This is a genomic window from Pseudomonas sp. HLMP (assembly GCF_046365545.1).
GTDB classification, from domain to species: Bacteria; Pseudomonadota; Gammaproteobacteria; order Pseudomonadales; family Pseudomonadaceae; genus Aquipseudomonas; species Aquipseudomonas guariconensis_B.
Window position 1 is genome coordinate 1,336,339 of record NZ_JBDLLR010000001.1, and the last position, 57,525, is coordinate 1,393,863.

47 protein-coding genes (2 of these 47 cut by a window edge) are annotated in these 57,525 nt (G+C 66.0%); 21 read left to right on the forward strand and 26 right to left on the reverse strand.

Annotation, left to right across the window (positions count from 1 at the left end; translation table 11 throughout):
• The 4 genes from msrA to aceE all read right to left on the reverse strand — a co-directional run.
• A protein-coding gene (msrA, locus tag ABFA30_RS06355; RefSeq protein ID WP_225786510.1) for a peptide-methionine (S)-S-oxide reductase MsrA crosses the window boundary here: on the reverse strand, positions 1–435 show its 5' portion. It extends 231 nt beyond the left edge of the window; only the first 435 of its 666 coding nucleotides appear in the window; it begins with the start codon at positions 433–435; its stop codon lies off the left edge, out of view.
• A gap of 104 nt (positions 436–539) precedes the next feature.
• Complete coding sequence (locus ABFA30_RS06360; RefSeq protein ID WP_253080217.1) at positions 540–3,233, reverse strand: putative bifunctional diguanylate cyclase/phosphodiesterase; 2,694 nt, start codon at positions 3,231–3,233, stop codon at positions 540–542.
• Positions 3,234–3,559: 326 nt separating this feature from the next.
• Positions 3,560–5,197 carry a dihydrolipoyllysine-residue acetyltransferase gene (aceF, locus tag ABFA30_RS06365; RefSeq protein WP_410045246.1) on the reverse strand — a complete coding sequence of 546 codons (1,638 nt, stop codon included), beginning with the start codon at positions 5,195–5,197 and terminating at the stop codon, positions 3,560–3,562.
• 13 nt (positions 5,198–5,210) lie between these two features.
• Positions 5,211–7,856: a pyruvate dehydrogenase (acetyl-transferring), homodimeric type gene (gene aceE / locus ABFA30_RS06370; RefSeq protein WP_253080216.1), complete on the reverse strand. Its 2,646-nt coding sequence runs from the start codon at positions 7,854–7,856 to the stop codon at positions 5,211–5,213.
• Positions 7,857–8,240: 384 nt separating this feature from the next.
• Between aceE and glnE the strand changes: the two genes are divergently transcribed.
• The 8 genes from glnE to ABFA30_RS06410 all read left to right on the forward strand — a co-directional run bounded on the left by glnE (position 8,241) and on the right by ABFA30_RS06410 (position 18,275).
• The gene (gene glnE, locus ABFA30_RS06375) at positions 8,241–11,174 is read left to right on the forward strand and encodes a bifunctional [glutamate--ammonia ligase]-adenylyl-L-tyrosine phosphorylase/[glutamate--ammonia-ligase] adenylyltransferase (protein WP_225786506.1); all 2,934 of its coding nucleotides are present in this window, start codon (positions 8,241–8,243) and stop codon (positions 11,172–11,174) included.
• 140 nt (positions 11,175–11,314) lie between these two features.
• On the forward strand, positions 11,315–12,364 hold the full coding sequence (gene waaF, locus ABFA30_RS06380) for a lipopolysaccharide heptosyltransferase II (RefSeq protein ID WP_253080215.1): 1,050 nt from the start codon (positions 11,315–11,317) through the stop codon (positions 12,362–12,364).
• On the forward strand, positions 12,365–13,423 hold the full coding sequence (gene waaC, locus ABFA30_RS06385) for a lipopolysaccharide heptosyltransferase I (RefSeq protein WP_253090711.1): 1,059 nt from the start codon (positions 12,365–12,367) through the stop codon (positions 13,421–13,423).
• Positions 13,423–14,547, forward strand: coding sequence for a glycosyltransferase family 4 protein (locus ABFA30_RS06390; protein ID WP_253102083.1), 1,125 nt, complete (start codon positions 13,423–13,425; stop codon positions 14,545–14,547). Before waaC ends, ABFA30_RS06390 begins: the two co-directional genes overlap by 1 nt.
• Positions 14,544–15,350, forward strand: coding sequence for a lipopolysaccharide core heptose(I) kinase RfaP (gene rfaP / locus ABFA30_RS06395; protein ID WP_253102086.1), 807 nt, complete (start codon positions 14,544–14,546; stop codon positions 15,348–15,350). The genes ABFA30_RS06390 and rfaP overlap by 4 nt, the downstream gene beginning before the upstream one ends.
• Positions 15,350–16,084 carry a lipopolysaccharide kinase InaA family protein gene (locus tag ABFA30_RS06400; RefSeq protein ID WP_225786501.1) on the forward strand — a complete coding sequence of 245 codons (735 nt, stop codon included), beginning with the start codon at positions 15,350–15,352 and terminating at the stop codon, positions 16,082–16,084. The genes rfaP and ABFA30_RS06400 overlap by 1 nt, the downstream gene beginning before the upstream one ends.
• Positions 16,081–16,833, forward strand: coding sequence for a lipopolysaccharide kinase InaA family protein (locus ABFA30_RS06405; RefSeq protein ID WP_225786500.1), 753 nt, complete (start codon positions 16,081–16,083; stop codon positions 16,831–16,833). Before ABFA30_RS06400 ends, ABFA30_RS06405 begins: the two co-directional genes overlap by 4 nt.
• Entirely contained in the window at positions 16,833–18,275 is a 1,443-nt protein-coding gene (locus ABFA30_RS06410; protein ID WP_410045247.1) for a lipopolysaccharide kinase InaA family protein, read from the forward strand. The genes ABFA30_RS06405 and ABFA30_RS06410 overlap by 1 nt, the downstream gene beginning before the upstream one ends.
• A gap of 69 nt (positions 18,276–18,344) precedes the next feature.
• Here the strand turns inward: ABFA30_RS06410 and ABFA30_RS06415 are convergent, their stop codons facing one another.
• The 7 genes from ABFA30_RS06415 to ABFA30_RS06445 form a co-directional block, all read right to left on the reverse strand.
• On the reverse strand, positions 18,345–18,524 hold the full coding sequence (locus tag ABFA30_RS06415) for a DUF4175 domain-containing protein (protein ID WP_225786498.1): 180 nt from the start codon (positions 18,522–18,524) through the stop codon (positions 18,345–18,347).
• On the reverse strand, positions 18,521–19,633 hold the full coding sequence (locus ABFA30_RS06420) for a PepSY-associated TM helix domain-containing protein (protein ID WP_253102097.1): 1,113 nt from the start codon (positions 19,631–19,633) through the stop codon (positions 18,521–18,523). Before ABFA30_RS06420 ends, ABFA30_RS06415 begins: the two co-directional genes overlap by 4 nt.
• A gap of 46 nt (positions 19,634–19,679) precedes the next feature.
• A complete protein-coding gene (locus ABFA30_RS06425; protein WP_410045248.1) occupies positions 19,680–22,091 on the reverse strand; it encodes a TonB-dependent siderophore receptor in 2,412 nt (803 codons plus the stop codon).
• A gap of 174 nt (positions 22,092–22,265) precedes the next feature.
• Positions 22,266–23,222: a FecR domain-containing protein gene (locus ABFA30_RS06430; RefSeq protein ID WP_253080212.1), complete on the reverse strand. Its 957-nt coding sequence runs from the start codon at positions 23,220–23,222 to the stop codon at positions 22,266–22,268.
• The gene (locus ABFA30_RS06435; protein WP_225786494.1) at positions 23,219–23,737 is read right to left on the reverse strand and encodes an RNA polymerase sigma factor; all 519 of its coding nucleotides are present in this window, start codon (positions 23,735–23,737) and stop codon (positions 23,219–23,221) included. Before ABFA30_RS06435 ends, ABFA30_RS06430 begins: the two co-directional genes overlap by 4 nt.
• A 99-nt stretch (positions 23,738–23,836) precedes the next feature.
• On the reverse strand, positions 23,837–24,547 hold the full coding sequence (locus ABFA30_RS06440) for a PolC-type DNA polymerase III (RefSeq protein ID WP_225786493.1): 711 nt from the start codon (positions 24,545–24,547) through the stop codon (positions 23,837–23,839).
• Entirely contained in the window at positions 24,544–26,481 is a 1,938-nt protein-coding gene (locus tag ABFA30_RS06445; RefSeq protein WP_253090713.1) for a DUF294 nucleotidyltransferase-like domain-containing protein, read from the reverse strand. Before ABFA30_RS06445 ends, ABFA30_RS06440 begins: the two co-directional genes overlap by 4 nt.
• Positions 26,482–26,704: 223 nt before the next feature.
• Between ABFA30_RS06445 and ABFA30_RS06450 the strand changes: the two genes are divergently transcribed.
• Positions 26,705–27,148 (forward strand): response regulator, encoded by a 444-nt coding sequence (locus ABFA30_RS06450; protein WP_410045249.1) that lies wholly within the window; start codon positions 26,705–26,707, stop codon positions 27,146–27,148.
• A gap of 48 nt (positions 27,149–27,196) precedes the next feature.
• Here ABFA30_RS06450 and ABFA30_RS06455 read toward each other — a convergent pair whose 3' ends face one another.
• Positions 27,197–29,374, reverse strand: a complete 2,178-nt coding sequence (locus ABFA30_RS06455) for a malate synthase G (protein WP_225786490.1) — start codon at positions 29,372–29,374, stop codon at positions 27,197–27,199.
• 465 nt (positions 29,375–29,839) lie between these two features.
• On the opposite strand from ABFA30_RS06455, the gene ABFA30_RS06460 reads away from it, so the two are divergent.
• On the forward strand, positions 29,840–30,358 hold the full coding sequence (locus tag ABFA30_RS06460; protein WP_225786489.1) for a glycine cleavage system protein R: 519 nt from the start codon (positions 29,840–29,842) through the stop codon (positions 30,356–30,358).
• Positions 30,359–30,623: 265 nt separating this feature from the next.
• Here the strand turns inward: ABFA30_RS06460 and rarD are convergent, their stop codons facing one another.
• The 4 genes from rarD to ABFA30_RS06480 form a co-directional block, all read right to left on the reverse strand.
• Positions 30,624–31,511 (reverse strand): EamA family transporter RarD, encoded by an 888-nt coding sequence (rarD, locus tag ABFA30_RS06465; protein ID WP_225786488.1) that lies wholly within the window; start codon positions 31,509–31,511, stop codon positions 30,624–30,626.
• A gap of 63 nt (positions 31,512–31,574) precedes the next feature.
• Positions 31,575–32,549, reverse strand: coding sequence for a serine/threonine protein kinase (locus tag ABFA30_RS06470; RefSeq protein ID WP_225786487.1), 975 nt, complete (start codon positions 32,547–32,549; stop codon positions 31,575–31,577).
• 146 nt (positions 32,550–32,695) lie between these two features.
• Positions 32,696–33,460 carry a TOBE domain-containing protein gene (locus ABFA30_RS06475; protein WP_225786486.1) on the reverse strand — a complete coding sequence of 255 codons (765 nt, stop codon included), beginning with the start codon at positions 33,458–33,460 and terminating at the stop codon, positions 32,696–32,698.
• 85 nt (positions 33,461–33,545) lie between these two features.
• Entirely contained in the window at positions 33,546–34,283 is a 738-nt protein-coding gene (locus tag ABFA30_RS06480) for a ComF family protein (protein ID WP_225786485.1), read from the reverse strand.
• A gap of 77 nt (positions 34,284–34,360) precedes the next feature.
• On the opposite strand from ABFA30_RS06480, the gene bioB reads away from it, so the two are divergent.
• The 9 genes from bioB (at position 34,361) to ABFA30_RS06525 (ending at position 44,820) form a co-directional block, all read left to right on the forward strand.
• A complete protein-coding gene (gene bioB / locus ABFA30_RS06485) occupies positions 34,361–35,419 on the forward strand; it encodes a biotin synthase BioB (RefSeq protein WP_225786484.1) in 1,059 nt (352 codons plus the stop codon).
• A 2-nt stretch (positions 35,420–35,421) separates the two neighbouring features.
• A complete protein-coding gene (gene bioF / locus ABFA30_RS06490) occupies positions 35,422–36,594 on the forward strand; it encodes an 8-amino-7-oxononanoate synthase (protein WP_253090715.1) in 1,173 nt (390 codons plus the stop codon).
• A complete protein-coding gene (locus ABFA30_RS06495; protein ID WP_253090716.1) occupies positions 36,587–37,318 on the forward strand; it encodes an alpha/beta fold hydrolase in 732 nt (243 codons plus the stop codon). Before bioF ends, ABFA30_RS06495 begins: the two co-directional genes overlap by 8 nt.
• Positions 37,311–38,135 (forward strand): malonyl-ACP O-methyltransferase BioC, encoded by an 825-nt coding sequence (bioC, locus tag ABFA30_RS06500; protein WP_253090717.1) that lies wholly within the window; start codon positions 37,311–37,313, stop codon positions 38,133–38,135. Before ABFA30_RS06495 ends, bioC begins: the two co-directional genes overlap by 8 nt.
• A 1-nt stretch (position 38,136) precedes the next feature.
• Complete coding sequence (bioD, locus tag ABFA30_RS06505; RefSeq protein WP_225786480.1) at positions 38,137–38,817, forward strand: dethiobiotin synthase; 681 nt, start codon at positions 38,137–38,139, stop codon at positions 38,815–38,817.
• A gap of 171 nt (positions 38,818–38,988) precedes the next feature.
• Positions 38,989–39,285 carry a pyrroloquinoline quinone biosynthesis protein PqqE gene (locus tag ABFA30_RS06510; RefSeq protein ID WP_225786479.1) on the forward strand — a complete coding sequence of 99 codons (297 nt, stop codon included), beginning with the start codon at positions 38,989–38,991 and terminating at the stop codon, positions 39,283–39,285.
• Between the two features lie 341 nt (positions 39,286–39,626).
• Entirely contained in the window at positions 39,627–41,432 is a 1,806-nt protein-coding gene (locus tag ABFA30_RS06515; RefSeq protein ID WP_225786478.1) for a phenylacyl-CoA dehydrogenase, read from the forward strand.
• A gap of 202 nt (positions 41,433–41,634) precedes the next feature.
• On the forward strand, positions 41,635–42,918 hold the full coding sequence (locus tag ABFA30_RS06520; protein ID WP_253080205.1) for a sensor domain-containing diguanylate cyclase: 1,284 nt from the start codon (positions 41,635–41,637) through the stop codon (positions 42,916–42,918).
• A 123-nt stretch (positions 42,919–43,041) separates the two neighbouring features.
• The gene (locus ABFA30_RS06525; protein WP_410045250.1) at positions 43,042–44,820 is read left to right on the forward strand and encodes an acyl-CoA dehydrogenase C-terminal domain-containing protein; all 1,779 of its coding nucleotides are present in this window, start codon (positions 43,042–43,044) and stop codon (positions 44,818–44,820) included.
• A gap of 259 nt (positions 44,821–45,079) precedes the next feature.
• On the opposite strand, the gene ABFA30_RS06530 is transcribed toward ABFA30_RS06525, so the two are convergent.
• A complete protein-coding gene (locus tag ABFA30_RS06530; RefSeq protein ID WP_253090719.1) occupies positions 45,080–46,003 on the reverse strand; it encodes a LysR family transcriptional regulator in 924 nt (307 codons plus the stop codon).
• Positions 46,004–46,213: 210 nt separating this feature from the next.
• Between ABFA30_RS06530 and ABFA30_RS06535 the strand changes: the two genes are divergently transcribed.
• Together ABFA30_RS06535 and ABFA30_RS06540 are read left to right on the forward strand one after the other, a co-directional pair.
• Positions 46,214–47,491: an aspartate aminotransferase family protein gene (locus ABFA30_RS06535; protein WP_253090720.1), complete on the forward strand. Its 1,278-nt coding sequence runs from the start codon at positions 46,214–46,216 to the stop codon at positions 47,489–47,491.
• A gap of 166 nt (positions 47,492–47,657) precedes the next feature.
• On the forward strand, positions 47,658–47,816 hold the full coding sequence (locus tag ABFA30_RS06540; protein WP_009681539.1) for a YqaE/Pmp3 family membrane protein: 159 nt from the start codon (positions 47,658–47,660) through the stop codon (positions 47,814–47,816).
• 97 nt (positions 47,817–47,913) lie between these two features.
• On the opposite strand, the gene ABFA30_RS06545 is transcribed toward ABFA30_RS06540, so the two are convergent.
• The 9 genes from ABFA30_RS06545 to ABFA30_RS06585 form a co-directional block, all read right to left on the reverse strand.
• Complete coding sequence (locus ABFA30_RS06545) at positions 47,914–49,749, reverse strand: prolyl oligopeptidase family serine peptidase (RefSeq protein ID WP_410045251.1); 1,836 nt, start codon at positions 49,747–49,749, stop codon at positions 47,914–47,916.
• The gene (pqqE, locus tag ABFA30_RS06550) at positions 49,715–50,875 is read right to left on the reverse strand and encodes a pyrroloquinoline quinone biosynthesis protein PqqE (RefSeq protein WP_410045252.1); all 1,161 of its coding nucleotides are present in this window, start codon (positions 50,873–50,875) and stop codon (positions 49,715–49,717) included. The genes ABFA30_RS06545 and pqqE overlap by 35 nt, the downstream gene beginning before the upstream one ends.
• Positions 50,847–51,122: a pyrroloquinoline quinone biosynthesis peptide chaperone PqqD gene (pqqD, locus tag ABFA30_RS06555; RefSeq protein WP_225786472.1), complete on the reverse strand. Its 276-nt coding sequence runs from the start codon at positions 51,120–51,122 to the stop codon at positions 50,847–50,849. Before pqqD ends, pqqE begins: the two co-directional genes overlap by 29 nt.
• Complete coding sequence (gene pqqC / locus ABFA30_RS06560) at positions 51,119–51,874, reverse strand: pyrroloquinoline-quinone synthase PqqC (protein ID WP_410045253.1); 756 nt, start codon at positions 51,872–51,874, stop codon at positions 51,119–51,121. Before pqqC ends, pqqD begins: the two co-directional genes overlap by 4 nt.
• Before the next feature lie 8 nt (positions 51,875–51,882).
• The gene (pqqB, locus tag ABFA30_RS06565) at positions 51,883–52,794 is read right to left on the reverse strand and encodes a pyrroloquinoline quinone biosynthesis protein PqqB (protein ID WP_225786470.1); all 912 of its coding nucleotides are present in this window, start codon (positions 52,792–52,794) and stop codon (positions 51,883–51,885) included.
• Positions 52,795–52,872: 78 nt separating this feature from the next.
• Positions 52,873–52,944: a pyrroloquinoline quinone precursor peptide PqqA gene (pqqA, locus tag ABFA30_RS06570; RefSeq protein ID WP_003243383.1), complete on the reverse strand. Its 72-nt coding sequence runs from the start codon at positions 52,942–52,944 to the stop codon at positions 52,873–52,875.
• A 170-nt stretch (positions 52,945–53,114) separates the two neighbouring features.
• A complete protein-coding gene (pqqF, locus tag ABFA30_RS06575) occupies positions 53,115–55,436 on the reverse strand; it encodes a pyrroloquinoline quinone biosynthesis protein PqqF (RefSeq protein ID WP_253102117.1) in 2,322 nt (773 codons plus the stop codon).
• A gap of 88 nt (positions 55,437–55,524) precedes the next feature.
• Positions 55,525–56,322, reverse strand: a complete 798-nt coding sequence (locus ABFA30_RS06580) for a carbon-nitrogen hydrolase family protein (protein ID WP_225786468.1) — start codon at positions 56,320–56,322, stop codon at positions 55,525–55,527.
• A gap of 14 nt (positions 56,323–56,336) precedes the next feature.
• On the reverse strand, positions 56,337–57,525 hold the 3' portion of the coding sequence (locus ABFA30_RS06585; RefSeq protein WP_225786467.1) for a flavin monoamine oxidase family protein. It continues 494 nt past the right edge of the window; the window shows 1,189 of its 1,683 coding nt (coding positions 495–1,683); its start codon lies beyond the right edge, outside the window; its stop codon occupies positions 56,337–56,339.

Here is a 57,525-nt window from a genome sequence, read left to right on the forward strand (position 1 = left end):
CGCCGAACGGTACTGGGTGCCGATGTCGTTGCCTTGGCGCATGCCTTGGGTGGGGTTGTGCAGCTCCCAGAACATCGCCAGCAGCTCACGGTAGCTGACCTTGTCCTTGTCGAACACCACCAGCACCACTTCGGTATGGCCGGTCAGGCCCGAGCAGACTTCTTCGTAGGTTGGGTTGGGGGTGAAGCCGCCGGCGTAGCCGACCACGGTGCTGACCACGCCCTCGCGCTGCCAGAAGCGGCGCTCGGCGCCCCAGAAGCAGCCCAGGCCGAAGATGGCGAAATCGACGTTCTGGAAGAACGGACCCAGCAGTGGGGTGTCCTTGAACACGTAGTGCTTCTCGGGCAGGGCCATCGGGGTCTCGCGGCCAGGCAGGGCCTGCTCCGCAGTGGGCATGACGTTTTTGTTCACCAGGATTTCCGAACGCAGGACCATGGCCGCTCCTTGTGTTTATCAGTTGGATAGGTGGCGGAGCCATCGTCGGCAAGCCGGCGATAGGGCTCGAATGGGTTCTATAGTGCCCGAGGTTGGCGCCGCTGTCAGGCCAGAGGGCCACGTGGATAGCGCTTGAGCTTGTCGACCAGTTCGCGTCCGGGAATCGGCCGGTCGAACAGGTAGCCCTGGCCGACGTCGCAGCGGTGGCGGCGCAGGAACGCCAACTGCTCGGCGGTCTCGATGCCTTCGGCGACCACCTTGAGCTTCAGGTTATGGGCCATGGCCACCACCGCCGAGGTGATCTCCATGTCGTCCTGGTTGTCGGGGATTTCGTTGATGAAGCTGCGGTCGATCTTGATGATGTCGATCGGGAACTTCTTCAGGTAGCTCAGCGACGAGTAGCCGGTGCCGAAATCGTCCATGGCCAGGGTCAGGCCCAGGGCCTTGAGCTCGTCGAGCTGGCGGTGGGTGTCTTCGGTGGCTTCCAGCAGCAGGCCTTCGGTCAGCTCCAGCTCCAGCAGGTGTGGCGGCAGGGCTTCTTCCTCGAGGATGTTGCCGATCGACGACACCAGCTCCGGGTCGGAGAACTGCTTGGGCGAGAGGTTGATGGCCACGTGCAGGTTGCCCATGCCGGCTTCGCGCAACTGCTGGCTCATGCGGCACGACTGGCGCACCACCCATTTGCCGATGGGGATGATCAGGCCGGTTTCCTCGGCCACGCTGATGAACTGGTCGGGGCGGATCATGCCGCGCTCGGGGTGGTTCCAGCGCAGCAGCGCCTCCAGGCCGAGCAGGCGGCCGCTGCGCAGGCACAGCTTGGGCTGGTAGAACACCTCCAGCTCGTTCTGGGTCAGGGCGCGGCGCAGGTTGTTCTCGACGAACAGCTTGTAGCTGGCCTCGGCGTTGAGCACTTCGGTGAAGACCTGGACCTGGTGCTTGCCGTTGGCCTTGGCCTTGTGCAGGGCGAGCCCGGCGTTCTTCATCAGGGTCTGCGGGTCGCTGCCGTGCAAAGGTGCGCAGGCCAGGCCCACCGAGGCGGTGACGTTGATCAGTTGGTTGTCGACGAACATTGGCTTGTCGAGGGTGCGCAGCAATTGCTGGGCCACGCCCTGGCCATCTTCCAGGCTGGTGCCGTCGAGCAGCACGGCGAACTCGTTGCTGGCGAAGCGTGCCAGCTGGCCGCCGTTGTTCAGGCTGTTGCGCAGGCGCCGGGCCAGGCTGACCAGCAGCTTGTCGCCGGTCTGGTGGCCGAGGCTGTCGTTGATCCGCTTGAAGTTGTCGATGTCCACCAGCAGCAGGCAGGTTGGATGCTCGTCGTCGCGGGCGAAGCGCTCGTCGAGGTTGCGGATGAACGCTGGGCGGTTGCCCAGGTTGGTCAGGTTGTCGGTGTAGGCCAGGCGTTCGATGCGCTGCTGGGCCAGCTTGCTCTGGGTGATGTCTTCGTAGATGCCGATGTAGTGGGTCAGTTCGCGGTTGTCGCCATAGACCTTGGAGATCGACAGTTGGCCCCAGTAGGGCTCGAGGCTCTTGCGCCGGCTCTTGAACTCGCCTTGCCAGCTGTTGCCCATGGCCAGGCTGGATGGCGAGTCGAACAGCAGTTCGCTGAGGTTCTCCAGGGCTGGCAGTTCGGCCAGGTGGCGGCCTTGGACTTCCTCGGTGCTGTACTGGGTGATGGCGGCGAAGCTTGGGTTGACGTATTCCACCACCCCGTCGCGGTTGACCAGCAGGAAGGCGCTGGCGCTTTGCTCCACCGCGCGCTGGAACAGGTGCAGGGCGCTGGTGGCCGTGCGCCGGTTGTGGTTGGTGATGACCTGGGCGACCTGGTCGGCCAACTCGCCGGCGAAGGCGATCTCGTCGGACTGCCAGGCCCGGGGTGTGCCGGTCTGCTCCAGGCAGAGCACGCCCACCACCTGGCCGTCGACGCGGATGCTGGCATCGAGCATGGCGTTGTTGCCGCTGGGGTAGAGGCGCTGGACCATGTCGCGGGTGCGCGGGTCGTCGCTGGCATTGTGGGCGTCGATGGCGCGGCTGGCGTGCAGGGCGTCCAGGTAGTCGGGAAACTGGCTGGCGTCGATCGGCTCCGGCCTGTGGTGTCGCTGGTCGCGGTGATGCCAGGCGCTGATCGGTTCCAGGCGCTGGTCCTCGAGGTGCCAGATGCTGGCGCAATCGACCTTGTAGATCTCGCAGGCGCTGCGGGTGATCAGCTCGGCGGCTTCCTGCAGCGAGTTGCCGGCGCTGTAGCGCTGGCGTGCCAGGCGCAGGATCAGGTCCTGCTGGGCGCGTACCCGTTCCAGGTGTTCGAGTTGCTCCTGCTGGGCGCGCTGGTTCAGTTGCAGGGCCAGTTGCAGGCGACTGTTGCGCGACTCGAGGTCGTTGGCCGCCAGGTCCGGCCCGTCGTCCGGTTGCTCGTCGAGCACCGTGAGGTAGCCGCGCAGCAGTTGTCGGTTGTGCTGCTTGTAGGCTTCGCCGATCTCCAGCAAGCGCAGGGGCGCGGTGCTGGCGTGCAAGGTGTAGCGCACCCGGTAGTGGCTGCGTTGGGCCAGCTGCCGCTGGATCTCGTCGTGCAGTTGGTAGCGGGCCTCCGGCTCCATGAGGCTGGCATAGGGCGAGCCGACCAGGGCGCAGAGCTCGGCGGCGGGCAGGCCGAACTGGCGGTCGCAGGCCGGGTCGAGGTAGAGCATCGTCCAGCTGGCTTCGTTGAGCCTTTCGAAACGCAGCATGCCGAGCCGTGAAGGCACGGGAAGCTGCGTGACGACCTCGGCCGCCGTACGGCTGGCGACATCGGGTTGGCTTTTCATCGAAGACTCGCTTGAAGAGGGCGGTTGGCGCGGCGGGCCACGGTCTATGCGGCGGTGCCTGGGGCAAGGTTGCATCATGTCCCAGGGGCTGGCAAGCCGCCATTGCGATGAGCAGGTTGTCGGCTGATCGGCGGGAATCTAAAGCTGCGAGCTTCGAGCTGATCGGCGCTGCTTATCATGGCCATGCCCGGCTCGTCAGGGCGCCGCCTGCTTTTTCTTGTCGCTTGCAGCTAAAAAAAAAGCCCCGCCAGAACGTGACGGGGTTGAGGTACGAGCGTGGCAGCTCGAAAGGGGCCTGCCTCCCGTCGGGGAGGCAGGTAGCTGCGTTACAGCAGCAGGGTGCGGATGTCCGCCAGCAGGTCGCTCAGGCGCTTGGTGAAGCGCGCGGCGGCGGCGCCGTTGATCACGCGGTGATCGTAGGACAGCGACAGCGGCAGCATCAGGCGCGGCTGGAAGGCCTTGCCGTCCCAGACCGGCTGCATGGTGGCCTTGGACACACCCAGGATCGCCACCTCGGGCGCGTTGACGATCGGCGTGAAGCCGGTGCCGCCAATGTGGCCGAGGCTGGAGATGGTGAAGCAAGCGCCTTGCATGTCGTCGGCCGCCAGTTTCTTGGTGCGCGCCTTCTCGGCCAGGGCCGCGGCTTCGCCAGCCAGCTGCAGCAGGCTCTTCTGGTCGACGTTCTTGATCACCGGGACCAGCAGGCCGTCCGGGGTGTCCACGGCGAAGCCGATGTGCACGTACTTCTTGCGGATCACCGCCTTGCCGCTCGGCGCCAGGGAACTGTTGAAGTCCGGCAGTTCCTTGAGCAGGTGGGCACAGGCCTTGAGCAGCAGCGGCAGCACGGTCAGCTTGACGCCGGCCTTCTCGGCCACGGCCTTCTGCGCCACGCGGAAGGCTTCCAGCTCGGTGATGTCGGCGGAGTCGAACTGGGTCACGTGCGGCACGTTCAGCCAGCTGCGGTGCAGGTTGGCGGCACCGACCTGCATCAGGCGGGTCAGGGCGACTTCCTCGACTTCACCGAACTTGCTGAAGTCCACGGCCGGGATCGGCGGGATGCCGGCACCACCGGTCGCGCCGGCGCCTGCCGGAGCGTCCTTGGCCTTCTGCATCATGGCTTTGACGTAGACCTGCACGTCTTCCTTGAGGATACGGCCGTGTGGGCCGGTCGCGGCGACCGCGCCCAGGTCGACGCCGAACTCACGGGCCAGCATGCGCACGGCCGGGCCAGCGTGGACCTTGGCGTTGCTGTCGGCGGCAGGCGCGGTGGCCACAGGGGCCGCCGTGGCGGCCGGTGCAGCAGGCGCAGCGGCTGGAGCCGCTTCGGCCTTGGCTGGGGCAGGGGCAGCAGCGGCCGGAGCCGGGGCGGCAGCGGGGGCTGCGCCGGCGACTTCCAGCTTGAGGATCAGGTCACCGGTGCCGACTTCGTCGTCCAGCTTGGCGATCACTTCCTTCACCACGCCAGCGGCGGGCGAGGGGATTTCCATGGAGGCCTTGTCGGACTCCAGGGTAATCAGCGACTGGTCGGCTTCGACGGTATCGCCGGCCTTGACCAGGACCTCGATGATCTTGGCCTTGCCCGACGAGCCGATGTCCGGCACGTGGATGTCTTGCACGCTGGCGGCAGCCGGGGCTGCGGCAGGCGCCGGTGCGGCCTCGGCAGCCGCCGGTGCGGCGGCCGGTTGCTCTTCGGCGGCGGGGGCGGCCGGAGCCTCGGGCGCCGCGGCGGCGCCCTCGACTTCCAGGACCAGCAGCTCGTCGCCTTCCTTCAGGCGATCGCCCAGCTTGACCTTGAGCTCCTTGATCACGCCAGCCTTGGGCGCCGGGATCTCCATGGAGGCCTTATCGGACTCCAGGGTCAGCAGGCTCTGGTCGGCTTCGATACGGTCGCCGACCTTGACGAACAGCTCGATGATTTCACCTTCACCGCTGCCGATGTCAGGTACGCGAATGAGTTCGCTCACTTAAAAATACTCCTCAGCAGTCCAGTGGGTTGCGCTTGTCCGGATCGATGCCGAACTTGACGATGGCGTCGGCCACCACCTTCGGTTCGATCTCGCCACGGTCGGCCAAGGCTTCCAGGGCAGCCAGCACCACGAAGTGACGGTCGACTTCGAAGAAGTGACGCAGCTTCTTGCGGCTGTCGCTGCGACCGAAACCGTCGGTACCCAGGACCTTGTACTCCTTGCTCGGCACCCACTGACGGATCTGCTCGGCAAAGATCTTCATGTAGTCGGTCGAGGCCACGACCGGGCCCTTACGGCCGGCCAGGCACTGCTCGACGTAGGTCTGCTGCGGCTTCTGGCCAGGCTTGAGGCGGTTGGCGCGCTCAACGGCCAGGCCGTCGCGACGCAGTTCGTTGAAGCTGGTGACGCTCCACACATCGGCGCCGACGTTGAACTCCTCGCGCAGGATCTTCGCCGCTTCGCGGACTTCGCGCAGGATGGTGCCGGAGCCCATCAGTTGCACGTGGTGCGCGGCTTCGCGGGTGTCTTCCTCGAGCAGGTACATGCCCTTGATGATGCCTTCCTCGACGCCGGCCGGCATGGCTGGCTGGGTGTAGGCTTCGTTCATCACGGTGATGTAGTAGAAGACGTCCTGTTGCTCTTCGGTCATCTTCTTCATGCCGTCCTGGATGATCACCGCCAGCTCGTAGCCGTAGGTCGGATCATAGGTGCGGCAGTTCGGGATGGTGCCCGCCAGCAGGTGGCTGTGGCCGTCTTCGTGCTGCAGGCCTTCACCGTTGAGGGTGGTACGGCCGGCGGTGCCGCCGATCAGGAAGCCACGGGTGCGGCTGTCGCCAGCGGCCCAGGCCAGGTCACCGATACGCTGGAAGCCGAACATCGAGTAGAAGATGTAGAACGGCAGCATCGGCTGGTTGTGGTTGCTGTACGAGGTACCGGCGGCGATGAACGACGACATGGCGCCGGCTTCGTTGATGCCTTCCTCGAGGATCTGGCCCTTCTTGTCCTCGCGGTAGAACATCACCTGGTCCTTGTCGACCGGCTCGTACAGCTGGCCTACGGACGAGTAGATGCCCAGCTGGCGGAACATGCCTTCCATACCGAAGGTACGGGCTTCGTCCGGGATGATCGGGACGATGCGCTGGCCGATTTCCTTGTCCTTGACCAGCTGCGCCAGGATACGCACGAAGGCCATGGTGGTGGAGATCTCGCGGTCGCCCGAGCCGTCCAGGATCGCCTTCAGGGTTTCCAGCGGCGGGGTCGGGACGCTGAAGCTCTTGGCACGGCGCTGTGGCACGAAACCGCCCAGGGCGGCGCGGCGCTCGGCCAGGTACTTGGCTTCGGCGCTGCCTTCTTCGGGACGGAAGAACGGCAGGTTCTCCAGCTCGCTGTCCTTGACCGGGATGTCGAAGCGGTCACGGAACTGACGCAGGCTGTCGACGTCGACCTTCTTGGTGTTGTGCGCGGTGTTCTTGGCTTCGCCAGCGCCGGTGCCGTAACCCTTGATGGTCTTGGCCAGGATGACGGTCGGCTGGTCCTTGTGGTTGACCGCCTGGTGGTACGCCGCGTAGACCTTGTACGGGTCGTGGCCGCCACGGTTGAGCTTCCAGATCTCTTCGTCGGACAGGTCTTCGACCATGGCCTTGAGTTCTGGGGTGTTGAAGAAATGCTCGCGGACGTACGCACCGTCCTTGGCTTTGTAGTTCTGGTATTCGCCGTCGATGACTTCGTCCATGCGACGCTGCAGGGCACCGTTGGTGTCCTTGGCGAACAGCGGGTCCCAGAAGCGGCCCCAGACGACCTTGTTGACGTTCCAGCCACCGCCGCGGAACACGCCTTCCAGTTCCTGGATGATCTTGCCGTTGCCACGCACCGGGCCGTCCAGGCGCTGCAGGTTGCAGTTGATGACGAAGATCAGGTTGTCCAGCTTCTCGCGGCCGGCCAGGGCGATGGCACCCAGGGATTCCGGCTCGTCGCACTCGCCGTCGCCCATGAAGCACCAGACCTTCTGCTTGCCGGCCGGGATGAAGCCACGGGCTTCCAGGTACTTCATGAAGCGTGCCTGGTAGATCGCCTGGATCGGGCCCAGGCCCATGGAAACGGTCGGGAACTGCCAGAAGTCAGGCATCAGCCAGGGGTGTGGGTAGGAGGACAGGCCGTTGCCGTCCACTTCCTGGCGGAAGTTGTTCATCTGGTCTTCGCTGATGCGGCCTTCGAGGAAGGCGCGGGCGTAGATGCCGGGGGAGGCGTGGCCCTGGAAGAAGATCAGGTCGCCACCGTGCTCCTCGGTCGGAGCCTGGAAGAAGTAGTTGAAGCCGATGTCGTACAGGGTGGCACTGGAGGCGAAGCTCGAAATGTGGCCGCCCAGGTCCGAATCCTTCAGGTTGGTACGCATGACCATGGCCAGGGCGTTCCAACGCACCATCGAGCGAATGCGGCGTTCCATGAACAGGTCGCCGGGCATGCGTGCTTCGTGGGTGACAGGGATGGTATTGCGGTATGGCGTGGTGATGGCATACGGCAGCTGGGAGCCACTACGGGTGGCCAGCTCGCCCATGCGGGTCATCAGGTAGTGAGCGCGGTCTTCGCCTTCTTTGTCGATGACCGACTCCAAGGCATCCAGCCATTCCTGGGTTTCGACGGGATCGAGGTCTTGCATGGCTTGCTCCAGGGCGGAAAGGCCACCAGAATCGATGGCCTGAGTTTGCGACTGGCCTTTTGGGCAGACGTCGTGAATTCTTGGATTTACCGGACAGTCATCCGGCGCCGTGTAGTTTTACTACAAATGATTTGGCATTTCATGCTTTTGCACCGCCGGGGTAGTAGTAAAACTACAGAAAAACGGCTTTTGGCCGCCTTCCGGGTTGTGGAGAAAAACGTTCCCGTTGGTTGGGACTGTGTTCTGAAGAGGTGAATCTTGATGTTTCTTGCCAATGATTCGTTTTTTTCAGCTATTTCCAACTTTTGTATGACAGTCCAACCGTGGTCCGGCTTCCCCTTGACCGTACCTACCCCTCACCGACTCGCCGATCAAGGATAGACCATGCGCCTGCCTTTGCCGTCCGATCTGCCCGCCGCCCTGCAGCCACTGGCCGCTCGCAACCGACAATCCCTGCTGGAGGCCGTCGCCGGCCTCGAAGGGCTGGACCTGGACAGTTGGAGCCCGGTGCATCGGCAACAGTTCGACCAGGTCGCTGCCGCCAGCGACTTCGTCCTCGACCAGGCCCTGCGCGAGCCGGCCATGCTCTTCGAGCTGCTGGCCAGCGGCGAGCTCGAGCAGCGTTTCGGCCCCGGCCAGCTAAGCGCGCGCGTCGCCACCGCGGCCCAGGCCGCGCAGAGCGAGGAGGAACTGGCGCGCAACCTGCGCCGCGAGCGCAACCGCCAGCAACTGCGCATCATCTGGCGCGATATCACCCGACAGGCCGCGCTCGGCGAAACCTGCCGCGATCTTTCCGACCTGGCCGACGCCTCCATCGACCAGGCCTACCAGTGGCTGTACCCACGCCATTGCCAACAGTTCGGTACACCGATCGGCAACCGCAGTGGCCAGCCGCAGCACATGGTGGTGTTGGGCATGGGCAAGCTGGGGGCGGTGGAGCTGAACCTCTCGTCGGACATCGACCTGATCTTCGCCTTCCCCGAGGGCGGTGAAACCGAAGGAGTCAAGCGTTCGCTGGACAACCAGGAGTTCTTCACCCGCCTGGGCCAGCGGCTGATCAAGGCGCTGGACCCGGTCACCGTCGACGGTTTCGTGTTCCGCGTCGACATGCGCCTGCGCCCCTACGGCTCGGCGGGTGCCCTGGTGCTGTCGTTCAATGCCCTGGAGCAGTACTACCAAGACCAGGGCCGCGACTGGGAGCGCTACGCCATGATCAAGGCGCGGGTGGTGGCCGGCGACCAGGTGGCAGGTGCCCAGTTGCAGGACATGCTGCGCCCGTTCGTCTACCGCCGTTACCTGGACTTCTCGGCCATCGAGGCGCTGCGCACCATGAAGCAGCTGATCCAGCAGGAGGTGCGCCGCAAGGGCATGGCCGAGAACATCAAGCTTGGCGCCGGTGGCATCCGTGAAGTGGAGTTCATCGCCCAGGCCTTCCAACTGATCCACGGCGGGCGCGACCTGAGCCTGCAGCAGCGACCGCTGCTCAAGGTCCTGGCCACCCTCGAGGGCCAGGGCTACCTGCCGCCGGCGGTGGTCGCCGAGCTGCGCGAAGGCTACGAGTTCCTGCGTTATACTGAGCATGCGATCCAGGCCATCGCCGACCGCCAGACGCAGATGCTGCCGGACGATGCCACGGACCGCGCGCGCGTTGCCTATATCCTCGGCTTTGCCGACTGGTCGGGCTTCCACGCGCAACTCATGCATTGGCGTGGGCGTATCGACTGGCACTTCCGCCAGGTGATCGCCGACCCGGACGACGAGGACGGCGAGGGCGAGCTGGTGGTCGGTGGCGAATGGTCGCCGTTGTGGGAGCAGGCTCAGGACGAGGAGGCCGCCTGCCGCCAATTGGAAGAGGCCGGCTTCAAGCAGCCGGCCGAGGCCCTGCGGCGGCTGGCCGGGTTGCGCGCCAGCCCGCAGTTGCGCTCGATGCAACGTATCGGCCGCGAGCGGCTGGATGCCTTCATTCCGCGCCTGCTGGCCCAGGCCGTCGAGCACGACGACCCGGACCTGGTGCTGGAACGGGTGCTGCCGCTGGTCGAGGCGGTGGCACGGCGTTCCGCCTACCTGGTGTTGCTGACCGAGAACCCCGGCGCCTTGCGCCGCCTGCTGACCCTGTGCGCAGCCAGCCCGTGGATCGCCGAGCAGATCGCCCGCTTCCCGCTGCTGCTCGACGAACTGCTCAACGAAGGCCGCCTGTTCAGCCCGCCGCTGGCGCCGGAGCTGGCTTCGGAGCTGCGTGAGCGGCTGACGCGCATCCCCGAGGACGACCTGGAGCAGCAGATGGAAGCCCTGCGCCACTTCAAGCTGGCCCACAGCCTGCGCGTGGCCGCCTCGGAGATCACCGGCAACCTGCCGCTGATGAAGGTCAGCGACTACCTGACCTGGCTGGCCGAGGCGATCCTCGACCAGGTGCTGGCCCTGGCCTGGCGCCAGACCGTGGCCCGTCATGGCCAGCCCAGGCGCAGCGACGGCAGCCTGTGCGACCCGGGCTTCATCATCGTCGGCTACGGCAAGGTCGGCGGCATCGAACTGGGCCATGGCTCGGACCTGGACCTGGTGTTCATCCACGATGGCGACCCCCAGGCCGAGACCGATGGCGCCAAGCCGATCGACAGTGCGCAGTTCTTCACCCGCCTGGGCCAGCGCATCATCCATATGCTGACCACCCAGACCAACTCCGGCCAGCTCTACGACGTCGACATGCGCCTGCGCCCGTCCGGGGCCTCGGGGCTGCTGGTCAGCTCCCTCGGTGCCTTCGAGCGCTACCAGCAGAACGAAGCCTGGACCTGGGAGCACCAGGCGCTGGTGCGGGCCCGCGTGTTGGTGGGCTGCAAGCAGGTGGCGACGGCCTTCGAGGCGGTACGCGCCCGTGTGCTCGGCCAGGCCCGCGACCTGGACAAGCTGCGCAGCGAAGTGAGCGAGATGCGCGCCAAGATGCGCGACAACCTCGGCACCAAGGTCACCGCCGCAGGCACCGCGGGCAACGCCTTCGACGCCGGCCAGCCCTTCGATATCAAGCAGGATGCCGGCGGTATCGTCGATATCGAATTTATGGTGCAATACGCCGCTTTGGCCTGGTCCCACGACCATCCGGCCTTGCTGCGCTGGACCGACAACATCCGCATCCTCGAGGAGCTGGAGCAGGCCGGCCTGGTGCCTGCCGGCGACGCGGTGCTGCTGCGCGAGGTGTACAAGGCGTTCCGTTCGGCTTCGCACCGCCAGGCCCTGCAGAAGCAGGCTGGGGTGATCGACGCGGCGCAGTTCGCCGATGAGCGCCGCGAGGTGCGGCGGATCTGGGGGCAGTTGGGTCTGACGTGAGGCCCAATCGCCGGCGTGCCGGCGATTGGGGAACAGCATGGACCTGGGTGATACACTGTCCGCCACATAGCCTGAATATAAAGAGGGGAGGCCAGGCTGTACCGCAGCCTGCAGCCTCCCCGAGCGTTTCTGGACTAAGCATGAGAATACTGATCATTGGGCCCAGCTGGGTTGGCGACATGGTAATGGCGCAAACCCTGTTCCAGTGCCTGAAACAGCAGCACCCCGAATGCGTGATCGATGTGCTGGCGCCCGAATGGAGCCGGCCGATCCTCGAGCGCATGCCCGAGGTGCGCCAGGCCTTGAGCTTCCCGCTCGGCCACGGCGTGCTGGAGCTGGCCACGCGCCGGCGTATCGGCAAATCGCTGGCCGGCCAGTACGACCAGGCGATCCTCCTGCCCAACTCGCTGAAATCGGCGTTGGTGCCGTTCTTCGCCGGCATCCCCAAGCGCACCGGCTGGCGTGGCGAGATGCGCTATGGCCTGCTCAACGATGTGCGCACCCTGGACAAGGCGCGCTATCCCCTGATGATCGAGCGCTTCATGGCCCTGGCCTATGCGCCAGGCGTCGAGCTGGCGCAACCTTATCCACGGCCGACCCTGCAGATCGAGGCGCAGAGCCGCGACGCCGCCCTGGCCAAGTTCGGCCTGGAGCTGGACCGGCCGGTGCTGGCGCTGTGCCCGGGCGCGGAGTTCGGCGAGGCCAAGCGCTGGCCGGCCGAGCATTACGCCGAGGTGGCCGATGCGATGATCCGCCAGGGCTGGCAGGTCTGGCTGTTCGGTTCGAAGAACGACCACCCGGTGGGCGAGTCGATCCGCGACCGGCTGATCCCAGGTTTTCGTGAGGAGTCGACCAACCTGGCCGGTGAAACCTCCCTGGCCGAAGCCATCGACCTGTTGTCGTGCGCCGCTGCAGTGGTGTCCAACGACTCCGGCCTGATGCACGTGGCTGCCGCGCTCAACCGCCCGCTGGTGGCGGTCTATGGCTCGACCTCGCCGGGCTTCACCCCGCCGCTGGCCGAACAGGTGGAGATCGTGCGCCTGGGGATCGAATGCAGCCCCTGCTTCGACCGCACCTGCCGCTTCGGCCACTACAACTGCCTGCGCCTGCTGGAGCCGCAGAAAGTGATCGCCGCCCTGCACAGCCTGGGCGGGCCGAACCTGATCGATACCGTGACCGAGGTCGACTAAGTGCGGGTCCTGATCATCAAGACGTCGTCGCTGGGCGATGTGATCCACACTCTCCCGGCACTCACCGATGCCGCCCATGCCATCCCTGGGATCCGCTTCGACTGGGTGGTGGAAGAAGGCTTCGCCGAGATCCCCAGTTGGCATCCGGCCGTCGATCAGGTGATCCCGGTGGCCATCCGCCGCTGGCGCAAGAACATCTGGCAGACCCTCAAGAGCGGCGAATGGCGGGCGTTCAAGCAACGCCTGCGGGCGCAGCGGTACGACCTGGTGATCGATGCCCAGGGCCTGGTCAAGTCGGCCTGGCTGACCCGCTACGTCAAGGCGCCGGTGGCCGGGCTGGACCGCTATTCGGCCCGCGAAGGCTGGGCCAGCCGCTTCTACGACCGGCGCCTGTCGGTCGCCGTCGGCCAGCATGCGGTGGAGCGGGTGCGCCAGCTGTTCGCCCTGGCCCTGGCCTACGACCTGCCGGAAGGCCTCGGCCGCTACGGCCTGGACCTCGACCGCCTGCAACTGCCGCCCGCCGCACCCTACGTGGTGTTCCTGCATGGCACCACCTGGGCCACCAAGCACTGGCCCGAGGCCTACTGGCGTGAACTGGCCGAGCGCATGGGCCGGCGCAAGCTGCAGGTGTGCCTGCCCTGGGGCAACCAGGCCGAGAAGGACCGCGCCGAGCGCATCGCCCAGGGCCTGGACAACTGCCAGGTGCTGCCGCGCCTGAACCTGGCCGGCGTCGCCCGCGTGCTGGCGGCGGCCAAGGCCTGCGTGGCGGTGGACACCGGCCTGGGCCACCTGGCCGCGGCGCTGGACGTGCCGACCATTTCGCTGTTCGGCCCCACCAACCCTGGCCTGACCGGTGCCTACGGACGTGCCCAGGTCCACCAGGCCAGCGATTTTCCCTGCGCGCCCTGCCTGCAGAAGAAATGCACCTACAAGCCGAGCGCCGAGGACCTGCGCCGGTTCGATCTCAAACGCGAGTGGCCGCTGTGCTTCACTCGCCTGAATCCCGAGCATGTGGCGAGCCGCTTGAGCGCGTTGCTGCTGGCTGAGGATGTTCGTTGATGCAACTGGCTTTCGTGCTTTACAAATACTTCCCCTTCGGCGGGCTGCAGCGCGATTTCATGCGCATTGCCCTGGAGTGCCAGAAGCGGGGCCACCAGATCCGTGTCTACACGCTGATCTGGGAGGGCGATGTTCCGCCGGGCTTCGAGGTGCTGGTGGCGCCGGTCAAGGCGCTGTTCAACCACCGCCGCAACGAGAAACTCAGCGCCTGGATGGCCGAGGACCTGGCAAAGCGCCCGGTCGATCGCCTGATCGGCTTCAACAAGATGCCGGGCCTGGACGTCTACTACGCCGCCGATGGCTGTTTCGAGGACAAGGCCCAGACCCTGCGCGGCGGCCTGTACCGGCGCTGGGGCCGCTACCGGCATTTCGCCGAGTACGAGCGTGCGGTGTTCGCCAAGGAGGCTGCCACCGAGATCCTGATGATCTCCGAGGTGCAGCAGCCGTTGTTCATCAAGCACTACGGCACGCCGCAGGCGCGCTTCCACCTGCTGCCGCCGGGCATCTCCCAGGACCGCCGGCGGCCGGCCGACGCCGACGCGATACGCGCCGAGTTCCGCAAGGCGTTCGGCCTGGGCGACGACGATTTGCTGCTGGTGCAGATCGGTTCGGGCTTCAAGACCAAGGGCGTCGACCGCAGCCTCAAGGCCCTGGCCGCGCTGCCGTCGGCCCTGCGCAAGCGCACCCGGTTGATGGTCATCGGCCAGGACGACCCCAAGGTGTTCCAGTTGCAGAGCGCCACGTTGGGGTTGGGCGAGCAGGTGCAGTTCCTCAAGGGGCGCAGCGATATCCCGCGCTTTCTGCTCGGCGCTGACCTGCTGATCCACCCGGCCTACAACGAGAACACCGGCACCGTGCTGCTGGAGGCCCTGGTGGCCGGCCTGCCGGTGCTGGTCTCCCAGGTCTGCGGCTATGCGCACTACATCGCCGAGGCCAATTGCGGCCTGGTGCTGGACGAGCCTTTCGAACAGCAGCAACTCGACACCTACCTGCAACGCATGCTCGAGGATGGCCAGGCCCGTGTCGCCTGGTCGCACAATGGGTTGGCCTTCGCCGACAGCGCCGACCTGTACAGCATGCCGCAGCGTGCTGCCGACGTGATCCTGGGTCAGGAGACCGCATGAAGCTGATACTGGCCGAACCCTTCAAGCGCCTGTGGGCCGGGCGCGACCCCTTCGATGCCGTGGAGGCCCTGCAAGGCCAGGTGTTCCGTGAGTTGGAGGGGCGCCGTACCTTGCGCACCGAGGTCGATGGCGAAGGCTACTTCGTCAAGATCCACCGTGGCATCGGCTGGGGCGAGATCTTCAAGAACCTGTTCAGCGCCAAGCTGCCGGTGCTCGGTGCCGGCCAGGAGTGGCGGGCCATCCAGCGCCTGCATGAGGTCGGTGTGCCGACCATGACCGCCGTGGCCTATGGCGAGCGGGGCAGCAACCCGGCGACCCAGCACTCGTTCATCGTCACCGAGGAACTGGCGCCGACCATCAGCCTGGAAGACTTCAGCCTCGACTGGACCAAACAGCCGCCACCCGTGCGCCTGAAGCACGCGCTGATCGCCGAGGTGGCGCGCATGACCGGTGCCATGCACCGTGCCGGGGTCAACCATCGCGACTGCTACATCTGCCACTTCCTGCTGCACACCGACCGCCCGGTGACGCCCGAGGACCTGAAGCTCTCGGTGATCGACCTGCACCGTGCCCAGACCAGGGCCCGCATCCCTCGCCGCTGGCGCGACAAGGACCTGGCGGCCCTGTACTTCTCGGCCCTGGACATCGGCCTGACTCGCCGCGACAAGCTGCGTTTCCTGCGTGGCTACTTCCAGCGCCCCCTGCGCCAGGTCCTGGCCGACGAAGCCGTGCTGCTCGCCAGGCTCGAGCGCAAGGCGCAGAAACTCTACGATCGCAAGCAACGCTATGGAGACGCGCTCTGATGGCGGGATGGACACTGGCGCCAGGCTACGAGCGCCTGGCGGCGGACTTCGGCAGCCTCGAGGCGGTGTTCGCCCTCGAGGGCGAACGCCTGACCCATGACCCGCTCAGCGAGGTCATCCGTATCCAGCGCGAAGGGGTCAACTACTACGTCAAGCGCTACACCGGTGCCGGCAAGGCCCTGCGTCGCTACATGGGGCGGCCGCGCATCAAGGCCGAGTGGCAGAACCTCAAGCAGTTCGCCAAGTGGGATATCCCGACCGCCGAGGTGGTGGCCTGGGGGCTGGAGCGCAAGGGCCTGGCCTTCGGCCGCGGGGCGATGATCACCCGCGAGCTGCCGCGTACCGAAGACCTCTCGGCGCTGGCCGAACGCAACGACCCGCGCCTGGCTGACCGCGCCTGGGTCGACCATGTCAGCCGCCAGCTGGCACGCCATACCCGGGTCATGCACGATCACCACTTCGCCCATAACGACCTGAAGTGGCGTAACCTGCTGGTCGACGACCAGGCCACGGTGTTCTTCATCGACTGCCCGACCGGTGATTTCTGGCGTGGCTTCATGTTGCGCCACCGGGTCATCAAGGACCTGGCATGCCTGGACAAGGTCGCCAAATACCATCTGTCGGCAACCCAGCGGTTGCGCTTCTACCTGCAATACCGCGGGCACGAGCGGCTCAACGCACGGGACAAGCGGCGCATCCGCCAGGTGGTGAGATTTTTCGAGGGAAGGGAATGACCGATTACCTGGCCAGTGCCGACGAGGCGCTGCTGCAACGGCATGGCCTGAGCGACTTCGAGGCGCTGTGGGCGCTGCAGCTCGATGCCGTGGACGAACCCAATACCGGCCGTGGCGGCTGGAGCAGCGTCTTTCGCCTGGAGCTGGAAGGCAAGGGGTTCTACCTCAAGCGCCAGAGCGACTACCTCACGCGCACCCTGTACCGCCCCTTCGGCGAGCCGACCTTCGCCCGCGAATTTCGCAACATCAGCCGTTACCGGAAACTGAACATCCCGGCCTTGCAGGCCGTCTTCTACGGCGAGCGCAAGGGTAACGGCCAACACCGCGCCATTCTCATGACCCGCGCCCTGGACGACTGGAGCGACCTGGAAAGCCTGTTGGCCCAGTGGCCGCAACTGCAGCCGGCAACACGCCAAGGCATCCTCCAGGCCTGCGGCACCCTGGCGCGCACGCTGCACGCCGCCGGGCAGTTGCATGGTTGCTTCTACCCCAAGCACATCTTCCTGCGTGAGCGCCGCGAGGGCTGGCAGGCACAGCTGATCGACCTGGAGAAGACCCGCCCGCTGCTGTTCGGCATGCGTGACCGGCTCAAGGACCTGGAGCCGTTGCTGCGCCGTGCCCGGGCCTGGAGCGAGGCGGACGTGCGTACCTTGCTGGCGGCCTACCTGCAGCAGCCGGCCGACAGTTCGCTGGTCGATACCTGGTTGCAGCGCCTAGGGCGCCGCCGTCGTGAAAAGGAGGCCCGCTGATGCGTTTGCCTGAACTGAAGGACGCCGGGCGCAGCCCGACGCTGCCCCTGACCGTGACCCTGGCCGATGCCGCTGGCAGCGCTGACCTGCAATTGCTCAGCCTGCTGCGCGTGTTGCCGGGCCAACGCTATGTCGGCGCCGGCATCTGGCGTGGCACGCCGGTGCTGGCCAAGCTGCTGGTCGGCAACAGCGCCGCCCGGCATTTCCAGCGTGAGCTCGAAGGCGCCCGGCTGATGGCCGCCCAGGGCCTGACCACACCGCAGCTGCTGGCCGACGGCCTCAAGGAGGGCGAGGGCGGCTGGCTGCTGTTCGAGTTCCTCGAAGGCGCCGAGAGCCTGGCCGATGCCTGGGCCAAGGTGCAGGACCTGCCCGTGCTGGCCGACGAGCAGCAACAGGTGCTCGGCGAGGCGCTCGCCGCGGTCGCGCACATGCATGCCAAGGGGTTGTGGCAGGAAGACCTGCACTTGGACAACCTGCTGCGCCATGACGGCCGGCTGTACCTGATCGACGGTGCTGGCATCAAAGCCGAGACGCCGGGCCAGCAACTGTCGCGCCAGCGGGTGCTGGAGAACCTCGGGGTGTTCTTCGCCCAGTTGCCCAAGCGCCTGGAACCGTTCATCGAAGAGCTGCTGGTGCACTATCTGCTGGCCAACGCCGAGCACGCCTTGCCGCTGGAAACCCTGCAGAAGCAGGTGGACAAGGTGCGCAGCTGGCGCCTGAAGGATTACCTGGAGAAGGCCGGGCGCGAATGCACGCTGTTCAGTGTCGAGCGCAGCCTGTCGGGGCTGCGGGCGATCCGCCGGGCTGAGGTGGACGCCATGCTGCCGGTGCTGGCCCAGGCCGATGCACTGATCGACCAGGGCCACCTGTTCAAGACCGGTGGGGCCGCCAGCGTGGCACGCATCGACGTGGGCGGTCGTGCGCTGGTGCTCAAGCGCTACAACATCAAGAACACTGCCCATTGGTTCAAGCGCTTCTGGCGCCCGAGCCGGGCCTGGCATTCATGGATCGAGGGGCACCGCCTGGCGTTTCTCGACATCGCCACGCCACGGCCGCTGGCAGTGCTGGAGCAGCGGGTCATGGGCCTGCGCAGCCGGGCTTACCTGGTCACTGAATATGCCGATGGCCCGGACTTGATCGAGTGTTTCCAGCCCTACGTGGAAAGCGGCGAAGCGCCCGAGGAGCAGGTGCAGGCCCTGGTGCACCTGATGCAGCAGTTGGTCCGTGAGCGCATCAGCCATGGCGACATGAAGGGGCACAACCTGTTCTGGCTGGATGGGCAGTGGTCGTTGATCGACCTCGATGCCATGTGCCAGCACGCCACGCAACTCAGCTTCGCTCCAGCTTATGCCCGGGACCGGGCGCGGTTGCTGCGCAACTGGCCGAGCGGCAGTGCCTTGCACCGGCGCCTGGATGAGGTGTTGCCGCGATTGGGGGCGTGAGGTTCCTGCAGGATCGTGGGGCCGCTTCGCGGCCCCAATGGGCGCCAAGACAGCGAGCCTCCCCAAGGCTCACCCCCGTCGCCACAACCCGCGCACCCCCAGCACCGCCGGTATCCCCAGCCCCAGCCAGGACAGCACGTCCCACCCACCATCCCCCAGCAGCGCGGCGAACAGCCCCACGGCGCCGAGCACGGCGATCAGCGCCGGCCAGGCGAAGATCCGTCGGCTCGACTGCGACCTGTGGCTCATGCCTGCACCTCCCGAGCCTTGCGCTGCTTGCCCCACCACAGGTAAAGACCGCTGCCGAGCACGACGATGGTCAGCACATCGAGCACTGCCCAGAGGATCTGCATCGGCCGCCCGCCGTAGTCGCCGAAGTGCAGTGGCTGCGACAGGCCCATGGCGTCCATGTACCAGGGGCGGTCGCCCACGGCGGTGACCTGCAGGGTTTGTGCATCGATCAGCACCGGGGTCAGCAGGTGCGAGGTCAGGTGCGTGGCGCCTTTCATGAACACGGCGTAGTGGTGCTCGCTGGAAAAGCGTGTGCCGGGGAAGGCGATGAAGTCCGGGTGCATGCCCGGGGCGGCCTCGGCGGCGATGTCCAGCAGGCGGTCGGCCGGGGCGCGCGCGGTGAGCGGTGGCGCATCGCGATAGGGGGCGACCATCGCTGCCAGGCTTTCGTTGCGCCAGGCGGCGATGACCAGGTCGGCACAGGCGCTGATCACCCCGGTGACGCCGACCACCAGGGCCCAGGTCAGGGTGACGATGCCGATCAGGTTGTGCAGGTCGAGCCAGCGCAGGCGTCGCGACTTGTCGTGGCGTACCGTGGCGAACGCCAGACGGCGCATGAACGGTGCGTAGAGCACGGTGCCGGAGACGATCGCCACGACGAACAGCACACCCATGAAGGCCAGCAGCAGCTTGCCCGGCAGGCCGGCGAACATGTCCACGTGCAGGCGCAGCATGGTCATCATGATGCCACCGTTGGCGGCCGGCATGGCCACCGCCTCGCCGGTGCGGGCATCGAGCATGAAGGTGTGCGAGGCGTTGGGCTCGGTGCCGGCGGTGGCCGCCATGATCGCCACCACGCCGTTGCGGTCGTCCTCGTCGTAGCCGAAGTACTGCATCACCTCGCCGGGGCGATGGGCCTCGGCCTTCAGGACCAGCTGTTGCAGGTCCAGGTGCGGGGTGTCTGCGGGCATTTCACGCAGTTCGGGGGCATCGCCCAGCAAGTGTTCCAGCTCATGGTGGAAGATCAGTGGCAGGCCGGTCAGCGCCAGTAACAGCAGGAACAAGGTGCAGACCAGGCTGCTCCAGGTATGGATCACGGACCAGCGGCGGATGGTTCGGCTTTTCATCACGGCTCCGGGGTGTCGCGAAAAGGGGCGCAACGCGCCCCCGCCTTCAGAACTTGTAGTTGACGCTGGCCACCACGTTGCGCTCGTCGCCGTAGTAGCACCAGTAGCCATCACAGTTGGACAGATAGTCCTTGTTGAACAGGTTCTTCGCTTCCACGGCTACGCTCAGGCCTTTCATGCTGTTGTCCAGGCGGCCCAGGTCGTAGTGGACCGAGGCGTCGTACACCGTGTAGGAGCTGACATGGGCAAGCTCAGTGTTGGCCGTGTTGCCGTAGGTATCGCCGACGTAGCGCACGCCGCCGCCGATGCCGAAGCCGTCCAGCAGGCCGCTGTGCCAGGTGTAGTCGGCCCACAGGGTGGCCTGGTTGCGCGGGATCAGGGCCATGCGGTTGCCTTTCTCGGTGGCTAGGCCTTTGCGGATCTCGGTGTCGGTGTAGGTGTAGGACGCGACGGTCTTGAAGTTCTCGGTCAGTTGGCTGGTGGCCTCCAGTTCCAGGCCGCGCACCTGCAGCTCGCCGACCTGGCGGGTGATGCTGCCTTCAGTGACCCGCACGTTCTTTTGGCGCAGGTCATAGACGGCGGCGGTGAGCAGGGTGTCGCTGCCCACCGGCTGGAACTTCACCCCCACTTCGTACTGGCGGCCTTCGGTGGGCTCGAAGGATTGGGCTGAGTCGACGTTGGCGCCGCTGGCCGGTTGGAACGACTCGGTGTAGGAGACATAGGGGGTCACGCCGTTGTCGAACACGTAGCTCAGGCCGACGTTACCGCTGAAGGCCTTGTCACGTTGGGTGCTGGTGGCGTCGGCCTTGTTGTGGAACACGGTGCCGGTGTGCACCCAGTCCTCGCGCCCGCCGAGGGTCAGGCGCCAGTTGTCCAGGGCCATCTGGTCCTGGATATAGACGCCGGTCTGGTAGGTTTTCTGACCGAAGTCCTGCATGGCGAAGTAGGTGACATTGGACATGTCGGCGCCGTAGATCGGGCGCACGACATTGATCGGTGGCACGCCCAGGCCATACAGCCATTGGTAGTTGGTATTCGAGCGCTGGTGGTCCAGGCCCATCAGCAGGGTGTGATCGACGGCGCCCGTCTGGAAGTTGGCCTGCAGGTTGTTGTCCACGGCGAACTGGCTGATGTCTTCATTGACGATGCCGGACTCGCGGTTGACGTTGCCATCGGCGTCGATGTTGTTGACCGTAGCAACGTTGACTGCCTGGAATTCCAAGTCGCTCTTGGTGTAGCGCAGGTTCTGGCGGAGCTGCCAGGTGTCGTTGAAACGGTGCTCGAAGCCATAGCCCAGGGCGTAGTAGGTGCGGTCGTAGAAGTCCCAGTCCGGCTCGCCCAGGTTCTTGTGGTGGGAGATCTTGCCCACCGGCGAGCCCAGCTTGGTGCCCTGCAGCGGCAGGAACTGCCCGGTGATGCCAGTATCGTCGCGGGTGTACTGAGAGATGAAGGTCAGCTTGGTGTCTTCATCGATGTTCCAGGTCAGGCTGGGGGCGATGTTGTAGCGCTTGTCCGGGATGTGGTCGATGGGCGAGTTGCTGTCGCGCACCACGCCACTGACGCGGTAGAGAAAGCGGCCTTCGTCGTCGATCTTGCCGGTGCTGTCGAAGTTGATCTGCTTGTGCTCGTTGCTGCCGACCTGGGCCTCGATCTGGTGGGCACGTTCGGCCTGCGGGCGGCGGCTGACCATGTCGAGCATACCGCCGGGTGGCGTCTGGCCGTAGACGGATGATGCCGGGCCACGCAGCACGGTGATGCGTTCGAGGTTCCACGGCTCGACCTTGGGGTTGGCGAAGGAGCCTTTGGGCAGCGGCAGGCCGTCGAGAAACTGAGTCGGGTCGAAGCCGCGCACTCGCAGCCAGTCGGCACGGGAGTCGGAGCCGTAGCCGCTGCTCTGCACGCCGGCGGTGTAGCGCAAGGCGTCGTTGAGGTTGAGGACCTGGCGGTCGTCCAACTGCTGGCGGGTGATCACCGACAGCGAGCGGGGCGCCTCGACGATAGGTGTGTCGGTCTTGGTGCCGGCGGCAGTGCGGGTGGCCGCGTAGCCGCTGGATGCGCCCCAGGCGCTTTCATAGTCGCCGGTGGCGTTGATGGCGGTTTCCGGCAACGCCAGGCTGCCTTCGGGCGTGGCCACCAAGCTGTAGCTGCCGACGCTGCTCTGTTGCAGTTGCAGGCCGGTGCCGCGCAGGGCGGCCTGCAGGGCGCCGAGGGCATCGTACTGGCCGTTGACCGGCGCTGACTGGCGGCCGCTGACCAGGGCCGGGTCGATGGCCAGGGCGATGCCGGCCTGGCTGGCGATCTGGTTCAGGGTGCTGGCCAGCGGCGCGCTGGGCAGGTCGTAGGCGTGCATGCCGGACTGTTCGGCGGCGTGCAGGGCAGGGCTGGCCAATGGGCTGGCCAGGGCGATGGCCAGGGCCATCAGGCTGGGGCGCAGGAATGAATCAACGGCACGGGACATGCAGCGGCTCCTCGACGGATAAGTGCTAACTGCTTCCTTGCCGAACGAGATTGGGAAAGTGACAGGGGCGGTGGAAAAAAAGTTGCGAGTGGCGAGTTGGGCGCTGTAAGAGGGCAGGGACAATGCCGTTTCAGCTGCCAGGGGGCTGCAACGCAGCCCCAATACCGCGGGTGTTTATTTTTTGACCACTGTCACCCACCAGGGTGTATGCCGCTCGATCTTCACCGGCAGTGCCGGCAGCAGCGAGGCCAGGGCCAGGTCGGTGTCGGTCAGTGGGAAGCTGCCGGTCACCCGCAGGTCGGCGACTTCGGCGGCGACGCCCAGGTGCCCCTTGCGGTAACGGCCAAGCTCGGCCACCAGGTCGGCCAGGCGTACGTTGTCCACCACCAGCATGCCGTGGGTCCAGGCATCAGCGCCGCTGGCCACTGGGTTGACCTGGCCGAGACCGTCGCTGGTCATCAGTACCTGCTGGCCCTCGCGCAGGACCTGCTCGTCGCCGCTGTTCGACGGGCGTGCGGCGACCGAGGCTTGCAGCACCTCCAGGCGGGTACCCTGCTCCTCGCGCTTGACCAAGAAGCGTGTACCCAGCGGCCGCAGGCGGCCGTCGTCGGTGCGCACCAGCAACGGGCGGCTGTCCTGGTGGCCGGTTTCGACGGAAATCTCCCCCTGGTACAGGACGATCAGCCGCTGTTCGCCGGCATAGTCGATGTCCACCGCGGTATGGGTGTTCAGGCTCAGCAGGGTGCCGTCCTCCAGGCGCAGGGTGCGCAGTTCGCCGGTGCCGGTGCGCTGGTCGGCCAGCCAGTAGCCCGGCGACAGCGACGGTGCGCCGGCCCAGGCCAGCAGCACGCCCACCAGCAGCATGCCGGCCAGCCCACCGCCGAGCTTGGCGATCCGCCGCCGCAGGCCGGCGCGCGACTGCAGCAGGGCATGGCGCGCAGGGCCGGCGGCGGCACTGACACGCTGGTCGAGCATGCCCAACTGGCGCCAGGCGCGGGCATGCTCCTCGCTGGCGGCATGCCAGCGCATGAATTCGCTGCGCTCGTCGGGGCTGCCGTTGCCTTCGTCAAGGCACAGCTTCCAGGCAATGGCGGCATCCAGGACCTTGGCCGAGACCGGCGTGGTATTCACGTCGGCTCCCCGTAGAGCGCGACGTAGCACTGGCGCATGGCCTGGGCGATGTACTGGCGCACCCTCGACACCGAAACCCCCAGGCGTTCGGCGATCTCGGCATGGCCCATGCCGTCCAGGCGGTTGTGCAGGAAGGCCGCGCGCGCCTTGCTCGACAGCTTGCCGAGCAGGCGGTCGATGGCCTTGAGGTCTTCGAGGATCAGGTGCTGGGCTTCCGGGGACGGTTGCTCGGCCTCCGGCAGGCGTGCCAGCTCCGCCAGGTAGGCCTGTTCCAGGGCCGCGCGGCGGAAGTGGTCGAACAGCAGCCCCTTGGCCACTGCCACGAGGAAGGCGCGGGGTTCGCGGGGCGCGGCCAGTTGCTCGCGGCCGAGCAGGCGCACGAAGGTGTCCTGGCTCAGGTCTTCGGCGCGCTGGCGGCAGGCGGTGCTGCGTTGCAGCCAGGCCAGCAGCCAGCCGCGATGATCGCGGTACAGCGTACCGACCAGCTCGGCGTGTGGGCTCTGCGCAGACGACAAGAAGCGTCCCCCCGGAACGAATGCGTTAACTAACGATAATTATTCGCGATTGTCGCAGAGCTTAGGGGCGCGGTGCAATTGACGCTTATCGGATTGCCATCACCCACCCTGATGCTGGGCGTTGCGCCGACGCCACTGCTGCAGGCGCAAGTTCAGTTGCAGCGGGCTGTCGAGCTGCTGGCGGCGGGCCTGGCTGAACAGGATAAGCGCCAGTTCGGCGGTGACCTGGGCATCGGCGCTGGCGTGGTGGCGTTCTTCCACCTGCAGGCCGAAGCGTGCGATCCAGTCGTCGAGGCTGGCCTCGCGCAATACGGTGTCAGGGTTGAGCATCGGCGCCAGTTCGGCCACGTCGAAGAAGGGGTGCTGCAGACGATAGCCGAGGCTGTCTTTCAGGGCCCGGGCCAGCATGCGCTGGTCGAAGGGGGCATGGAAGGCGAGCACGGGGCTGTCGCCGATGAACGCCAGCAAGTCGAGCAGGGCCTCGGCCGGATCGCAGCCAGCGGCCAAGGCGCTGGGCCCAAGGCCATGGATCAGCACGCTGGGGTTGGTCTTCTGGTCCGGGCGGTGCAGGGTGCGTTCGAACTGCTGGCGGAAATCGATGGCGCCGTCCTCGATGGCCACGGCGCCGATCGACAGCACCTGGTCGCGGTTGACGTTCAGGCCGCTGGTTTCCAGGTCGAGCACCACCCAGCGTTGTTCGCGCAGCGATTTCACGCTCAGGGCCGGGGCCTTGGGCAGGCGTGCCAGGCGTTGGCGCAGGTGGTCGTCCAGGGCGGGCGAGGGCGGGCGCAGCCAGGCGAACAGATTCATAGCTGGTACCGCAGGGCCAGGCTGCTCTGCAGGCGCTGGGCCTGGCGTAGGGACTCGCGCAGGATGCGCCGGTCCAGGTGGTTGAGGCTGTCCGGGTCGAGCCGGTTGGAGTAGGGCAGGTTGTCGCGGGTCTGGCGCTGGTGCTGTTGCATGCGGGTCTGCTGGATGAAGTGGTAGGCCTCCTCGTAGGCGGCGCCATCGAGCGGGTCGATGACACCCCGGGCCACCAGCTGGCGAAGGCGCTCCAGGGTGTTGCAAGCCTCGATGCCGTTGGCCAGGGCCAGCAGCCGCGCGCCATCGACGAAGGGCGTCAGGCCCTGGACCTTGAGGTCGAGGGTGGCGGTCTTGTCGTTGCCCTGGCGGGTCAGCACGAATTCGCGCAGGCGCCCCACGGGCGGGCGCTGGCGCAGGGCGTTGTTGGCCATCATGCGCTGGAAGAGGCGGTTGCCCTGGACCTGCTCGAGGATCCCCTGGCGCAACTGCGCGCAGCCCTGTTCGTCGCCCCAGACCACCCGCAGGTCGAAGTAGATGCTCGAGCCGAGCAGGTTCTCGGGGCTGGCCTCGCGGATGAAGCCGGCGAAGCGCCGCGCCCATTCGCTGCGAGACAGGCACAGCTCGGGGTTGCCGGCCATGACGTTGCCCTTGCACAGGCTGAACCCGCACTGGGCCAGGCACTGGTTGATGTATTGGGCCAACGGCAGCAGGCGTGCGCGGATCGCGTCGGCCTCGGCGCTGTCGCGGGCGTCGAAGAGAATGCCGTTGTCCTGGTCGGTGTGCAGGGTCTGCTCGCGCCGCCCTTCGCTGCCGAAGCACAACCAGCTGAACGGCACGCCAGGGTCGCCGCGCTCGGCCAGGGCCAGCTCGATCACCCGGCACACGGTGTGGTCGTTGAGCAGGGTGATGATCTGGGTGATCTGGGTCGAGGAGGCGCCGTGGGCCAGCATGCGCTCGACCAGTTGGCCGATCTCGCCGCGCAGCGACACCAGGGTGTCCAGGCGTGGTGCGTGGCGGATGGTGCGGGCCAGGTGAACCAGATCGACCCGCTGCAGGGAGAACAGGTCGCGCTCGGAAATCACGCCGCACAGGCGCAGGTTCTCCACCAGGCAGACGTGGGCGATGTGCCGCTCGGTCATGGCCATGGCGGCGTCGAAGGCGCTGGCCTGGGGGCTCAGGTAGAACGGCTTGGCCGTCATGTAGCGATCGATCGGCGCGGACAGCTCGGCGCTGGCATCGGCCACCACCTGGCGCAGGTCGCGCAGGGTGAAGATGCCGATCGGGAAACGCTGCGGATCGACGATGACGATGCTGCCGACCTGCTGTTCATGCATCAGGTGCACGGCCTCGCGCAGGGGCATGTCCGGGGCGCAGACCACCGGGTGGCGCATGGCCAGTTCGCCCAAAGGCGTGTTCAGCGAATACTGGTTGCCCAGGGTTTCCACGGCGCGCTGGCGAACCTGCTGGTTGACCTGGTCGAGCAGGCTGCTGACGCCGCGCAGGGCGAAGTCGCGAAAGGCCTCCGAGAGGGAGAACACGCGGATGAAGGCGGCCTTGTCCAGTTGCAGGCAGAAGGTGTCCTCGCCGGCCAGGTGTTCGGTGCGGGTGGCCCGCTCGCCGAGCAGGGCGGCCAGGGGGAAGCATTCGCCACTGGCGATCTCGAAGGTGGTCTCCACACCAGGCTTGGTGACGTGCTGGCGTTCGCCGATCACACGGCCCTGCTTGACGATGTAGAAGTGCTCCACCGGGCCGTCGGCGGGCTTGATGATGCTTTCGCCGCTGGCGTAGAAGCGCAGTTGGCATTGCTCCACCAGGTAGGCCAGGTGGCTGTGCTCCATCTGGTTGAAGGGCGGAAAACGCTGGAGGAACTGCAGGGTACCTTGAATGTTCTGCAGCACCGCCGTTCTGCCGGCCTGGCTGTAGGCGTCCTTTTTGCTCATGGAACTACCGCATAGGTGTGTCGGCGTAAGTAGACGCCGACCTTGTTGTTCTAAGGCTCCATGGTCGGCCGGCAGCCCTGTGGTGCCCATTGGACGTAAGTCTATAGGACGCGGTGCGACCTGCCGGAATGTGTCGGGTGTCAAATAGCCGACAAAAGGCAGCTTGCATAGCGTTGTTTTGCGGTCTGAACTGGGTAAGTGGGATTTTTTTGACGAGATGGACATGGTCGAGCATGAAGACATCCTGAGTGACGCCGAGCGCGAAGCATTGGCCGTGGTGACTGCCCCTCCTGCACCGGCCCAGCAGGTGCTGGTGGTGGACGACAACGCGCTCAGTCGCGAGGCGTTGTGCCTTTACCTGAAGAGCAAGGGGATCGAGTGTGTCGACGCCGAGGGGGTCGCGGCGGCGCTCCGGCAACTCAAGCGCAACCCCCGTATCGGCCTGGTGATCACCGATTTGCGCATGGCGCCCACGGATGGCCTGGAACTGATCCGGCGAATTCGTGAATCGGAGCGGGCGGCGCTGTCGATCATCGTGGTGTCGGGCGACACCGATGTGAAGGAGGCGGTGGACGTGATGCACCTGGGAGTGGTGGATTTTTTGCTCAAGCCGGTGGACTTGGGGAGGGTGCTGGAACTGGTGAGGAAGGAGCTGGGGATCGAGTAGATTCATCCAAGTGGGGCCGCAACGCGGCCCCCGGTACGAAGATGTTGCTTACAGCCCATTACGCGCCTTGAACTCGCGGCGACGACGGTGCAGCACCGGCTCGGTATAGCCATTCGGCTGCTTGGCACCCTCGACCACCAGCTCGACTGCCGCCTGGAACGCGACGTTGTCGTCGAAGTTCGGCGCCATCGGGCGGTACTGGGCGTCACCGGCGTTCTGCTTGTCCACCACCGCGGCCATGCGCTTGAGGCTTTCCATGACCTGCTCCTGGCTGACGATGCCATGGCGCAGCCAGTTGGCCAGCAACTGGGCGGAAATCCGCAGGGTGGCGCGGTCTTCCATCAGGCCGACGTCGTTGATGTCCGGCACCTTGGAGCAACCCACGCCCTGGTCGATCCAGCGCACCACGTAGCCGAGGATGCCCTGGGCATTGTTGTCCAGCTCGTTGCGGATCTCCTCGGCCGACCAGTTGGTGTCGGCGGCCAGCGGGATGGTCAGGATATCGTCCACCGATGCCGGGGTACGCTTGGCCAGTTCCGCCTGGCGCGCCTGCACGTCGACCTTGTGGTAGTGCAGGGCATGCAGGGTGGCGGCGGTTGGCGATGGTACCCAGGCGGTGTTGGCTCCGGCCAGCGGGTGAGCGATCTTCTGCTCGAGCATGGCGGCCATCAGGTCGGGCATGGCCCACATGCCCTTGCCGATCTGCGCGCGACCTTGCAGGCCGGTGGCCAGGCCGATGTCGACGTTGTTGTTCTCGTAGGCGCCGATCCACTTCTCGTTCTTCATGGCGCCCTTGCGCACCACGGCGCCGGCTTCCATGGAGGTGTGGATCTCGTCGCCGGTGCGGTCGAGGAAGCCGGTGTTGATGAACACCACGCGCTCGGCGGCGGCCTTGATACAGGCCTTGAGGTTGACCGTGGTGCGGCGCTCCTCGTCCATGATGCCGACCTTCAGGGTGTTGCGTGGCATGCCCAGCAGGTCTTCGACACGGCTGAAGATCTCGGCGGCGAAGGCCACTTCCTCGGGGCCGTGCATCTTCGGCTTGACGATGTAGACACTGCCGGTGCGGCTGTTCTTGCGGCTGGTGTTGCCCTTGAGGTTGTGCAGGGCGATCAGGCTGGTGAACAGGCCGTCCTGGATGCCTTCGGGGATCTCGTTGCCCTGGGCGTCGAGGATCGCCGGGTTGGTCATCAGGTGGCCAACGTTACGCACGAACAGCAGCGAGCGGCCGTGCAGGGTGACGCTGCCGCCGTTTGGCGCGGTGTATTCGCGGTCCGGGTTCATGGTACGGGTGAAGGTCTTGCCACCCTTGGTCACGTTCTCGGCCAGGTCGCCCTTCATCAGGCCCAGCCAGTTGCGATAGACCAGGACCTTGTCGTCGGCATCGACGGCGGCGACCGAGTCTTCGCAGTCCATGATGGTGGTCAGCGCCGATTCCATCAGGATGTCCTTGACGCCCGCGGCATCGGTGCTGCCGACCGGCGTGCTGGCATCGACCTGGATCTCGAAGTGCAGGCCGTTGTGCTTGAGCAGGATGGCGGTCGGAGCCGCGGCGTCGCCGTGGTAGCCGATCAGTTGGGCGTCGTCGCGCAGGCCGCTGTTGCTGCCGCCCTTGAGGGCGACGACCAGCTTGCCGCCTTCGATGCGGTAGCCGGTGGAGTCGACGTGGGAGCCGGCGGCCAGGGGCGCGGCTTCGTCGAGGAAGGCGCGGCCGAAGGCGATGACCTTGTCGCCACGGACCTTGTTGTAGCCCGGGCCTTTCTCGGCGCCGCCTTCTTCGCTGATGGCATCGGTGCCGTACAGCGCGTCATACAGCGAACCCCAGCGGGCGTTGGCGGCGTTGAGGGCGAAGCGGGCGTTCATCACCGGCACCACCAGCTGTGGGCCGGCCATGCGGGCGATCTCTTCGTCCACGTTCTGGGTGGTGGCCTGGAAGTCGTCGACCGGGGGCAGCAGGTAGCCGATTTCCTGGAGGAAGCTCTTGTAGGCCGCGGCATCGTGGGCCTGGCCTTTGCGCGCTTGGTGCCAGGCGTCGATCTTGGCTTGCAGTTCGTCGCGCTTGGCGAGCAGGGCTTTGTTCTTTGCAGCGAGGTCGTTGATGATCTTTTCCGCACCGGCCCAGAACTGCTCGGCGACGATGCCGGTCCCTGGAATGGCTTCGTCGTTGACGAAGTCGTACAGGACCTTGGCGACCTGAAGGCCACCGACTTGAACGTGTTCAGTCATTGCTTGCCTCACTCTGCTCAGCTATTTCGCTCTTCTGTATTAAGCCTGTAGCGCTTCTCTAAACACGGCACCAGTACTTGCCCTCGTCGTATAACCCCGAGCGCGGCTGGGTGCGGCCTGCCAGACGGGCCGGCGGGCGGTTGCGTATTTTCACAGGCGCCTTGGCAGACATCCAAACGACGTTTTGTAGTCCGCGCCGGCGCATACTACATGAAGCAGCAGGCAGGTGAAAATCAGACTAAAAGCGTCGCTGTGCGACCAAGAGGCCGCATCGGGTCACGCTGGGAGGCATTATGTTCGCAAAAAACAGGTGGATTGTTCCAGATAAATCTTGAAACAGTACACGATTAGCTGTGCGAACCGCCCTGCGGCAGGTTGCCGCGCCTTGCCTATACTGATTCGATCCCCCGTATTTCGCCGCGCGCGGCGGCGCCGGCGATTGAAAACAGCGTAGAGGAGCGGCCCGTGGACCATCTCGTACTGACAGTGATCGCCCCCGACAAGGCCGGGCAGGTCGAACGCATCGCTCAATGTATCGCCGAGCATAATGGCAACTGGCTGGAGAGTCGCATGTCGCGGATGGCCGGGCAGTTCGCCGGGATCCTGCGGGTGGCGGTGCCGGCCGAATCCTATGACGACCTGGTGGAAGCCCTGCATGGGCTGGCCAGCCATGATATCCGCGTGCTGATCGCCGAAAGTGGCATCGAGCCGTCCTGCACCTGGAAGCCGATCGCCATGGAGCTGGTGGGCAACGACCGGCCGGGCATCGTGCGCGATATTACCCGCTTGCTGGCTGAGCAGGGGGTCAACCTTGAGCGTTTCACCACCGAGGTACGGCCTGCGCCGATGAGCAGCGAGCCGTTGTTCCATGCCGATGCGCTGCTGGCGCTGCCCCTGACGCTGTCGCTGGATGAACTGCAGCAGCGGCTGGAGAGCCTGGCGGATGACCTGATGGTCGAACTGAAGCTGCGGCCGGAGGAATAGTGCATTGTCATCAGGGCCGCTTCGCGTCCCATCGCCGGAAAGCCGGGGAATGGGTTATCCCGGTTTCGCGGGGACGGCGCTGTGGATAACCTGGGGGCGTTCGCCTGCAGCCCAGAAGCGGCGCGGCCTCCCCGGTTTTGAGCAAAAAACGTCCAGAAATCATCCGCTTGTGCACAAAGCACGGGGACGAGGGTGTGGATAACCTTTGGAGACCTTGCTGCAGGCCAAGTATTCCGTGGCCTGCAGAGTTTTGATCGTTTCTTGATCAAGCCCGCTTGCGCAGGCTCAACCAGGCATCGACGCTGTAGATCGCCAGGCCCGCCCAGATGAACATGAAGGCCAGCAAGGTGCTGGACGACAGGTGCTCGCCGAACAGCAACACCGCCTGCAGCAGCACCAGGGTCGGTGCCAGGTATTGCAGGAAGCCCAGGGTGGTATAGGGCAGGTGACGGGCGGCGGCGTTGAAGCACACCAGCGGCACCAGGGTGACCGGGCCTGCAGCCATCAGCCAGAGGGCTTCGCTGCTGGTGTAGAAGTCGCCCTGGGCGCTGCTCGCGGCCGGGTGCAGGAGCAGCCAGCCGGCGGCCAGGGGCACCAGCATCCAGGTTTCCACCACCAGGCCGGGCAGGGCCGCCACCGGCGCCTGCTTGCGGATCAGGCCATAGAAGCCAAACGACAGCGCCAGCACCAGCGATACCCAGGGCAGGCTGCCGACCTGCCAGACCTGCTGGGCCACGCCTACCGCCGCCAGCCCCACCGCCAGCCATTGCAGGCGGCGCAGGCGTTCGCCGAGCAAGAGCATGCCCAGCAGCACGTTGACCAGCGGATTGATGTAGTAGCCCAGGCTGGCTTCGAGCATGCGGCCATTGTTCACGGCCCACACGTAGGTCAGCCAGTTGCCGGCGATCAAGGCGCCGCTCAGGGCCAGGACCGCCAGGCGACGTGGGTTGTCACGCAGTTCGCGCCACCAGCCGGGGTGCTTCCACACCAGCAGCAGGAGCGAGCCAAACAGCGCCGACCAGAGCACCCGATGGACGATGATTTCCACCGCCGGGACGTTCTGGATGGCTTTGAAGTACAAGGGGAACAAACCCCAGATGATATAGGCGCCAAGGCCCAGGATGTACCCGCGACGCGGGTTTGCAGCGTGCATGCAGATTCCTTGCTTAGGTAGCTAAATACAGCATGCCTATTGTAGACAGACCGGCTTGGGGTTCTAGAACAATTTCAGGGGTTCTTCATCCAGGGCGGCGATCTGCTCGCGCAGGGCGAGGATCTGGTCGCCCCAATAGCGTGGCTGGCCGAACCAGGGGAAGCTCGGCGGAAACGCCGGATCGTCCCAGCGCCGGGCCAGCCAGGCGCTGTAGTGCAACTGGCGCAGGGCACGCAGCGGCTCGATCAGGGCCAGCTCGCGCGGGTCGAAGTCGTGGAACTCGTTGTAGCCGTCGATCAGCTCGGCCAACTGGCCCAGGCGCTCCTCGCGGCTACCGGCGAGCATCATCCACAGGTCCTGCACGGCCGGGCCCATGCGGCAGTCGTCCAGGTCGACGATATGGAAGGTTTCGTCGCGGTACATCAGGTTGCCGGGGTGGCAGTCGCCATGCAGGCGGATGACCTGGTGCGGGGTTCGCGCATAGAGGGCCTCGACCCGTTGCAGCAGGTCGCGGGCCACGGACTCGAAGGCCGGCAGCAGGTCTTTTGGGATGAAGTCGCCGGCCAGCAAGGTCTCGAGCGAGGCATGGCCGAAGTTGTCCACCGTCAGGCTTTCGCGGTGCTCGAACGGGCGTGCGGCGCCCACGGCATGCAGACGGCCGAGCAACTGGCCGAGCCGGTAGAGCTGGTCGAGGTTACCGGGCTCTGGCGCGTAGCCGCCCCGGCGTGGGAACAGGGCGAAACGAAAGCCTCGATGTTCGAACAGGCTGCGGCCCTGGTGTTGCAGCGGTGCGACCACGGGGACTTCGCACTCGGCCAGCTCGCTGCTGAAGCGGTGTTCCTCGAGGATCGCGGCATCATCCCAGCGGCCTGGGCGGTAGAACTTGGCGACCAGCGGTTGCTCCCCTTCGATGCCCACCTGGTAGACGCGGTTTTCGTAGCTGTTGAGCGCCAGGACCCGGGCATCGCTGAGAAAGCCCAGGCTTTCCACGGCATCCAGGACCAGGTCGGGGGTGAGGGTATCGAAGGGGTGGGACATGAAGGCTCCAGGGCGCGGACGGCATGGGCGCATGGTAGCGCATTCCAGGCAGGCCATTCGCGGGACAAGCCCAGTGATCTCGAGAGTGGTGCGGTCCCTGTGGGAGCGGGCTTGCCCGCGAACCGGGCGCGCAGCGCACGGCCAGGCTACACGGGCACCCCAAGCAGCACATGGGACGGATGGAACTGCACCCTCACTCCACAACCCTGGCCAACCTTCCTTTGTGCCAGCCAATCCACTTCGGCGAAGGCACACAAGGTCTGCCCATTGCCCAGCGCCAGGCGCACCTCGCTGGGCCCGCCTTGATCCGCCAGCACTTCCTCGACCGTGGCCTTCAGGCAATTGCTGCCAGCCTCGACCTCGTCGGCATCACCGAGCAACTGCACCCAACCGGCCTTGAGCAGGGCCACCACCGTGGTCCCCAGCCCAAGCTCCAGGCGTTCGGTGCTGCCCCGGGTGATCAACGCCTCGATTTCCAGGCCAGCGCCCAGGTCGAGGCTGACGCGGTCATGCCGCCCCTCGCGACGCAGGCCGCTGATCTTCCCCTGCAACTGGTTGCGCGCGCTGGTGCGCAGCATCAGGCGGCCGAGCAGGTCGAGGTCGCTGCTCTCCTCGGCGGCCTCGAGGATTTCCGCTTGCAGGGCCTGCAGGCGCTGGTACAGGCGCAGTACCCGCTCACCTTCGACCGACAGCCGCGCCCCACCGCCGCCGCGGCCCCCGGTGCTGCGCTCCACCAGGGGGCGGCTGGCCAGGTTGTTGAGTTCGTCGATGGCATCCCAGGCGGCCTTGTAGCTGATGCCGGCAGCCTTGGCGGCGCGGGTGATCGAGCCTTGCTCGGCAACGTGCTGCAACAGGGCGATGCGTTGTGGGCGGCGGGCGATGTGCTGGGTGAGCAGGGCGGGTAGGGACATGGGCAGTGCCGGGAACGGATGGCGATGCAGCGACGGTGCCTCCCGCTCCTGGGCAAGTCAAGTTCCGTGCTGCCGGGCAACCCGCTCATGCCTGCCCCGGCTTGGGCGTGCGCGCCAGGCAGTACACATCCACCCGCCGCGCACCGGCCTTGCGCAGCAGGCTCGCCAAGGCCTGGACGGTGGCGCCGGTGGTCAGCACATCGTCGACCAGGGCCAGGTGCTGGCCCTCCACAGCGGCATCTGGGGCGAGTGTGAAGGCTTGGCGCAAGTTGCGCTGGCGTGCCTTGGCGTCCAGGGTCTGCTGTGCAGGTGTCTCGCGCACCCTTCGCAGCAGCTGGTCATCGCTGGGGATGGCCAGTTGCGTGGACAGCCAGCGGGCCAGCATGCCGGCCTGGTTGAAGCCGCGTTGGCGCAGTCGACGCATGCCCAGGGGGACGGGCAACAGCTGGTCAGGCCTTGGCAGGCCCTGGGCGAAGCGGTGCTGCAAGGCATGGCCCAACAATTGGGCCATCAGCCGGCCCAGCGGCCATTGGCTGTGGTGCTTGAAGCGCGCGATCAGGGTGTCGACCGGGAAGCCATAATGCCAGGCCGCCACGGCCTGTTCGAACGCCGGGGGCCTGCGGCTGCATTGGCCGCAGGTCAGGCCGTCCATCGGCAAGGGCAGGGCGCACCGGGTGCAGTGCTCGTCCAGCCAGGGGAGTTCCAGCTCGCAAGCCATGCACAGGGGGTAGGCCTGTGCGGCGGGCTCGTCGCAGAGCAAGCAGTATTGGTTGATATTTGTACACTTGTAAACCAGTGTTTTGAGTGGTGGTTGACAGTCCATGGGCCTTCCGTGACTATGCGGGCTATCCGTGATGCGCCTGTCCCGGCGCCAGTCAGAGCCTAAACAAGGAAACGCCGATGAGCGCCAGCACAACTGCAACAACACGTCACGACTGGACCCTGGCCGAGGTCAAGGCGCTGTTCCAGCAACCGTTCAACGACCTGCTGTTCCAGGCGCAGACCGTGCACCGCGCGCACTTCGACCCCAACCGCGTGCAGGTTTCCACCCTGCTGTCGATCAAGACCGGCGCCTGCCCGGAAGATTGCAAATATTGTCCGCAGTCCGGCCACTACAACACCGGGCTGGAAAAACAGAAGCTGATGGAAGTGCAGAAAGTGCTGGAGGAGGCCGCCCGGGCCAAGGCCATCGGTTCGACCCGCTTCTGCATGGGCGCGGCCTGGAAGCACCCCTCGGCCAAGGACATGCCCTACGTGCTGGAGATGGTCAAAGGGGTCAAGGCCATGGGCCTGGAGACCTGCATGACCCTCGGCCGCCTCGACCGCGAGCAGACCCAGGCCCTGGCCGAGGCCGGGCTGGACTACTACAACCACAACCTCGACACCTCGCCGGAGTTCTACGGCAACATCATCACCACCCGCACCTACGGCGAGCGCCTGCAGACCCTGGCCTATGTGCGCGATGCCGGCATGAAAATCTGCTCCGGCGGCATCCTCGGCATGGGCGAGTCGCTCGATGACCGTGCCGGCCTGCTGATCCAGCTGGCCAACCTGCCCGAGCACCCCGAGTCGGTGCCGATCAACATGCTGGTCAAGGTCGCCGGCACGCCGTTGGCCGACGAGGAAGACGTGGACCCGTTCGACTTCATCCGCATGCTGGCGGTGGCGCGGATCCTCATGCCCAAGTCCCATGTGCGCCTGTCCGCTGGCCGCGAGCAGATGAACGAGCAGATGCAGGCCCTGGCCTTCATGGCCGGCGCCAATTCGATCTTCTACGGCGAGAAGCTGCTGACCACCGCCAACCCCCAGGCCGACAAGGACATGCAACTGTTCGCCCGCCTCGGTATCCAGCCGCAGGCGCGCGAAGAGCACGCCGACGAAGTGCACCAGGCGGCCATCGAGCAGGCGCTGGTCGAGCAGCGTAGCAGCGAGCTCTTCTACAACGCCGCGTCGGCCTGAACATGGCCTTCGACCTGGCGGCGCGCCTGGCCGAACGGCGCGCCGCGGACCTGTACCGGCAGCGGCCGCTACTGCAAAGCCCCCAGGGGCCGGAGGTGGTGGTCGATGGGCAGCGGCTGCTGGCCTTCTGCAGTAACGACTACCTGGGCCTGGCCAACCACCCGCAGGTTATCGCCGCCTGGCGCGCCGGAGCCGAGCGCTGGGGCGTCGGTGGCGGTGCCTCGCACCTGGTGATCGGCCACAGCGCGCCGCACCATGCGCTGGAAGAGGCGCTCGCCGAGTTGACCGGGCGTCCACGGGCGTTGCTGTTTTCCACAGGCTACATGGCCAACCTCGGCGCCATCACCGCGCTGGTGGGGCAGGGCGACAGCGTGCTGCAGGACCGCCTCAACCATGCCTCGCTGCTCGACGGTGGGCTGCTCAGTGGTGCGCGCTTCAGCCGTTACCTGCACAACGACCCGGCCAGCCTGGCCAGCCGCCTGGACAAGGCCAGCGGCGATACCCTGGTGGTCACCGACGGGGTCTTCAGCATGGATGGCGACCTGGCCGACCTGCCGGCTCTGGCCGCGGTCGCCCGGGCCCGTGGCGCCTGGCTGATGGTCGATGACGCCCATGGCCTGGGCACCCTTGGCGCCAACGGTGGCGGAGTCGTCGAGCATTTCGGCCTGGGACTGGACGACGTGCCGGTATTGATCGGCACCCTCGGCAAGGCCTGCGGCACCGCGGGTGCCTTCGTGGCCGGCAGCGAGGCGCTGATCGAGGCCCTGGTGCAGTTCGCCAGACCGTATATCTACACCACCAGCCAGCCACCGGCGCTGGCCTGTGCCACGCTCAAGAGCCTGGAGCTGTTGCGCCGTGAAACCTGGCGGCGCGAGCACCTGGCTGCCCTGGTCAGCCAGTTCCGCCGGGGCGCCGAGCAGATCGGCCTCGAATTGATGGACAGCCAGACGCCGATCCAGCCCATCCTGGTTGGCGACAGTGCACGGGCCCTGCGCCTGTCGCAGATGTTGCGCGAGCGAGGGCTGTTGGTCACCGCGATCCGTCCGCCGACCGTGCCGGCCGGTGCCGCCCGTCTGCGCGTGACCCTGAGCGCGGCGCACAGTGAGGCTCAGGTCCAGCTATTGTTGAATGCATTGGCAGAATGCTATCCATCGTTGGAGTCCGCCGATGCGTAACCGACTGATCCTCCTGCCCGGCTGGGGGCTGGGCACTGCCTCGCTGGAACCGCTGGCCGCAAGCCTGCGGGCCCAGGACTCGCGCCTGCAGGTCGAGCTGATGCCGCTGCCGGAGCTGGCCGAGGCCAATGTCCAGGCCTGGGTCGAGTACCTCGACCGCAAGCTGCCCAACGACACCTGGCTGGGCGGCTGGTCGCTCGGCGGCATGCTCGCCAGCTTGCTTGCGCACAAGCGCGGCGACCACTGTTGCGGCCTGCTGACCTTGGCCAGCAACCCCAGCTTCGTCTGCCGGCCGGATTGGCCCCACGGCATGGCGGTGGACACCTTCGGTACCTTTCTCGACGGTTGCCGCAGCCATCCCCAGGTGACCCTCAAGCGCTTTCGTACCCTATGCAGCGAAGGCGCACAGATGCCGCGCACCCTGCTGCGCCAGTTGGGTGTCGGTGTGCCGGACACCGACCCGCTGTACCTGGCCACTGGCCTGGAGCTCTTGGCCAGCCTCGATACACGCACTGCCCTGGAGCACTACGGCGGGCCCCAGTTGCACCTGTTCGCCGGCAGCGATGCGCTGGTCCCGGCGGAGGTGGCCAAGGCCCTGAGCGAACTGCTGCCGGACGTGGAAGTCGGCCTGGTCGAAGACAGTTCCCACGCCTTCCTGCTGGAATACCCACAGGAGCTGGCGGCGGGCATCAAGAGTTTCCTGCATGAGAGTGGCGATGACTGACCTTTCCCGTCCGAACCTGCCCGGCACGCTGCCGGACAAGCGCCAGGTGGCGGCCTCGTTCTCCCGCGCGGCGGCCAGCTATGACAGCGTGGCGGCCCTGCAGCGGGCTGTGGGCCTGGCCCTGCTCGACCGGTTGCCGGACGACCTGGCACCGTCGCACTGGCTCGACCTGGGCAGTGGCACGGGCCACTTCAGCCGTGCCCTGGCCGAGCGCTTCGACACGGCGACCGGCGTGGCGGTGGACATTGCCGAAGGCATGTTGCGCCATGCCCGTGAGCAGGGCGGCGCCGGCTATCACGTGGCAGGCGACGCCGAGCGCCTGCCGTTGCGCGATGAAAGCGTCGACCTGGTGTTCTCCAGCCTGGCGGTGCAATGGTGCGGCCAGTTCGCCAGTGTGCTGGGTGAGGCGCGGCGGGTGCTGCGCCCGGGTGGCGTGCTGGCCTTCAGCAGCTTGTGCGTCGGTACCCTCGACGAGCTGCGCGCCAGTTGGCAGGCCGTGGATGGCCTGGTCCACGTCAATCGCTTCCGGTGTTTCGAGGACTACCAGCGGCTGTGTGGCGAGAGCGGGTTGCGGGTGCTTGGCCTGGAGCGGCGCCCTCAGGTACTGCACTACCCGGACGTGCGCAGCCTGACCCACGAACTCAAGGCCCTGGGGGCGCACAACCTCAATCCCGGCCGGCCGTCCGGGCTGACCGGGCGGGCGCGGATGCAGGGCCTGCTGCAGGCCTATGAGCGCTTCCGCCAGCCCGAAGGCCTGCCAGCCACCTACCAGGTGGTCTATGGCGTGTTGCGCAAACCCATGGCAGACGAGGCGTGAGATGAGCCAGGCCTATTTCATCGCGGGCACCGACACCGATGTAGGCAAGACTACCATCGCCGCTGGATTGCTCCACGCGGCGCGGTCGCAGGGCCTGAGCACCCTGGGCGCCAAGCCGGTGGCCTCCGGCTGCACCTTGGGCGCCAAAGGCTTGCGCAATGCCGATGCCCTGGCGCTGATCGCGGAAAGTTCGGTGAAGCTGCCCTACGAGCAGGTCAATCCATTCGCCTTCGAGCCGGCGATCGCCCCGCACGTGGCGGCGCGGGAGGCCGGGGTGAGCCTGGAGGTGTCGACGCTGCTGGCCGCCATGCAGCAGGTGTTGGCCCAGGGCGCCGACTTCACCTTGGTGGAAGGCGCGGGGGGCTGGCGGGTGCCGTTGTCGGGCCAGGCCAACCTGTCGGACCTGGCGATCGCCTTGAAGCTGCCGGTGATCTTGGTGGTGGGGGTGCGCCTGGGGTGCATCAACCATGCCCTGCTCAGCGCCGAGGCCATTGCGCGCGATGGGCTGCAGTTGGCCGGCTGGGTGGCCAACATCGTCGATCCGCGTACCTCACGGCTGGAGGAGAACCTCGCCAGCTTGGCCGAGCGGCTGCCAGCACCTTGCCTGGGGCGGGTGCCGAGGCTGAAGGTGGCCAGTGCCGACGCGGTGGCGGCGCATCTGCAGCTGGATTTGCTGGATTAGCCCTATTGGGGCCGCGCAGCGGCCCCAGCGTGTGTCAACCCCACTGGAGGGCCAGGAATATTGCCGGTCTATTGGATGGCACTAGGCTATTAGTCATTTAAACGGGCCTTTTTACCCCTCAACTGCTTTAATGAGGCCTGTTTCATCATCCCGCGTCCTCGGAGTCCTGACATGGAAATCACCGGTAGCTCTGCCTATTACGCAGGCCTTGGCGCCATCCAGGCCGGCCAGCAGCGCATCGACCCGGCCGCCAGCCAGATCGCCAACGGCACCGTAGAGCGTGCCGCCACCAGTCAGACCAGCGACTATCAGGCCGAACGCCTGCGTGCGGTCGACCGCAGCCAGCAGATGGACCTGGCCACCAGCACCGTGCAACTGGCGCTGGGCAAGCATGAAGTCGAACTGGGCGTGAAAGTCGCCAAGGCTTCGGACGAAATGCTCGGTCGGTTCATCGACACCTACGCCTGACTTGCCTTTCCCTGGGCTGCCGCCCATCGCCGGCAAGCCGGCTCCCCAAAGCCTTGGCATGACACAGGATGCGTGCCCCTGTCGGGGCGCCGAACCGCCGCGAATGCGCCCGCCCAGACAACGCCGTTGCCAAGTCGCTCTCCCCGCAGCGGGAAACACAAGGCGCTCGTGCAGCCGATTGGCGTGTATGCCATGTTTCGCGGCATGAATGGCACCATAGTCCATCCTTGACATTGCCCGGAGCTAAACGTAAGTTTCAAACAACTGTTTGACCGAAAGCCGGCAAGAGCTGGTCGGTACCAGCGGTCTCCCCACCGGACTCATCACAGAGGTTCATCGCTATGCCTGATTACAAAGCCCCCTTGCGTGATATTCGCTTCGTTCGCGACGAGCTGCTCGGCTTTGAAGCGCACTATCAGAGCCTGCCGGGCTGCCAGGACGCCACGCCCGACATGGTCGACGCGATCCTCGAGGAAGGCGCGAAGTTCTGTGAGCAGGTACTGGCTCCGCTGAACCGTGTCGGCGACCAGGAAGGCTGCACCTGGAGCGAGTCGGGCGTGAAGACCCCTACTGGCTTCAAGGAAGCCTACAAGCAGTTCGTCGAAGGCGGCTGGCCGAGCCTGGCCCATGACGTCGAGCACGGCGGCCAGGGCCTGCCGGAGTCCCTGGGCCTGGCCATCAGCGAGATGGTCGGCGAGGCGAACTGGTCCTGGGGCATGTACCCGGGCCTGTCCCACGGAGCCATGAACACCCTGTCGGCCCACGGCACCGCCGAGCAGCAGCACACCTACCTGAGCAAGCTGGTGACTGGCGAGTGGACCGGCACCATGTGCCTGACCGAGCCACACTGCGGCACCGACCTGGGCATGCTGCGCACCAAGGCCGAGCCCCAGGCCGATGGTTCCTACAAGGTTTCCGGCACCAAGATCTTCATCTCCGCCGGCGAGCACGACATGGCCGACAACATCGTCCATATCGTCCTGGCCCGCCTGCCCGATGCCCCGGCCGGCACCAAGGGCATCTCGCTGTTCATCGTGCCCAAGTTCCTGCCCAACGCCGAAGGTGGCGTGGGTGAGCGCAACGCCGTGTCCTGCGGCTCCATCGAGCACAAGATGGGCATCCACGGCAACGCCACCTGCGTGATGAACTTCGACGGCGCCACCGGCTTCTTGATCGGCCCTGCCAACAAGGGCCTGAACTGCATGTTCACCTTCATGAACACCGCCCGCCTGGGCACCGCGCTGCAGGGCCTGGCCCATGCCGAGGTGGCCTTCCAGGGTGGCCTGAAGTATGCCCGCGAGCGCCTGCAGATGCGTTCCCTGACCGGCCCGAAGGCGCCGGACAAGGCCGCCGACCCGATCATCGTGCACCCGGACGTGCGGCGCATGCTGCTGACCATGAAGGCCTTCGCCGAAGGCAACCGCGCCATGGTCTATTTCACCGCCAAGCAGGTGGACATCGTCAAGTACAGCCAGGACGAAGAGGCTCGTAAGAAGGCCGACGCCCTGCTGGCCTTCATGACCCCGATCGCCAAGGCCTTCATGACCGAGGTCGGCTTCGAGGCCGCCAACCATGGCGTGCAGATCTACGGCGGCCATGGCTTCATCGCCGAGTGGGGCATGGAGCAGAACGTGCGCGACAGCCGTATCTCCATGCTGTACGAAGGCACCACCGGCATCCAGGCCCTGGACCTGCTCGGCCGCAAGGTGCTGATGACCCAGGGCGAGGCGCTCAAGGGCTTCACCAAGATCGTCCACAAGTTCTGCCAGGCCCAGGAAGGCAACGAGGCCATCAAGGCGTTCGTCGAGCCGTTGGCTGCGCTGAACAAGGAGTGGGGCGAGCTGACCATGAAGATCGGCATGGCGGCGATGAAGGACCGCGAGGAAGTCGGTGCCGCCTCGGTGGACTACCTGATGTACTCCGGTTACGCCTGCCTGGCCTACTTCTGGGCCGACATCGCCCGCCTGGCCGCCGAGAAACTGGCCGCCGGCACCAGCGAGGAGGCGTTCTACACCGCCAAGCTGCAGACTGCACGCTTCTACTACCAGCGCATCCTGCCGCGCACCCGCGCCCATGTGGCGGCGATCCTGTCCGGTGCCGACAACCTGATGGCCATGAAGGAAGAAGACTTCGGTCTGTCCTGCTAAGCCAACCGGCTGTAGAGAAAAACCGCCTGCCTTCACCGGCAGGCGGTTTTTTTCGTCTGGAATTCGCCCGGTTGAGCCTTGGGCTGTCATTTGGGGTCGCTTCGCGCTCCAGCCGGCACTCAATGCATTCATCTATTCATGTGCGCTGCCGATGAGCTAGAGGCACAATGCCATTATCGATCTGCCGGGTCGGAGATTTCTCTTGTTTCGTCTATCCGCTGTACGCACGAGCCACTTCCTGCCTTCACTGATCCTGTTGCTGTCGGGGCTCGCGGCGGCTTACGTAAGAGACCTCAACGTCTTCTTCACTTCGCTGTTCAATGTCCTGCCCACCCTGGTCCTGTTGCTGGGTGGCGCCTACTGCGCGGTGTATCGCCGTCAGCGCGAACTGTTCCTGATGGTCACGGTGTATATCGCTTATTTCCTGCTCGATACCCAGACCGACTTCTACCGCGACCATGGCCGGGTTCGTGAGGACGCGGCAGTGGTCTTTCACCTGGTCTGCCTGTTGCTGCCCGCCTTGTTCGGCCTGTTCGGCGCCTGGCAAGAGCGCACCCATCTGGCCCAGGACATGCTCGCCCGCTTCGCCGTGCTGTTCGCCGTCGGCAGCGTGGCGCTGGCGCTGGAGCAGCGTTACCCCGAGGCATTGCTGGCGTGGTTGGCGGAGATCCGCTGGCCGTCGCTGCACGGTCAGTGGATGAGCCTGATCCAGATCGCCTATCCGCTGTTCCTGGGCATTTTCATCCTCCTGGTGGTGCAGTACCTGCGCCAGCCCAGGCCCCTGCATGCGGCGCAGATCATCGGCCTGGTCGGCATCTTCTGGATGCTGCCCAAGACCTTCATCCTGCCTTTCACCCTGAACATCATGTGCAGCCAGGTGATGCTGATGATCGCCGCGGCGGTAGCCCACGAGGCCTACCAGATGGCGTTTCGCGACGAGCTGACCGGGCTGCCGGGCCGCCGTGCGCTGAACGAGCGGATGCAACGCCTGGGGCGCAACTACGTGATCGCCATGACCGACGTGGACCACTTCAAGAAATTCAACGACACCCATGGCCACGATGTCGGCGACCAAGTGCTGCGCCTGGTCGCCAGCCGGCTGGCGCGGGTGACGGGTGGTGGGCGGGCCTACCGCTACGGTGGCGAGGAGTTCGCCCTGGTGTTCGCAGGCAAGAGTGCCGAGGAGTGCGTACCGCACCTGGAGGCGGTGCGGGAGGTGATCGCCAATTATGCGATCCAGTTGCGCGACCCGCAGAACCGGCCCCAGGATGACTCGGCGGGGCGCCAGCGCCGTGGCGCGGCTGCTGGCAGCACGGTCTCGGTGACCATCAGTATCGGCGTCGCCGAACGCCAGGCCGAACACCGTAATCCGGATGCCGTGCTCAAGTCGGCCGACCAGGCGCTCTACAGCGCCAAGGGCGCGGGGCGTAACTGCGTCATGGTTTGCGGTCAGCAGTCGAAGCGTGGGGCGGTGCGCATGGCGTGACTGAATGAGACCATGCGGTCTGTTGATGACCCTATGTCTCGCAAAAGTTGTTCGGTTACACTCCTTCCAACCCCGTGCCGCGGTCCTCCAGGATCGCCCCGCCCCTGATAGCGAGAGGTTGTGATGGCTGACTATAAAGCGCCCCTGCGCGATATGCGCTTCGTCCTGAATGAAGTCTTCGAGGTGGCCAGGCTCTGGTCGCAACTGCCTGGCCTGGCCGAGGCGGTCGACGAAGAAACCGCCATGGCCGTGCTGGAGGAGGCGGGCAAGGTGACCGGCAAGACCATCGCTCCGCTGAGCCGTGCCGGCGACGAGGAAGGCTGCCATTGGGACAACGGTGCCGTGCGTACCCCAGCCGGTTTCATCGAGGCCTACAAGACCTACGCCGAAGGCGGCTGGGTCGGCGTGGGTGGCGACCCGCTGTTCGGCGGCATGGGCATGCCCAAGGCGATTTCCGCCCAGGTCGAGGAGATGGTCAACGCCTCCAGCCTGGCCTTCGGCCTGTACCCGATGCTGACCGCCGGGGCCTGCCTGTCGATCAACGCCCATGCCAGCGAGGCGCTGAAGGAAAAGTACCTGCCCAACCTGTACGCCGGCATCTGGGCTGGCTCCATGTGCCTGACCGAGCCCCACGCCGGCACCGACCTGGGCATCATCCGCACCAAGGCCGAGCCCCAGGCCGATGGCAGCTACAAGGTCAGCGGCACCAAGATCTTCATCACCGGCGGCGAACACGACCTGACCGAGAACATCATCCACCTGGTGCTGGCCAAGCTGCCGGACGCACCGGCAGGGCCCAAGGGCATCTCGCTGTTCCTGGTGCCGAAGTTCCTGGTCAACGAAGACGGCAGCCTGGGTGCGCGCAACCCGGCCAACTGCGGTTCGATCGAACATAAGATGGGCATCCAGGCCTCGGCCACCTGCGTGATGAACTTCGACGGCGCCACCGGTTACCTGGTGGGTGAGCCGAACAAGGGCCTGGCGGCCATGTTCACCATGATGAACTACGAGCGCCTGGGGGTTGGCATCCAGGGCCTGGCGTCGGCCGAGCGCTCCTACCAGAACGCCGTCGAGTACGCCCGCGAGCGCCAGCAGAGCCGCGCGCCCACGGGCCCGCAGGCCAAGGACAAGCAGGCCGACCCGATCATCGTCCACCCAGACGTGCGTCGTATGTTGCTGACCATGAAGGCGCTGATCGAAGGTGGTCGTGCGTTCTCCACCTATGTGGCCATGCAACTGGACAGCGCCAAGTACAGCGAAGATGCCACCACCCGCAAGCGCAGCGAGGAGATGGTGGCGCTGCTGACGCCAGTGGCCAAGGCGTTTCTCACCGACCTGGGCCTGGAGTGCGCGGTGCATGGCCAGCAGGTGTTCGGCGGCCACGGCTACATCCGCGAGTGGGGCCAGGAGCAACTGGTGCGTGACGTGCGCATCACCCAGATCTACGAGGGCACCAACGGTATCCAGGCCCTGGACCTGATGGGCCGCAAGGTGGTCGGCAGCGGTGGGGCGTTCTACCGCCTGTTCTCCGACGAGATCCGCCAGTTCATCGCCGGTGCCGGCAGTGACCTGGAAGCGTTCGCCAAGCCGCTGGCGGCTTCCCTGGATCAGCTCGATGAGCTGACCGCCTGGGTGCTGGAGCGGGCCAAGGGCAATCCCAACGAGATCGGTGCCGCCTCGGTGGAATACCTGCACGCCTTCGGCTACGTGGCCTATGCCTACATGTGGGCGCTGATGGCCCGGGCGGCGTTGGCTGGCGAAGGTGACGAGGCGTTCTATGCTGGCAAGCTGGGGACTGCGCGTTTCTACTTCGCTCGCCTGCTGCCGCGTGTGCATTCGCTGGTGGCCTCGGTGAAGGCGGGGAGCGAAACGCTGTACCTGCTGGATGCGGGGCAGTTCTGAGATAACGCGGGGCTGCAAGGCAGCCCTAATACCGGATGTTTTTTGTAAGCTTTTTCCTACATCGCGTGGTGACTTTTCTCCCCTTTCCTAGGATTGGATCCACTGTTAATCTTTCTCACATGGACGTAGCGCAGGATGCGCAATGGACAGAACAGGGACAACGTAGGATTTCCTGCCAGGGTGGCGGGGCGATAAGGATGTCAAGGGAAACAGTCTGGAAAACCCCGCTTAGGCGGGGTTTTCTTCGTCTGCAGATTGTTCAACCGAGTACGTCCAGGGGCGAAACGCCCAACTGGCGGGCATCGGTCTCTTCCTCCAGCAGCGTGCGCAGCAACTCCACCGAGGCTTGCTGGCGCTGCACATCGCGAAACACCAGGCCGACCTTCAGCGGCACCCGCGGTTCACTCAGAGGCTTCCACAGCAAGGGCTGGTCGTCCTCGGCAGCATCTTTGGCGCGCCCAGGCAGGATGGTCGCCAGCGCCGTATGGGCGAGGCTGTCGAGAATCCCGCCCATGTTGTTCATCTCCGCTTGCACCTGCGGCCTGCGGCCGAGGTTGGCCAGTTGCGCCTGCCAGATCTGGCGGATCTGGAACTCCTCACCAAGCATCAGCATCGGCAGTTCGGCTGCCTGGCGGATCGAGACCTTCTTGAAGTCCTTCAGGGGGTGAGTGTCGGGGATGACAAGCTGCAGCTCATCTTCGTACAGCAGCAAACCATGCAACCCCGGTTGGCGCGGCGGCAGGTAGCTGATGCCGATGTCCAGGCTGCCGTTGAGCAGGCGCCGCTCGATCTCCAGCCCCGACAACTCGTAGATCTGCACCACCAGGTGCGGCTGGGCTCGGCGCACGCGCTCCAGCAGTTGCGGTACCAGGCTCGGCCGTACCGTCTGCAACACGCCGATGGCCAGGGTACGCAGGGACTGGCCCTTGAAGCTGCGCATGGCGTCGTGGGCCCGCTGCAGGCCGTCGAGCAGCGGCAGGGCGTGGTTGTACAGGGTATGGGCGGCAAGGGTCGGCAGCAGCCGCTTGTTGCTGCGTTCGAACAGGCTCAGGTCGAGGCTGTGCTCGAGCTGGCGGATCTGCTGCGACAGCGCCGGCTGGGACAGGGACAGGCGTTCGGCGGCACGGCCTACGTGGCCTTCTTCGTACACCGCGACGAAATAACGCAACTGACGAAAATCCATAAGCAATACTTATCGAAAAAGCTGAAAAAACGGAATGGCCGCAACGCGCCGTGACGCCTAGTCTATCCCGTATTCCAGCGGCTTACAGCGATCATTACAGTGATTGTTACCCTGGATGAAAAAGACTTTTGATAGGCAAGGCAGAATATAAACCCTCCGGCACATCGACCGGGGCCTTGACCACCCTGACCGTGATTGGCTGGAGCCCCGATGAACCTGTTCAACCTGCGCCGCTCGCCCCCGGTGGCCGCCGAGCCCAAGCGTGCCCCAGTGGCCGAGCCGGCGGTGCCGCAACTGGCTCGCGAGCACCTGATGGCGAGCGCGCAACGGGCTGAGCAGGTCTTCGTGCGGGGGCAGGGCTCGTGGCTGTGGGACAGCGAAGGGCATGCCTACCTGGATTTCACCCAGGGTTGTGCGGTCAACAGCCTCGGTCACAGCCCAGGCGTGCTGGCCAAGGCGCTGGGCAACCAGGCCCAGGCGCTGATCAACCCGGGTGCGGGTTTTCACAGCCGGAGCCTGCTGGAGCTGGTCGAGCGGCTGTGCCAGAGCACCGGCAGCGACCAGGCGTACCTGCTCAACAGCGGCGCCGAAGCCTGCGAAGGGGCGATCAAGCTGGCCCGCAAGTGGGGCCAGCTGCATCGCAATGGTGCCTATCACATCATCACTGCCAGCCAGGGCTGCCATGGGCGGAGCCTGGGGGCGCTGTCGGCCTCCGACCCGTTGCCGTGCAACCGCTGCGAACCTGGCCTGCCGGGCTTCAGCAAGGTGCCGTTCAACGACCTGGCTGCCCTGCACGCGGCGGTGGACTCGCGCACCGTGGCGATCATGCTCGAACCGATCCAGGGGGAGGCGGGGGTGGTCCCGGCGACCCGCGAATACCTCAAGGGTGTCGAGCAACTGTGCCGTGAACTGGGCATCCTGCTGATTCTCGACGAAGTCCAGACCGGCATTGGCCGCTGCGGTGCCCTGTTGGCCGAGCGGACCTACGGTGTGCGCGCCGACATCGTCACCCTGGGCAAGGGCCTGGGCGGTGGCGTGCCATTGGCCGCCTTGCTGGCCCGTGGCAACGCCTGCTGCGCCGAGCCCGGCGAGCTGGAGGGCAGCCACCACGGCAATGCCTTGATGAGCGCCGCTGGCCTAGCAGTGCTGGATACCGTGCTGGAGCCGGGTTTCTTCGAGCATGTGCAGGACAGCGGCCGCCACCTGCGCGATGGCCTCTGCCGCCTGGCTGGCCGCTATGGCCAGGGCGAGGTACGTGGCCAGGGGCTGCTCTGGGCCTTGCAGTTGCGCGAAGACCTGGCCCGTGATCTGGTCGAGGCCGCGCTGCGCGAGGGACTGCTGCTCAATGCCCCACAGGCGGACGTGGTGCGCTTCTCACCGGCGCTGACGGTGAGCAAGGGCAACATCGACGAGATGCTCCTGCGCCTGGCCCGCGCTTTCGCCCGCTTGCATGCCCAGCAGCACAGCCGCCGCGAGGTATCGGCCTGACCGGCCTTGCGGTCGCAAGAGTTTCAACGAACCGTCTCGCGTTCCTGCGCATCGCCCTTGGCCTGTAGTCTTTGGCCCGGGGCGTTTTTTTTGCCTGGCGCCTGGCTGTGGAACCATAGGGCCATGCCGCTAGTCTCTCTTGTGAACCTTCCAAGGAGAGATCTGCATGGACTTCATTCGCATCATCATCGCCATCATTCTTCCGCCGCTGGGGGTGTTCCTGCAGGTCGGGTTCGGTGGCGCGTTCTGGCTGAACATCCTGTTGACGCTGCTGGGTTATATCCCGGGGATCGTGCATGCGGTGTACATCATCGCCAAGCGTTGAGGGTTGCTAGAGCTGGCCTGTCGCATAGGGCTGCCTTGCAGCCCATCGCCGGCAAGCTGACTTTCACAGGGCTCTGGAGAGTACAAAGCCCAGGAATCTACCTGCCTAGCACCCGGCAGTAGAATTTCCACTCTTCCTCCAGCGCATGGGCCAGGTTTTGTGCCTGGCGCAAACCATGCCGCTCCCCCGCATAGAAATGCCCCTCGGCCTCGATGCCGTTGGCCTTGAGCGCCTCGAGCATGGCCCGGGTCTGCGCCGGCACCACCACGGCATCCAGCTCGCCCTGGAAGAAGATCACGGGTGCCTTGATCCGCTCGGCATGCAGCAGCGGCGTGCGCTGGCGGTAGCGCTCGGCATCCCGCAGCGGGTCGCCGATCAGCCAGTCCAGGTAGTCACCCTCGAACTTGTGCGTCGCCCGGCCCAACGCCACGGGGTCGCTAACGCCGTACAGGCTGGCGCCAGCACGGAACACGTCGTGGAAGGCGAGGGCGCACAGGGTGGTGTAGCCGCCTGCACTGCCGCCACGGATGAAAGCCTTGCACGAGTCGACCAGGCCCAGCCCGGCGAGGTGGGCGACCGCGGCGCAGGCGTCCTCCACATCGATCTCGCCCCAACGCAGGTGCAGGGCCTGGCGGTAGGCACGGCCATAGCCGCTGCTGCCCCGGTAGTTGAGGTCGGCCACGGCGAAACCCCGTTGCGTCCAATACTGGATGCGTGGGTCGAATACCGGATAGCAGGCCGAGGTCGGGCCACCATGGATGAACACCACCAGCGGCGCAGGCGCTGCGCTGCCATCCATGGCCGGGTAGAAGAAACCATGGGCCGTGTCGCCGCCGCTGGGGTAGTGGATCGGCTGCGGGCGGCTGACCCGTTCGGCCGGCAAGGGCAGGCCGCCACCGGCCAGTACCTGTACCTGCCTGGTATGCCGGTCGATGGCGATGACCGCTGGCGGGTTCAGTGGCGAGCCAGCAATGGCGTAGATGTGCCCGGCATCCATGGCCAGGCTGCGAAAGCGCGTGTAGTCGCTGCCAAGGTGCTGCACCTGCCCGCCGTGGCTGCGCAGGCCCAGGTGCCCGAAACCTTCCTCGAACCAACTGGCCAGGTAGGTATCGGGGCCGAGCGCCAGCCAGGTGCTGGCCCCCAGTTGCCAGGGGGCTGCGGCATGGTCGGCGGTCGCCGCAGGCAGTGCCTGCCACTGGCCATCGACTTCCCCCCAGGGCTGCCAGAAGCCATTGCGATCGCTCAGGCAGTACAGCCGTCCGTCGGCGTCGAAGCGGGGTTGCTGCAGCGATTCTTCGTCTGCCGCGTCACCTGCCAGGCAACGGGCCGGCCCCCAATCACCTCGGCTGTCGCGTTCACGGCACATCAGGCGGGTGCGGGTCCAGGGTTGCTCCGGTCGGTCCCACTCGACCCAGGCCAGGCGCTGGCTGTCGTCGCTCAGGGTGGGCGAGGCATAGAAGTCGGCGCCTTCGGCCAGCACCACGCGGCCTTCGCCGGAGAGGGCCACCAGACGATGCTCGACCCGCTCGACATGCTGTTCTTCCACCGCCAGGACCTGGCCCGCCTGCCACAGCACATCGCCATAGCGGCAATGTTCGGCCTGGGTCAGGGCGCGTGGCGGGGAACCGTCGAGCGCCTGGGTGTAGACCTGCTGGTCGGCCTCGTTGACGAACACCAGGCCGTCACCGCCCAGGCAGAAGCTGCCACCGCCGTACTCGTAGACGCGGCTGCGCACGCTGTAGCCGTCCGGGGTCAGGCAATGGGCCTGGGCGTTGCGCCAGTGCCAGATGCGGCAGGCACCGTCGGCAGGGCGGAACTCGTTCCAGAACAGCCCGGCGGCGCCGACCTTGAGTTCGGCGAAATCGGTGCCGGCTGCCACTGCCTGGGCAGCGCTGAAGTCAGCCACGGGCGATGACACGGGAGTTGCGCTCATTGCGGAAGGTCATCTCTTCGATGCCCAGCTGGGCGGTTTCGGCTTCCTCGCGGGCCTTGAGGATGATGCCGTGGTCGGCGGACTTGGCGCACACCGGGTCGGCGTTGCTGGCATCGCCGGTGAGCATGAAGGCCTGGCAGCGGCAGCCGCCGAAGTCCTTTTCCTTCTCGTCGCACGAGCGGCAGGGCTCGGGCATCCAGTCGTAGCCGCGGAAACGGTTGAAGCCGAACGAGTCGTACCAGATGTGGCGCAGGTCATGGTCGCGCACGTTGGGGAACTGCACCGGCAGCTGTCGCGCGCCGTGGCAAGGCAGGGCCGTGCCATTCGGGGTGACGGTGAGGAACAGGCTGCCCCAGCCGTTCATGCAGGCCTTGGGGCGTTCCTCGTAGTAATCCGGGGTGACGAAGATCAGCTTGCACGGGTTGCCGGCGGCCTTGAGTGTTTCCCGGTACGCGTTGGTGATGCGTTCGGCCCGCTCCAGCTGGGCGCGGGTCGGCAGCAGGCCCAGGCGGTTGAGGTGCGCCCAGCCGTAGAACTGGCAGGTGGCGAGTTCGACGAAGTCGGCCTCCAGGGCGATGCACAGCTCGATGATGCGGTCGATCTTGTCGATGTTGTGCCGGTGGGTGACGAAGTTCAGCACCATCGGATAGCCATGGGCTTTCACCGCCCGGGCCATCTCCAGCTTCTGGGCGAAGGCTTTCTTCGAGCCGGCCAGCAGGTTGTTGACCTGCTCGTCGCTGGCTTGGAAGCTGATCTGAATATGGTCCAGCCCGGCCTGCTTGAACGCGGCGATCTTCTGCTCGGTCAGGCCGATGCCGGAGGTGATCAGGTTGGTGTAGTAGCCCAGGCGCCGGGCTTCGCCGATCAGCTCGGCGAGGTCCTGGCGCACCAGCGGCTCGCCACCGGAGAAGCCCAGTTGCGCCGCGCCCAGCTCACGGGCCTCGGCCATCACCCGGAACCACTGCTCGGTGGAGAGCTCCTGGCCCTGCGCGGCGAAGTCCAGTGGGTTGGAGCAGTACGGGCACTGCAACGGGCAACGGTAGGTCAGCTCGGCCAGCAACCACAGCGGCAGGCCGACCTCCGGTTTGGCCGGCATTTCAGGCGAGGACGATCCAGTGTTCGGCACGGGCCACCTCCATGAACTGCTCGATGTCGTCGGCCACTTCCGGGACACCGGGGAACTGCCGCTCGAGCTCGGCGATGATCGCCGCCACGTCGCGTTGGCCATCGATCAGGCCGCCGATCAGCGCGGCGCTTTCGTTGAGCTTGATCATGCCCTCGGGGTACAGCAGGACATGGCCCTTCTGCGCCGGTTCGTACTGGAAACGATAGCCCGGGCGCCACTGCGGGACTTGCTGACGATCGAAACTCATAGGGCGATCCCCTTGTGCCAGACCCGCTCGCCGGTGACGGTGTGGTAGGGCGGGCGGTCCAGTTCGTAGGCCATGCTCATGGCATCGAGCATGCTCCAGAGAATATCCAGTTTGAACTGCAGGATCTCCAGCATGCGCTCCTGGCCGGCGCGGGTGGTGTAGTGCTGCAGGGTGATCGCCAGGCCATGCTCGACATCGCGCCGGGCCTGGCCCAGGCGGGTGCGGAAGTACTCGTAGCCGGCCGGGTCGATCCACGGGTAGTGCTGCGGCCAACTGTCCAGGCGCGACTGGTGGATCTGTGGGGCGAACAGCTCGGTCAGCGAGCTGCTGGCGGCCTCCTGCCAACTGGCGCGGCGGGCGAAGTTGACATAGGCGTCCACGGCGAAGCGCACGCCGGGCAGGACCAGTTCCTGGGAACGCAACTGATCCGGATCCAGGCCCACCGCCTGGCCCAGGCGCAGCCAGGCCTCGATGCCACCGTCCTCGCCAGGGGCGCCGTCATGGTCGAGCAGGCGCTGGATCCACTCGCGGCGCACCTCGCGGTCCGGGCAGTTGGCCAGGATCGCGGCATCCTTCATCGGGATGTTGACCTGGTAGTAGAAGCGGTTGGCCACCCAGCCCTGGATCTGCTCGCGGGTGGCGCGGCCTTCGTACATCGCCACGTGGTAGGGGTGATGGATGTGGTAGTAGGCGCCCTTGGCGCGCAAGGCCTGCTCGAGTTCGGCAGGGGACATCGGTGTTGCGTCGCTCATCAGGCCTCCTACAGCTCGATGCTCATGCCGTCGTAGGCGACTTCCACGCCCCGGCGTTGTACCTCGGCCCGTTCCGGGGAGTCTTCATCGAGAATCGGGTTGGTGTTGTTGATGTGGATAAGCACCTTGCGCTGGCGCGGGAAGCCCTCCAGCACCTCGAGCATGCCGCCCGGGCCGTTCTGCGCCAGGTGGCCCATCTCGCGGCCGGTGCGGGTACCGACACCGCGCCGTTGCATTTCATCATCCTCCCACAGGGTGCCGTCGACCAGCAGGCAGTCGGCGCCGTGCATCATCTCCAGCAACTGGCCGTCGACCTGGCCGAGGCCTGGGGCATAGAACAGCTTGCCGCCGGTGCGCAGGTCTTCGACCAGCAGGCCCAGGTTGTCGCCCGGGTGCGGGTCGAAGCGATGCGGCGAATAAGGCGGTGCGGCGCTGCGCAGGGGGAAGGGGGTGAACCTGAGGTTTGGGCAGGCTTCGATGACGAAGCTGCCGTCCAGCTCGATGCGGTTCCATTTCAGGCCGCCATTCCAGTGGCTGAGCATGTTGAACAGCGGAAAGCCGGTGGTCAGGTCCTGGTGGACCATGTCGGTGCACCAGACCTGGTGCGGGCAGCCTTCGCGCAGGCTGAGCAGGCCGGTGGTGTGGTCGATCTGGCTGTCGAGCAAAACGATCGCATCGATGCCGGTGTCACGCAGGGCGCGGGCCGGTTGCATCGGCGCGAAGGCCTGGAGTTGGGCGCGGATGTCTGGCGAGGCGTTGCACAGGATCCAGTGCTCGCCGTCGTCGGACAGGGCGATGGACGACTGGGTCCGCGCCGTGGCGCGCAGCGTGCCGTCGCGAAAGCCCTTGCAGTTGGCGCAGTTGCAGTTCCACTGGGGAAAACCGCCGCCAGCGGCGGAACCGAGAATCTGGATGTACATGGCTGCTCTCTATCCGAAGATGCGTATCCGAAAAACGAAAACGCCCCGGCGGACCGAGGCGTCGAACCGCAGGCTGGCTTAGCGGTTGGCGAAGTACATGGTCACTTCGAAGCCGATACGCAGGTCAGTGTATGCAGGTTTGGTCCACATGGGCTTGCTCCTTCCGGATAGGGGTTGGGGTTGTCAGTCACTTGTTTGGGTACCGCCTCGCGGAGGAGGTTCCATTGGCTGAGATTGCGCTATCTTACAAGAAAAATTTGTACCGAAAGGTTAATTATTCGAAAAGTGCCCTTGCACTTACCGTAACAATCGACCTTCGCTCATTGCCAGCGCTCATCTGGCGCCGGTGCATTGGCCAAGCATAGCCAGCCATCTTCGGCCGCCAGCAGGCGCTGCATTAACAGATCCAGGTGCGTCTGGTCTGTATTCAGAATAGACCGCTGCATGTAGGAAAGGTCGCTGGCTTGTGTGGCCAGTTGTGTCTGCCATGCCCATTCCGCCATGTCGGTGTTGGCCATGGCGGACTCCGCGAACTGCTCGGCCAGGGCTTGGCGCACGCCGCTGTCGAGCTGCACACCTTCCTGGAGCAGGGCCAGCAGGTGGGTGAGGATTTGCGTGGGGCTGGCATGGGGCGATTGCACGCCGAAGAGCAGGCCGCCGACGCCCTCGACCTGACGAAAGGCGCTGAACACCGCATAGCCCAGTTGCAACTCCACTCGCATGCGCTCGTAGTACGGACCCTGCAGCAGTTGCGCCAGCAGCCGGCCTGCGGCTTGCTGTTCAGCCGGTAGCGGGCAGAACAGCAGCAGGGCGCTCTCGCTGCCCTCGGCCTGGGCGTGATGCCAGTGCAGCCCGTGGAAGGGCGCGGGCCGCTGCAGGTGGGCGGGTTGGCCCATCAGCTTGTCCAGGGTCACGCCCAGGGCTGCCTGCCCGGCCTGGTCGAAGCCCACGGCCAGGCCCTGCCAGCGCGCCGTTTGCCAGAGCCGGTCGAGCAGGGCCTGGTCCAACGGGGCGGCCGAAGTGGGTTGGGCTTCGCCGTTTCGCAGGACGTCGGGCAGTGCCTTGAGCAATGCCCGAAGTGGAATCAGCGCCGGCCCCTGGGTGGGCGGTGACTGCCAGTTATCCAGCGTGGGTGCACGTAGCAGGGCGAGCGACTCCTCGACCGCGCGCAACACCGCTTCCGGACGCCCCGTGCAACGCAGTTGCCAGTATTCGCCGACGGCATCGAAGGCCAGTTGTATCGATGTGCGTTCGGCGCGCTCCATCAGCGGGCGCAGTGCCTGTTCGAGTAGCGGATGGAAACGTTGACGCAAGCAGGAGGTTATCTGCCAGCGCAGGTAGAGCGCGGCGAAGCGGCGTGTGTCCGGCAGGAGGTCGCTGATCGCCAGGCCTGCTGGAGGCGCGGCCGTGGAGTGCCGGGGAAGGCCGGCTTGCAGCAACGGGTCGGGTGGCGCTAGCCGCCAGTGGTCGTGGGCACTGTCACTGCTGGGGAGGCTGCCCAGCAGTATTCGCAAGGCCTCCAGGCCTTGTGCATCGAGGGCCCGGAAGGGGTGGCCTGCGCTGTCTCGGCGGGCCAGGTCGAGGGCGCTGGCGGCTTGCTCGCGGCTGTGCTGCAGGCGGGCGAACGCCTCGTTCAAGGTCGCCCTATCGGCGTGGCGCATGAAGCCGAGCCAGCTGTGCAGCGACGTGCGAATGTCGGCTTGCGATGCCTCTTCGCTCAGTTGCAGGCGAACGCTCCAGAGCAGTTGCCCGGCGAAGGCGTGCAGTGGCTCGGCCTGGAAGCCTTGTAGCCATCCACGTTGGCGCAGGTGTGCCAGCCAGCCACCCTGTCGGCTGTCACCCAGGTAGGCGAGCAGCAGTTCCAGTGCCTGTTCTGCGCCTTGCGGCAGGTTTTCATGGGCGAACAGCAGGTCCAACCTTCGTCCGGCTGGGGGGAGGTGACGCAGGGCGCCTTGCAGCAGGGCCGGGGGCATCGCCTGGGGGATGCGCTGGCCGTCAGCGAACAGGCCGCCGAGGCGCTGGCCCACGGCTTGCAGCGCGTCCAATGGCTGTGGCCCGCACAGGGCCAGGGTCATCTGCCCGCCTTGGTAGAACTGTTGGTGAAACTGCCGCAGAGCCTGCTGGAACGCCGGATCGCGCAACACCAGGCTGTGCCGGTTGCCCGCCTGGAAACCGCTCAGCGGATGGCGGGCGGACACGCACTGGAGCAGGGCGAAGTGCCGCTGGGCCTCGGGGTTGCGCGACCAGGCGATGAATTCGGCATGGATCACTTCGCGCTCGCGGACCTGGCGTTCGATGCCCAGGTCCGGCTCGGCGAGCATCTGGCATAGGCGCTCCAGGCCGCCTGGCAGCGCAGTGGGCGGGACCTCGAAGAAGAAGTCGGTGGTGCGCTCGCGGGTGCTGGCGTTGACCTGGCCGCCCAGGCTTTGCACATAGCGCATCAGGCCGTCTTCCAGGGGAAAACGGTCGGTACCCAGGAAGAACAGGTGCTCGAGGAAATGGGCCAGGCCAGGCCATTTCGCTGGGGCGTCATGGCTGCCGGCATGCACCCGCAGCGCCGCGGCGGCGCGCTTGAGGTGCGGGGCGTGGCGCAGGACGAGCTGCAGGCCATTGGCGAGGGTGAGGTGGCGAGTGGCGTACATGCGCTCATGCTAGCGCATTTGTGGGGGCTGGCTGGGGGCAATTAGGGCCGCTTTGCGCCCCATCGCCGGCAAGCCAGCCCCCGGGGGCTCAGTCCTGGCGAGCCTGGTGCAGCTCGCGCCGCAGATCGGTCAGGTAGGGAAACGCCGCCCGCCCTTGCACCACGCATTCATGCTCCAGCTCGGCCAGCAACTGGCACTCGCTGCGCCCTGCCATGGCCAGCAAGCTCCCATCCGGACCGATGATGCTGCTCTGGCCGCAATACTGGATCTCGCCTTCCGCACCACAGTAGTTGGCATACACCAGGTAGCACTGGTTCTCCTGTGCCCGTGCGCGCACGGTGACCTGGCAGATGAAGTCGTAGGGCGTCATGTTCGCCGTCGGCACCAGGATCAGCTCGGCGCCGGCCAGGGCCAGGCGACGGGCGTTTTCCGGGAACTCGATGTCGTAGCAGATCAGCATGCCCAGCTTCCAGCCGTCCAGCTCGACCACCGGGAAGTGATCGGCGCCCGGGCTGAACATGGCGCGGTCCAGCTCGCCGAACAGATGAGTCTTGCGGTAGTTGCACAAGCTGCGACCATGGGCGTCGATCAACTGCACGCTGTTGTATACCGCGCCGTCTTCGGCGCGCTCCGGATAGCCGTAGACGATGGCGATGCGGTGGGCCTGGGCGATTTCCACCACGCTCATGGCCGAAGGGCCGTCATCGGGCTCGGCGAGGCGCTGCACTGCCTCTGCACCGATGTTGTAGCCGCTCAGGTACATCTCCGGGCAGACCAGCAGTTGCGCGCCGCGGGCTGCCGCCAGTTGCGCCTGCTGTTGCAGGCGCTCGAGATTGCCGGGTACGTCCAGTGGCCTGGGCGTACCCTGGAACAGGGCGATGCGCATGGCGCCTCCTTGTTTCAGTCGGCCAGGGCGATCGGCCCGATCTCATGGAACACGTCGCCCGGGCCGGGATTGTCCGGGTGGGTCTTGCCACCGAAGTGATTCATGATACCCCACACCGCGTTCAGCGAGGTCTGCACCGCGCCTTCCACCCAGGCTGGCGTCCACGACACATCGTCGCCGGCGATGAAGATGCCGCGTTGCTCGGCCGGCATGTCATCCTGCATGAAGTGTGCGTACATGCGCTGGTTGTAGCGATAGTGGCCCGGCAGCGCACCCTTGAAGGCGCCGAGGAAGTGCGGATCGGCCTCCCACGACACGGTGATCGGGTCGCCGATGATATGGCCGGCGATGTCGGTCTTCGGGTAGATCTTCTTCAGTGCGTCGAGGGCCAGCTGCACGCGTTTTTCCACCGGGTGCGGCAGCATCTTCAGGGCGTCGCTCATCCAGGCGTAGGACAGGCAGATCACCCCCGGCTTGTCGTCGCCGTTGTCGAACAGGTAGGTACCACGGGTCAGGCGATCGGTGAGGGTCATGCTCATCAGGTCGCGGCCGGTTTCCGGGTCCTTGTCCTTCCAGAACGGCCGGTCGACCATGACGAAGGTCTTCGACGACTGCATGTAGCGCGTGCGGTCCAAGGCCATCCACATCTTCTGCGAGAACAGCGATTCTTCGCAGTCGATCTGGGTGGTCAGCAGCCAGCTCTGGCAGGTGGCGAGCACCGCGGCATAGTGGCGGGTATCGCCCCAGTTGTCGGTAACTGCCAGGCGACCATCGGCAGCGCGGGCGATGCGCTTGACGCCGGTGCGTGGCGCGCCGCCGTGCAGCGAGCTGAGGCTGGTGCCGGTCGGCCAGTGGGCGCAACGCTCCGGCACATGGCGCCAGATGCCCTGGGGCACCTGCTCGACGCCACCGACGACCAGGTGCTGGTGATCGTCGCAGTTGGTCATCACCACGCGGAAGATCTCCAGCATCGAGTTGGGGAAGTCCGAGTCCCAGCCGCCTGTGCCGAAGCCGACCTGGCCGAACACCTCGCGGTGCTGGAAGCTGAGCTTGGCGAAGGCGCGCGAGGTGGCGACGAAGTCATAGAAGGTGCGGTCGTCCCACAGTGGCACCAGGGTGTTCCACAGTTCCTTGAGGCGTGGCACGTCGCGATCGCGGATGGCCTGCTGGATCTCGCTGAAGCGGGCACCGCTCTCCAGGGCG

Excerpts from the sequence above, each read along its gene's own strand:
- ABFA30_RS06360 (WP_253080217.1), bottom strand. The coding sequence starts at position 3,233 with ATGAAAAGCCAACCCGATGTCGCCAGCCGTACGGCGGCCGAGGTCGTC.
- aceE (WP_253080216.1), bottom strand. The coding sequence starts at position 7,856 with ATGCAAGACCTCGATCCCGTCGAAACCCAGGAATGGCTGGATGCCTTG.
- glnE (WP_225786506.1), top strand. The coding sequence starts at position 8,241 with ATGCGCCTGCCTTTGCCGTCCGATCTGCCCGCCGCCCTGCAGCCACTG.
- waaF (WP_253080215.1), top strand. The coding sequence starts at position 11,315 with ATGAGAATACTGATCATTGGGCCCAGCTGGGTTGGCGACATGGTAATG.
- ABFA30_RS06390 (WP_253102083.1), top strand. The coding sequence starts at position 13,423 with ATGCAACTGGCTTTCGTGCTTTACAAATACTTCCCCTTCGGCGGGCTG.
- rfaP (WP_253102086.1), top strand. The coding sequence starts at position 14,544 with ATGAAGCTGATACTGGCCGAACCCTTCAAGCGCCTGTGGGCCGGGCGC.
- ABFA30_RS06400 (WP_225786501.1), top strand. The coding sequence starts at position 15,350 with ATGGCGGGATGGACACTGGCGCCAGGCTACGAGCGCCTGGCGGCGGAC.
- ABFA30_RS06405 (WP_225786500.1), top strand. The coding sequence starts at position 16,081 with ATGACCGATTACCTGGCCAGTGCCGACGAGGCGCTGCTGCAACGGCAT.
- ABFA30_RS06410 (WP_410045247.1), top strand. The coding sequence starts at position 16,833 with ATGCGTTTGCCTGAACTGAAGGACGCCGGGCGCAGCCCGACGCTGCCC.
- ABFA30_RS06415 (WP_225786498.1), bottom strand. The coding sequence starts at position 18,524 with ATGAGCCACAGGTCGCAGTCGAGCCGACGGATCTTCGCCTGGCCGGCG.
- ABFA30_RS06420 (WP_253102097.1), bottom strand. The coding sequence starts at position 19,633 with ATGAAAAGCCGAACCATCCGCCGCTGGTCCGTGATCCATACCTGGAGC.
- ABFA30_RS06425 (WP_410045248.1), bottom strand. The coding sequence starts at position 22,091 with ATGTCCCGTGCCGTTGATTCATTCCTGCGCCCCAGCCTGATGGCCCTG.
- ABFA30_RS06440 (WP_225786493.1), bottom strand. The coding sequence starts at position 24,547 with ATGAATCTGTTCGCCTGGCTGCGCCCGCCCTCGCCCGCCCTGGACGAC.
- ABFA30_RS06445 (WP_253090713.1), bottom strand. The coding sequence starts at position 26,481 with ATGAGCAAAAAGGACGCCTACAGCCAGGCCGGCAGAACGGCGGTGCTG.
- ABFA30_RS06450 (WP_410045249.1), top strand. The coding sequence starts at position 26,705 with ATGGTCGAGCATGAAGACATCCTGAGTGACGCCGAGCGCGAAGCATTG.
- ABFA30_RS06455 (WP_225786490.1), bottom strand. The coding sequence starts at position 29,374 with ATGACTGAACACGTTCAAGTCGGTGGCCTTCAGGTCGCCAAGGTCCTG.
- rarD (WP_225786488.1), bottom strand. The coding sequence starts at position 31,511 with ATGCACGCTGCAAACCCGCGTCGCGGGTACATCCTGGGCCTTGGCGCC.
- ABFA30_RS06470 (WP_225786487.1), bottom strand. The coding sequence starts at position 32,549 with ATGTCCCACCCCTTCGATACCCTCACCCCCGACCTGGTCCTGGATGCC.
- ABFA30_RS06475 (WP_225786486.1), bottom strand. The coding sequence starts at position 33,460 with ATGTCCCTACCCGCCCTGCTCACCCAGCACATCGCCCGCCGCCCACAA.
- ABFA30_RS06480 (WP_225786485.1), bottom strand. The coding sequence starts at position 34,283 with ATGGACTGTCAACCACCACTCAAAACACTGGTTTACAAGTGTACAAAT.
- bioB (WP_225786484.1), top strand. The coding sequence starts at position 34,361 with ATGAGCGCCAGCACAACTGCAACAACACGTCACGACTGGACCCTGGCC.
- bioF (WP_253090715.1), top strand. The coding sequence starts at position 35,422 with ATGGCCTTCGACCTGGCGGCGCGCCTGGCCGAACGGCGCGCCGCGGAC.
- ABFA30_RS06495 (WP_253090716.1), top strand. The coding sequence starts at position 36,587 with ATGCGTAACCGACTGATCCTCCTGCCCGGCTGGGGGCTGGGCACTGCC.
- bioC (WP_253090717.1), top strand. The coding sequence starts at position 37,311 with ATGACTGACCTTTCCCGTCCGAACCTGCCCGGCACGCTGCCGGACAAG.
- bioD (WP_225786480.1), top strand. The coding sequence starts at position 38,137 with ATGAGCCAGGCCTATTTCATCGCGGGCACCGACACCGATGTAGGCAAG.
- ABFA30_RS06510 (WP_225786479.1), top strand. The coding sequence starts at position 38,989 with ATGGAAATCACCGGTAGCTCTGCCTATTACGCAGGCCTTGGCGCCATC.
- ABFA30_RS06515 (WP_225786478.1), top strand. The coding sequence starts at position 39,627 with ATGCCTGATTACAAAGCCCCCTTGCGTGATATTCGCTTCGTTCGCGAC.
- ABFA30_RS06525 (WP_410045250.1), top strand. The coding sequence starts at position 43,042 with ATGGCTGACTATAAAGCGCCCCTGCGCGATATGCGCTTCGTCCTGAAT.
- ABFA30_RS06530 (WP_253090719.1), bottom strand. The coding sequence starts at position 46,003 with ATGGATTTTCGTCAGTTGCGTTATTTCGTCGCGGTGTACGAAGAAGGC.
- ABFA30_RS06535 (WP_253090720.1), top strand. The coding sequence starts at position 46,214 with ATGAACCTGTTCAACCTGCGCCGCTCGCCCCCGGTGGCCGCCGAGCCC.
- ABFA30_RS06540 (WP_009681539.1), top strand. The coding sequence starts at position 47,658 with ATGGACTTCATTCGCATCATCATCGCCATCATTCTTCCGCCGCTGGGG.
- ABFA30_RS06545 (WP_410045251.1), bottom strand. The coding sequence starts at position 49,749 with ATGAGCGCAACTCCCGTGTCATCGCCCGTGGCTGACTTCAGCGCTGCC.
- pqqD (WP_225786472.1), bottom strand. The coding sequence starts at position 51,122 with ATGAGTTTCGATCGTCAGCAAGTCCCGCAGTGGCGCCCGGGCTATCGT.
- pqqC (WP_410045253.1), bottom strand. The coding sequence starts at position 51,874 with ATGAGCGACGCAACACCGATGTCCCCTGCCGAACTCGAGCAGGCCTTG.
- pqqB (WP_225786470.1), bottom strand. The coding sequence starts at position 52,794 with ATGTACATCCAGATTCTCGGTTCCGCCGCTGGCGGCGGTTTTCCCCAG.
- pqqF (WP_253102117.1), bottom strand. The coding sequence starts at position 55,436 with ATGTACGCCACTCGCCACCTCACCCTCGCCAATGGCCTGCAGCTCGTC.
- ABFA30_RS06580 (WP_225786468.1), bottom strand. The coding sequence starts at position 56,322 with ATGCGCATCGCCCTGTTCCAGGGTACGCCCAGGCCACTGGACGTACCC.